A 57,671-nucleotide genomic window follows, 5' to 3' on the forward strand; every position below is an offset into this window, starting at 1 on the left:
ATGTCGCTGCTGCAGGCGGAGGCGGCCAAGGAAGCGGCGCTGCGCGCGGCTCAGCCGCCGAAGCCAACATTCACCCTTGGCTTTCTGTCGGGCGCCGAAATCGATCTGCTGCCGGAGGTCAACCACGTGCTGCGCGAGGCATTTCCCGGCATCGACATCCGCCTGTCGAGCGATTACTCCCCCGTGCTCGCCAAAGCCTTGATGCGGCGCAAGCTCGATGCGGCCTTCATGCGGCCGGAAGAGAACATGGCGGATCTGGCCTTCAAGCGCGTACGAACCGATCCGCTGGTCTTTGTGTTTCCGAGCGACCATCGCCTCGCCGCGCAAACTTCGATCACGCCGCAGGAGATCGTGAACGAGACGTTCTATCTTCCATCCAAATCCGCGCCTGCGGTGCGCCGGGTCGTGCTGGACTATTTCAACCGCGTCGGCATCGACATCAGGCCGGAGCACGAAGTGCACAACGTCGTCCAAGCGATCTCGATGATCACCTCGACGCGCGGGGTCATGCTGCTGCCGGCCTACACCAGACGCTATCTGCCTGAAACAATCACCACCCGCCCGGTGCAGGGAGCAGCCCCCACGCTTGACCTGGTGATCGCCTATCACAAGGCGAACAATTCGCCGATCCTGAAGCTGCTGCTGTCCCGGGTTGACAGGCTGGGTCTGGTGCCTGCCTAGGAAGTGCCTCGGCTCCGGGGCGGAAGCCGAGGCACCAGTTCGACTTACCAATGCCACAACACACGTGGCATTGCTCTAACGGCAAGATGCCCTGTGCGTTCCTATCGCTCTCGGATCGTGGATCGTTGTTGGCCTCTGGCGGTTGTGTCACCAAATCATCATGACAGTCAGGAGGCACTTATGACCCCCTCAGCAGAACCAGAAGTGAACGACCGCGTGGTCTGGACCCGCGGTAGCGTCGGGCTCTCCGGGATCGTGACGGGCGCTCTCATCCTGAACGGCGCTGAGCCGGGATGGCAGCAACTGTTGGCGATACGCACCCAGCACGGCACGTTTCACGAGTTTCCCCGCAACCTGCGCGTCATGCCGAAGATGATGCCGGCCAACGCACTGTTGTAACCGCAGACTGCATCGTGCGTGGCAGGCCGGCCTATGCGAGCGGCAAGGCGATTTCGCAGGTCAGCCCTTCGGCGCGCCAATCGAAACGCACCTCACCCTTGAACTGGCCGATCATGTTTTCCATGATGCGTGTGCCGAACCCGCGGTGCGTGGGTGGCGTGACGGTTGGCCCCTCGGACTCGACCCAGCACAGGCTGAGCCTTCGGTCTGCCGCCAGGGACCATTTGATTTCAACGTGACCGCCCGCCGCCGACAGCGATCCGTATTTTGCCGCGTTGGTCGCGAGCTCATGCAGGGCGATTGCAGCAGTCTGAGCCGTACTCGGCTCCAACATGACGGCCGGGCCGTCAATTCGCACGCGCGTCTCGCTCTCCCCGCTGTAGGCCAGCAGTTCTTGCGTGACCAGACGGTGGAGCTCGGCTCCCTCCCAGCGGGATTCCACGAACAACGTATGGACCTTTGCGAGCGCACCAATGCGCCCCTCGATCAGTCGCTTGAGATCATCGGACGTATCGGAATGGGAAAGCCGCACCGTCGCCAACACCGTGGCCAGGATGTTCTTTGTGCGATGCTCGGCCTCACGCGCGAGATTGACGATCTGCGCCTGGCTACGTTTGTGCTCGGTGATGTTACGCGCGATTTTCGCTGCGCCGACGACCTTGCCCTGCGCATTTCTGACCGGCGAAATGGTCAGGGAAATGTCGATCAACCTCCCATGCTTGCATTGGCGAACAGTTTCATAATGTTCGACGCTCTGGCCGCGCCGGATTTGCCCCATGATCGCGGCTTCCTCTTTCTGGCGATCTGGCGGGATCAGAACCGCGATTGGGTTGCCGACGATTTCCTCCGCAAGATAGCCAAAGATGCGTTCCGCGCCGCCGTTCCAGCTCGTGACGATGCCATCGAGGTCCTTGCTGATGATTGCGTCGTCGCTTGATTGGATGATGGCAGCGAGCCGCAGCGCCGCCTCCTCACCGCGTTTGCGCGCGGATATATCCTGGAAGCAGTTGATGGCGCCGACAATGTTGCCGCCGCGATCCTTGATCGCCTCGATGTCAACGAGCGCGATGCCGCGTGAGCCGTCGGGCCGCTCGATGTGGATCTCCTGGTCACGGACGGAAACACCGGTGCGCAACACATCTGCCATGGGGCATTGATGGTGCGGGAGCGGACTGCCGTCGGGGCGAAACATACGATACGATCCGCAAAACCGTTCGTCAGGATGTCCCGGTTCAGGCGACCGGCCCCATAGTTCGGCAGCGCGGCGGTTGTAGCGAAGAACGAAGCCATCCCGGTCGCAAACATAGATCGCAAACGGCAGTTGCTCGAACAGCCGCTCGGGCACTTCGAAGCCGTCTTCGTCGTCGCTCAAACCAAGGGCGACGCCGGCAGCGATCGCGACCGTATCCAGCTCGATCGAGGTCGTCAGGGGTTCAGCCTGAAAGGAGCGTGGCGCATCTAAAGGCGTTTCGCTCATTGTGCAGTAACCTCAGTCGTATCAGGATATCGATGATCTCGAGAGGACCGTATCCCGCGTCTGTCATCTCGATTTGGCGGTTTGTGGTGCAAGCGCGCGCTTCATGGACGCATACACCCTCAATTGTGCTGCGTTACGAAGTGCATTCTGCCTCGCCTCGCCTTCAGGCAATTGTCTCGCCTCGCCGGCGCGCGCATCTGCCTGCTCATCCAGATGGTCCGCCGTCAAAAATACGACTTTCGTCCTGTTACGCTTTCTAGGAATCATGTCGGTGAGCCTGACTTTCTTTCGAACCATTCGAGCGGTTCGGATTGCGATGAAGCCGATACAATTTGCATTTGATCGACGTGGCCGCAGCTTTTGCAGCGCAGCGTCCAATGCTCGTGCCCAGGTCGCGAAGCCGTGATGCGCTGCACCGCTGTCGCGCCCGCACATCGCTGGCATCGTGGGCTCGACGGTATCAGGATTGGTGATGGGGCTATTTGAGCAGACATCCTGATCTCCTGGGAGTTGCCGATTCTAGTCCGGAGATTTAAGCTCGCCGCTAAGCCAGCCTCTCGCGTCGCCGCTCATGGGGTCGCTGACCAACAGGGTCCGCTGGGCACGGTCACATTTGGGGCACTCGAACGTGCGGAGTTCATGACCCGCCGAGCCCGGCGCAATGCGGGCCAGCCGGGTGCGGGTCTCGCAGTGCCAGCAGCGCGGGCGCTCTATGACGCTAAGCGGCGGACCGGTTGGTAATTTGTGAAAGCCGAGCATGCCGCACCCCTTTCTGCCCGGGCGGGTGCACAACACATTACCGGACATCAGCCGCGGACCGGGCGATGTTCTCCCCTTGCAGATCGGTCCGCTGGTCAATATTGACCACACGGGAACATTTTTAATATGGCATTGGTGGTCCTGAGGAGGACTCATGAAGTCAGCGAAGCGAACGTTCGATCCTCAGGCTTTTCTGGCCGCGGTCGGGACCGGAAAAGCGATACGGAAGTACCGCAAGGGTCGGATCATCTACGCCCAAGGCGAAGAGGCTGATCAGGTTTTTTACATCCAATCGGGCAAGGTCAAGGTGACCGTTGTTTCCGAGCAGGGAAAAGAAGCCGTCGTCGGCATCTTGGACGCTGCGCAGTTTTTTGGCGAGGGATGTCTGAATGGTCAGGCGGTCCGCATCGGGACCGCGAAGGCGATCGAGGAGTGCCTTATCACCTCAATCACGCGAAAGGCGATGCTGGCGGCGCTCCGCAAGGAGCCAAGATTTGCAGAACTCTTCGTGACTTACCTGGTGACCAGGAGCAACCGCATTGAAGAAGATCTGATCGACCAGCTGTTCAATTCGAGCGAGAAGCGGCTCGCCCGCCTTCTGCTTCTGCTCGCCAATTTCGGCAAGGATGGCAAGCCAACGGCAATCGATGCTTCGATCAATCAAGCAACCTTGGCGGAGATGATCGGAACGACCCGATCCCGGGTGAGTTTTTTTCCTGAACAAATTTCGCAAGCTGGGATTGATCAGCTACAACGGAAAGATCGAGGTGCATCGCTCTCTGCTGAACGCGGTCCTGTATGAAAAACCTCAGCTGGAAAGAGACGTAGAACCCGCCGAATAGATCGGATGATTGGGTAGCAATTTCTGCGACCGTCGCAGCACATCTTACAACGCTTCCGCCACCACCACGCCCGGCCGGGCCCTCGCCTGCAGGCGGGACACCGCCTCGGCCAGCGGAATGTCGGCCTGTGAGCCGTCGCGCTCGCGCAGGCTCACCCGGCCGTCCTTCATCTCGCGCGGGCCTAAGATGGCCATCACCGGGACCGCCATGTCACGCGCCGCCACAATGCGCCGCGACAGGGTGTCGGCGCCGTCATAGGCAACGGCCCTGATCCCGGCATCATCGAACGCCGCCATCACCTCCGCGCCGTATCCGGCCTGGTCTTTCGAGATCGGCATGACCGCGACCTGGTCCGGCGACAGCCAAAACGGCAGCACGCCGCCATGGTGCTCGAGCAGGATCGCGATCATCCGGCCGAGCGATCCGAAGATCGCATGGTGGATCATCAGGGGCGTCGCGCGGCTGCCATCGGGCGCGATGTAGGACGCCTCGAGCCGCTGCGGCAGCACGCCGTCGAGCTGCACCGTGCCGCACTGCCATGATCGGCCGAGCCGGTCGCGCAGCGCGAACTCCAGCTTCGGTCCGTAGAACGCGCCTTCGCCGGGATTGATCTGAGGCGCGAGGCCGCATTGCCGCGCGGCATCGCCGAGCTTCGCCTCCGACCAGTCCCAGGTCGCGTCGTCGCCGGCGCGCACCGCCGGCCGAGTCGCCAGCGCGACTTCGTAGTCGGGGAAACCAAGATCGCGGTAGACCTCGCCCAGCAAAGCGATGAAGCACGCGACTTCGCCCTCCACGTCCTGCTCGCGGCAGAACACATGGGCGTCGTCCTGCTCGAAGGCGCGCGTCCGCATGATGCCGTGGAGCGAACCGGACGGCTCGTTGCGGTGGCAGGCGCCGAACTCGGCATAGCGGATCGGAAGCTCCCGCCACGACCGCAGCCCCTTGTTGAAGATCTGCACGTGACACGGGCACGACATCGGCTTCAGCGCCATCGCCGCTTCGCCGTCGTCGAGGCGGAACATGTACTCGCCGAACTTGTCCCAGTGGCCGCTGCGCTGCCAGAGCTCCTGCGGCAGCAGTTGCGGCGTCCGGACCTCGGCATAGCCGGCGCGGCGCATCTTGCCGCGAACATAGTCCTCCAGCACCCGGTAGATCGCGGTGCCGCGCGGATGCCAGAACACCATGCCCGGTGCATCTTCCTGAAGGTGCCAGAGCTTGTGCTGTACGCCGAGATGTCTGTGGTCGAGATCGTCCATGGCTTCATTCCTTGTGAGGGGACCAAGCGCGGACGGGGATCATCAAACACAGAAAAGGCCCCGTCCGTCGCCGGCGGGGCCTTTTCTGGGTGAAATACGCTTGTCTCTAGCGCGCGCAACCAGAAGGCGACCCGCCGTAAGCGGTCGCGGTGCTGGTCGATGCGGCTGATCGAAGCGCGTTCATGCCGCATATATGGCGGCAAAACGCTCGGGCGTCAACGCCCGGACGGCTTGGCCTCGCGCTGGATGCGAGAAGCGAAGAGGCCGCCTGTTGAAGCGGCCTCATTCCGGTGAATGAATCTGTTCAAGCGAAAGTCATTGCGCCGTTTGCATCGCGGGCGCCGACCGCGCCGCTCAAGGCGAGTTGCTTCAACCTATAAGCAACGCATTGTCCCGTCGGGCATACGAGTGGCAGTATGGCCCGTCTTTCTCAGACACCAATTTTGATTTTGGCCACCGAAGACGCAACGTCCCCATCCATTACGGTGACCGTTTGGACCGCAGCCGCCCAACGCCAGAGCCGGCGTAGCCACAGACCAAATGACGATCGAAAGAATAGCCAATCCGAGTAACGCAGCAGAAAGTTTTTTCATGACTACCTCCACGTCTCACGCCATCACAATAAATGGCAATCTGCTATTACCACCAGCGACTGCGCAATCATAGGTTCGCGTCAGCAGCAAATCGCAATTGCGGTGACAGTCCTCCTGTGCCAACGCCCACGGGGCCGTCTGCTTTCATCTCGCGCGGACGGGCAAAACAGACGCCCTCGTTAGAAAGAATGGCATGTGAACCGCATTACATCTTTTGCGGGCGTGATCTGCTAGGTTTGCGCCGCTCTAGTTGCGGTTGATAAGATGGCACACGTAAATAGGCGAAATTCGGGATTCTGCGAACTTGGCAGCAAGCGATCAACAATGGCCGACCGGGCCATCTCAGGTGGCCGAAGATGGCGACACCGTCTTCGCACGCCCCTCCTTTTATGCCGAGTTCGCGCCGGCCGAAGACCACGGCAGCTTCGTAGACTCGATTTACGTCCTGAAAGATCGCGGACAACTGACTGAAAGCCGCCTGGCGTTCGCCTCGCCGTTCAGAGAACTCGCCTTCATCTTTCCAGAATCTGCATCGGGTTCCGGACACAGCGGCAAAGTCGTCTTGAACGAACCAAACGGCGGTCATCGAAAGAAAGGCAGAACGTTCTTCGGCTGGATCATCGGCATAAAGTTCAAGCCGACCTGGTCAGATCCGTTGCATACGGACAACCCGGCCATTGTTGCGTGTCAGAACTCGCTAGCGCGGGTCACAAAAGGAAGGCCGTCGTGTCTCGACGTCCTCGATCATTTGGACCAGGCCTTACTCGCACTTTCACAGCAGACCCGGCACGGCTCAGTCGTGAGTGACGACCGTTTTGAGACGTCGCACGACCGAGTTGGCAACCTTGCAAATCACGTAGGGGGAACGGTGCGAACGCTTCACAGGCGAATGACGGCATCGACCGGCTTTCCGCCGAAGCGCTTTTTGGCAATGCAGCGGTTCCGTCGTTCAGTGTATGAAATTGCGACGGGAGGTGTCGGACTGTCGGTGATCGCCTCTGATCTGGGATTCTCCGATCAGGCACACCTGACCAGGGAATTTCAGCGGCACGCCGGCGTTTCGCCCGGGGCATTCAAGCGGGCATGGCAAGGACGGCACGCCCGGGCTGTCCGATTTCTTCAAGACACTGGTCGATTCGCTCGTCTAAGGATCGCGGTGTGGCCCATTGAGACCAAAACAAACGCCGGTTGAGCCACTAGGTTCGATCCCTCGTCCGATGGGGGCACCACAAACTCACGTGATCCTGAATCAGAGGACGTCCGATGCCCTGGACCATTGAGCGCAAGCACCCGCATGTGGCGGTGGTGACCATGAATACCAACAAGGTCAACGCGCAAAATCCGGCTTTCTTCGCCGATCTCCATGCAGCATTCGACCGTCTCGAAGCCGAGTTCGATGATTGCGCCGTTGTCTTGACCGGATCGGGTGCGGTCTTCACGGCAGGCCTCGACTTTGACCATCACTTTCCGTTGTTCGCGCGCCGATCGCTCGAGGAGATTGACGCCTGGTTCGACGCTTATCGCGCTACGAACCTGCGTCTGTTCACGTACCCAAGACCCACTGTGGCGGCAATCAACGGCCACGCCTATGCCGGCGGGCTGGTTACTGCGCTCGATTGCGATCACCGGATAGCTGGCGAAGGTCCGCTCCAGTTCTCATTGAACGAGGTGCCCATCGGCATCCCGATGCCGGCCGTCTACTGCGAGATCATCAAGCACGCGGTCGGCCCGCGCGCGGCATTCGAATTGACCTTGTTCGGTCAAATCTACGATCTCGCGGCCGCGACCCGAATGGGCATTGTTCAGCAGACGGTCGCACCGGATAAGTTGCTGGTCGCGGCCGTCGCATGGGCCGCCCTGGTGCCTCCGGATTGCTATACGGCTTATGCTTTCTCGAAACGCGCGATACAGGCAACCGCCATGGTAGCTATCGACAATGCCGCTCGCCTTGATCGAGATTGGCTATCGCGCGGCATGTCGGATCTCGGAAGCATCCGTGCTCACGCACGACGCTACAAGGAACTGAAGGGCAAGGACATCACTTGGCCACTGCCCGTCTAGAGATGGTTCCTGCGTCTGCTTCGGTCTAAAGCGCCGGTTTGATTCCCTCGCCGGCCGTTTGCGCTCTGCCCCGATCGGCGGAAATCACAACACTGGCCCGACTGGTCCGTTACGACTCGCAATAACAATCGCGCTCGTCCGGGTGCGACGCCCCTTTGCTCAGTTCCGTGACGACTGTTGTAACGACCACTTCGCGATTCCTTGAGACCGTTCCCGCACACCGAGGTTGACACAGCGAACGGCAGGGTTTCTATTTGGGGCACGGGGAAGTGCGATCTCCCCGCGAGGCGACATGCCCAAGAATCGCGTCCTGGTTCACCAAGGGCGCATCATGTCATCATACACTGCAATCTCATCCGAAAAACTATCCCGACTTATTGGAACGGCCAACGCGCCGGCCCTCATCGATGTTCGCATTGATGAGGATTTCGCCGCCGATCCGCGGCTGATACCCGGCGCGGTGCGCCGATCGCATCTCGACGTCCAGGACTGGGCCTCGCGCATGACCGGCCAGTCCGTCGTTGTCATTTGCCAGAAAGGGAAGAAGCTCAGCGAAGGCACCGCCGCGTTGCTGCGCTGTGCCAGCGTCGAGGCCGAAGTCCTCGAAGGCGGGCATCTCGGCTGGACGGGCGCGGAACTGCCGGCCGTCCCGGCCGACAAGATTCCCAAACGTGACGGACGCGGCCGCACGGTCTGAGTCACGCGTTCGCGCCCCAAGATCGACCGCATTGCGTGCCCGTGGCTGATCCGCCGCTTCATCGATCCCGCCGCTGTCTTCCTCTTTGTGACGGCCCCTGAGGTTGAGGCGGTCGCCGAGCGCTTTGGGGCAACACCGTTCGACATCGAGAACGTGTTCTGGAGCCATCGCGGCGAACTCTGCACGTTCGACGTGATGGTCCAGGAATTCGGGCTCTCGACGCCGCCGCTGGAGCGGCTTGCGACGATGGTCCGGGCCGCCGATACCGGGCGGCTTGACCTCTCCCCGGAGGCGCCCGGATTGCTCGCGGCATCGCTTGGCCTGTCGCGGATGTATGACGACGACCTCGAACAGCTGAGCGCCGGCCTTCTCCTCTACGACGCCTTCTTTCGCTGGTGCCGCGACGCGACCAAGGAGACGCACAATTGGCCGACCAACAAGGTGAAGCCATGACTGAAATCGCGGCCAACGAAAAAGTGCGCGTAAGGGAGTACGCGCACGGCATCTCCTTCAATGAGGCGCTGCGGGTCTGGATTCGCGTGGCGATCCTGAGCTTCGGCGGACCGGCCGGCCAGATCGCCGTCATGCACCGCATCCTCGTCGAGGAGAAGAACTGGATTTCGGAAGGGCGTTTCCTGCATGCACTCAACTACTGCATGCTGCTGCCCGGGCCGGAGGCCCAGCAACTCGCGACCTATATCGGTTGGCTGCTGCACCGGACCGCCGGCGGCATTGTGGCGGGAGGACTGTTCATCCTGCCCGGCATCTTTGCCATCATGGGGCTCAGCTACATCTATGCCGCCTACGGTAACGTGGGTTTCGTCGAGGCCCTGTTCTTCGGCCTGAAGGCGGCGGTGCTCGCCATCGTCATCCAGGCGGTGGTCCGCGTCGGCAAACGCGCATTGCGCAATCCAATCATGATCGGCATCGCTGCGGCCGCCTTCGTCGCGATCTTCTTTTTCGGAGCCCCCTTCCCGCTTATCATCATCGCAGCCGCCATCATCGGCTTCGTGGGGGCCCGGCTCGGCAGGCCGGAATTTGCAGCCATCGAACACGGCGGCAAGAGTTCGGCTGCAATCGATAGTATGCTCGGCGAAGCTGTCCCGGATCACGTTCGACCGAATGCGATGCGCACGCTGCGGGTTGCCGCAGTCTGGCTAACGCTCTGGCTGGTTCCAGTCTTCGTAATCCTTCTCGCTCAGGGCCCAAACGACGTGTTTAGCCAGATCGCGATCTTCTTCAGCAAGATGGCGATGGTAACGTTCGGCGGAGCCTACGCGGTGCTGGCCTACGTCGCGCAGCAGGCGGCCGAATACTATCACTGGGTAAGCCCACGCGAGATGCTCGACGGCCTCGGCATGGCGGAGACCACGCCCGGGCCGCTCATCATGGTCGTCCAGTTCGTGGGCTTCATGGCCGCGTTCCGCGAAGCCAGTGGACTATCGCCGATGCTCGCCGGAACGCTCGGCGGGTTGCTGGCGACGTGGGTGACCTTCACGCCGTGCTTCCTCTGGATCTTCGCCGGGGCGCCCTACATCGAGGCGCTCAGAGGAAACAAGGCCCTCGCCGGCGCCTTGTCCGCCATCACTGCGGCGGTCGTGGGCGTCATCCTCAATCTCTCGATCTGGTTCGCACTGCATACGCTGTTCCGGCAGACCTTTCCGGTCCATGGATTCGGCCTGTCGTTCGACGCGCCCGTACTGAGCAGCGTCGACCTTCCGGCGCTTGCCCTGTCGCTCGCCGCGGCCATCGCGATCTTTCGCTTCAAGGTGGGGATGCTGATCGTCCTCGCCGCGTCATGCATCGCGGGCGTCCTGATGCGTCTGGCCGGCGTCATCTGAAAAGCTGAGGTTCAAGACGGGGACATCGGGGGCGGCGAACAAATGGAGGACCTAATGACAGTGAACAACGAGCGCCGGGATTTCATCAGAGGCGTTGGTGCGGCCGCGGCATCAACTGCGATTCTTGCGGGGACACCTGCCCTTGCGCAGGCCATTCAGGAGACAGGAGTAAGGCCAATGGCGTACCAGGCCAAGGGGATGCCGTTCGATCCGAAATCCATCACCGGCATCTCGGAGAAGGTTCTCGTCAGCCACTACGAGAACAACTATGTCGGCGCCGTGAAGCGGTTGAATGCGATCGGCGCGCAGCTCGCCGAGCTCGATTTCGCGAAAGCTCCGAATTTCGTCATCAATGGACTGAAACGCGAGGAGTTGATTGCCTCGAACTCGATGATCCTTCACGAGATCTATTTCGATGGGCTCGGCGGTGGCGGCAGCGCGAAGGGGCCGCTGATCGAGGCGATCGTACGTGATTTCGGCAGCATGGAGCGATGGCGCGCCGAGTTCGCCGCGATGGGTAAGGCGGAAGGCGGCGGATCGGGTTGGGTGATCCTGTCCTACTCGCCGCGCGACAAACGGCTCGTCAACCAGTGGGCGGCCGACCATACGACGACGCTCGCCGGCGGCCGCCCGGTGCTCGTGCTCGACATGTACGAGCACGCCTATCACATGGACTATGGTGCCGCGGCCGCGCGCTATGTCGACATCTACATGGAAGCGATCAAGTGGGACAACGCCGCAAAACTGTACGAGCAATATAGCCGGGAAACCTAGATGGGCACGCGTCGCAGCGGCTCCTATCAGCCGGAACCCGCTCGTTGGTTTTGAAGGATGCGGTCCTTGACCGTCCGCGCTATCGCCGCCGGCGCCTCGTCGGGGATTGCGAAGCACGAACTCGCGTTGATTTCGCAGAGGACGTGGGTGTCCGCGCCCGCCGAATCCCGTGGGCCGTAGAGGAAATCCGCGTCCCAGATCACCGGCAGCGACGCTTCATCGATATCAAGCGTTTCCATCAACTGCGGGGTCCATTTATCCTCCATCGACCTTCGCAGTGTCTGGAACAGCGAGGCATCGGGCCCATGCATCATCCGCGACCCCGGTTGCGCTTCAGGCGCGTCCGGGCCTTCCGCCGGGGGCGGCATCAAGGCCTTGATCAACTGATGACCGAAGCCCGCGACCTTGGACCCGCTCATGTAGCAGCGGATCATTCCTTCGGGCAGACGGGGCTGGAACGCCTGGTCGATGATGCAGCCGCCCCATCCGAAATACGACTCGCAGCGGGCGATGAACGAGTCGAGCGGCATCTCCTCGGGCCGGCTGCCCCGCAGCGCATGGAGCACCCGGACCTCCGTGTCCGTATCCGGCAAAGCTTCCACCTTCCAGACGCCTTGGCCTCCGTTCCCACGGTTTTGTTTGATCACCCGCGGGCCGCCGGCCCGAAGGCGCGACGGGAATTCGATGCGGAAGGCGTCTGCGCTGTCATAGCGATGCGTGTCACCGCCCCAGCCCAAGTGGCGCGTTCGGTAGAGCACCTCCTTGACGCCCATCTTCAGAATGATGTCGGGATCTGCGCTCACCCAAGGGCCCTGCGCCGCGATCTCGCGCAGCAACGGATCGAGTGCCGAGCGCGTCTTGCCCTGGTGGATCGGGTCGACCCAGACCAGGACGCCATCCACCGCGAGCAGTTCGTTCCGGACCGCGTCGGCGAAGGCTTCGTCGTAGACAACCGGACGGGCCTCGATGCCGACAGCGGAGAGCGCTTCGAAGACGCGGATGAAACGACTGTTTTGCGGTGTTGCGTCCCGACGTGCGGTAGCGTCTCCACGCGAAAGGATTGCAACGGTCTTGTGGTGAGGAGAGTGTTCGGTGTCCATGCGCAAGCTCCACGACGGATCGCGTGTCGCGCAGAGCTTGGACGGAGAGGTCTGACGGGGAGTCTGCATTGTCCCCACGACAAGTACTTTACGCGACATCGCAAGCAGGTTTCAAGACGGAGATTGCTTCGCTTGACCGTGCTCGGTAATGTCGTGACAGGGGATCATTGGAGCCTCCCCGTTTAGATGGGCCTTCCATCCAAGCGCTCGCCACCTCGTTCGGGGGAGCGACTCTATGGATGGATTTTTCTTTGCGCTCTTTGCCCTCGCCGCCTTCGTCGGCGGCTTTGTCAGCGGCTTTTCCGGTTTTGCGATGGGCCTCGTCGTATCGGGCGTATGGCTGCACATCCTCACGCCGATACAAACCGCCACCTTGATCGCCGGCTACGGTCTGCTCACGCAGGGTTATGGCATCTTCAAGCTGCGCCATACAATCGACTGGCGGAAGGCTTGGCCGCTCGCGCTTGGGACCGTCATCGGCATCCCGATCGGCGTCAGCATCCTGGCTTACCTCGACCCCACCTACCTGCGGTTCGGCGTCGGCGTGCTGCTTGAGCTTTACGCGATTTACGGCCTGACGCGGCCGGTATTCGCTCCGATGAAGATTGGAATCGGATCTGACCTGGCGATTGGCGTTTCCAACGGCCTGCTGGGCGGCCTGACCGGCCTCGGCGGCATGATCTCGACGATCTCGTGCCAATGGCGCGGCTGGCCCAAGGAGGTGCAGCGCGCCGTGTTTCAGCCGGTGCTGTTCATCGCGTTCGTCGTGATCTCGATCTCTCAAGCGGCTGCCGGCTCAATCACCAGAGACACGTTGGCACTGTACGCGTTGGGCATTCCATTCATGGTCGCCGGTCTCTGGTCTGGCTTCAAGCTCTTTGGAAAAATCGACGATGAGACGTTCCGCAAGTCGGTCCTGGTGCTGCTGCTGTTCGCCGGACTGTCGTTGATCGTGTCGACGGTGCCCCATGCGGGGTGAGTTGCCGGCTCCGCGCGTTCCCGCCGGAAATCACGATCACTGATTTGCCCGCGGCACAAGATCCCGCGACAGAAGTCATTTCGTTTTTTTGTAAAGCTCGGACAATCATGTCGCGAGAATGTTGGTGTATGACTCGCAGGTCGCGCCACAAATTCGGTGTCGTCCCGGGCTTGACCCGGGACCCATAACCACAAATGCCGATTGTCGCGCGCCGCTGGGGCTACAGCTTTTTTCGACAACACAACCCTGTGGTTATGGATCCCGGCTTTCGCCGGGACGACAGCGTTGATGTTGCGCATAAATTTTCGTACACCGTTCCCGCAATGACCTCCTCCCTTTCCCCCAATTCCGTCGACGTGCTGCTGTTCGATATCGGCCGCGTCGTGCTCGACATCAGCTTCGGCGAGGTGATGGCGCGCTGGGCGCAGCACGCCGGCTGCGTGCCCGCCGACCTCGCAAAACGTTTCGTGGTCGACGACAGTTTCAAGCATCACGAGATCGGCCGGATCGACGACGCGGCATTTTTCGCGAATCTGCGGAGCTCGCTCGGTGTCGACCTCACCGACGCGCAGTTCCTCGAGGGCTGGAACGCGATCTTCACCGGCGAGATGACGGGCATCCGCCCCCTGCTCGCGAACGCCGCAAAGCGGATGCCGTTGTATGCCTTCTCCAACACCAACCCGGCCCATGTCGCGCATTTCTCGGCGGCCTATGCCGACCTGCTCGGCCACTTCCGGACCGTCTTCCTGTCCTCGACGATCGGCCTCCGGAAACCCGACGCCGAGGCCTATGATCATGTGGTAAAAGCGATCGGCGTGCCGGCGTCGCGGATCCTGTTCTTCGACGACTCGGCTGCCAATATCGAAGGCGCGCGGGCGCGCGGCCTTCAGGCCATCCACGTGACATCGACGGATGACGTGGCAAGGGCGCTGACCGCACTTGGAATTTAAGAAACTTGGAATTTGAAGACTTGGAATCTGAGGAGCTTTGCCCGTGGCCTTGATGCCGGTTGCCGATGCCCTCGCCGCCATTCTCGCAGGCGCCGACCCGCTGCCCGAGGAGATGGTGGCGTTGGATGCCGCCTATCACCGCACGCTGGCGCGCGACATCGCGGCGCGGCGCACCCAGCCGCCGCAGCCGATGTCTGCGATGGACGGCTATGCGGTGCGCGCGGCCGATGCGTCTGATCTCTCGGCCCGGCTCAAGGTGATCGGTGAGGTCGCGGCCGGCCGGCCGTTCGAGCGGAGCGTCGGCGCCGGCGAAGCGGTGCGGATTTTTACCGGCGGCGTGATCCCCGATGGCGCCGATGCGATCATCATCCAGGAAGACACCCGCACCGACGGCGGCCACATCACCATCACCGAGGCCGCCGCCAAGGGCCGGCATATCCGCGCGGCCGGCGTGGATTTCCACGAGGGCGATGTGCTGCTGGCAGGCGGCAGCCACCTTTCCGACCGCGCGCTGTCGCTCGCGGCCGCGATGAACTATCCGGAGCTGCCGGTGTGCCGCCGTCCGAAGGTGGCGGTGTTGGCGACCGGCGATGAACTCGTCATGCCCGGCTCCCGCCCCGGCCTCGGCCAGATCGTCTATTCCAACGGCTATGCGCTGCGGGCGCTGGCCCGCGCCGAGGGTGCCGAGACCGTCGATCTCGGAATCGCGGCCGATACTGTGGCGTCGACCACCGCGGGGATCCGCCGGGCGCGCGACGCTGGGGCCGACGTCCTGATCACCACCGGCGGCGCCTCGGTCGGCGACCATGATCTGGTCAAGCAGTCGCTGGAGGCCGAGGGCGTCAATATGGCGTTCTGGCGGATCGCGATGCGGCCGGGCAAGCCGATGATGCATGGCCGGCTCGGGGCAATGCGGGTGATCGGCCTGCCCGGCAATCCGGTGTCGTCCTATGTCTGCGCCTTCCTGTTTCTGGTGCCCCTGATTCGCAGCCTTTGCGGCCGCAAGGCGGTTCATCATGTCCGCGAGCGCGCCCTGCTCGGCCGCGATCTCGCAGCCAACGACCAGCGCGAGGATTATCTGCGCGCGCGGCTCGAGCAGCGCGACGACGGCACGCTGATCGCAACGCCGGTCACGCAGCAGGACAGCTCGCTGTTGGGAAATCTCGCTGCGGCACGGGCACTTTTGATCCGCCCCCCGTTTGCGCCCGCCGCCGCCAAGGGCACGGCGTGCGAGATCCTGACAATGCCGGAGTGAGGCTTTCGCAGTAGCCGCGCATCGGGAGTGCCAGTTACGTTCACCTGAAATTAAGTGGTTGCGGAACACATATCGAACATATAGTGTCCGTTCATGATTTGTTTCGAGTACTGGTGTCACCAAATGGGAGTCCATCTCGGAGTTTCGCGCTCCCGAGATCCGGCTTTCTTCTGAAGTCTCGGAATCGAACGACGCTACCAACCGGGGGAATGCTCGAGATGCTCACGCGCAAACAGTACGAACTTCTGCGTTTCATCAACGAACGTCTGAAAGAGGCCGGCGTGCCGCCCTCCTTCGACGAGATGAAGGACGCGCTCGACCTGCGCTCGAAATCCGGTATCCATCGCCTCATCACCGCCCTTGAGGAGCGCGGCTTCATCCGCCGCCTGCCCAACCGCGCCCGCGCCATCGAGGTGATCAAGCTTCCCGAGCTCTCCGGCGGCGGCGGCAATGGCCGGCGCGGCTTCACACCAAGCGTCATCGAGGGCACGCTCGGCAAACGCTCGACCGCGCCGATGACGGCCGAGGAGGACAGCAACCGCCCGGTCGCCGTCCCCGTGATGGGCCGGATCGCGGCCGGTACCCCGATCGAGGCGCTGCAAACCCGCAGCCACACCATCAGCGTCCCGCCCGACATGCTCGGCTCCGGCGAACACTACGCGCTGGAAGTGCGCGGCGATTCCATGGTCGAAGCCGGTATTCTCGACGGCGACATGGCGCTGATCCAGCGCAACGACACCGCCAACACCGGCGATATCGTGGTGGCGCTGATCGACGAGGAGGAAGCCACGCTCAAGCGCTTCCGCCGCCGCGGCGCCTCGATCGCGCTCGAGCCGGCCAACACCGCCTATGAAGTGCGCATCCTGCCGCCGAACCGGGTGCGGATCCAGGGCAAGCTGATCGGGCTCTATCGCAAGTACTGACGCAAATATTGACGGCGACAAACGCGCTGTAGCGCGTTTGTGATCGGAGCGCTCCACGGCCAGTCGTACAATCGCCCAGAAACGGGAAGAAGATCGCACGCTATCGTCCACTCTGGTAGAGGCCCTATGCCTCAAGGAGAGGCACGGGTCGCTACCTCGAAATGAGGAGCCATCCGATGTGTGACTATAGTCTGCACGCTGTGGCATCGCGCCCCGCCGTCGTCGGAGACACGCTGGTCACCACGACCTTCCGCGGCACGTCGACCCGCGGCTTTGCTTCGGAGCATGATCCCGCTGTCGCGGTGTGCATGCGTCCGGGCACCGAACTCGCCTTCGCCGAGAACGTCCGCTACGATGGCCGCTGGCTCTGGACCAGGACGATCGGCTACCGCGTCGGCGTGTTCAACGAGGTCGAGCCCGACGTTCCCGATCGCCATCATGATGCGGTCGAATTCCCCGACGGCAACCGCGTGCTGGTGACCCAGCTCTGCGAAGGCCAGCGCGTCACCGTGCTGCAGCTGCCGGCGGTCACGTCGACCGTCGAGCGCGAGCCCAAGGTCCTGGAGCGGCGGCCCTCCGTATTCGCGTTGCTGTTTTTGGGTTGAGACCATCGTCGCCGCAGGATGAGCCTCCGCGCGGCAGTGTCGTTAGGCGATTTTGAGCGACCCCGGGCGCGCGTTCCGGGGCGCATCCGGAGGATTTGCGTCTGATGGCGCCTTGGCGCATCATCGCGCGCGGACGAGGACACGCGCGGTGGTCGACAAGGTCACTTGGCAGAAGGCTGGACGCGTCACGGAGCCGGGCCGCTACATGTTCCGGTTCGGCTGGCTGACGGTGACGGCCGCCGACCTCAAGGTCTGGGAGCAGTTTCCCCAGGCCGCCTTCACCCTCGTCAAGATACCCGACGCTGATCCCGACGCGGCCGAGTACCACCTCGGTTTGTTCGAGCTGCCGACCGGGCCGTCGTCCGAGCCCAACTAATCGTCGCCCTGAATATCCGCTTCCGCTGGGGTCGCATCGACCGCCGGCCGCGGCGCGGCGCCGGGGGTGCGCAGGGTCGTGTCGCTCTCGGGTTCACCGGGAACCGCCGGCGACCAAGGCCGGTCGATGCCACCGGGCTTGACCGCGTCGATGGCATAGCCGTCACGGAGACGGCGCAGCATCATCGCACCGTGGCGCCGCAGCCGCGCGGAATCGATCACGGAGGCCGCGCAGCCCTGCGGCGCCGACCGCGCGGTGACGATCAGCGTCGCGTGCTCGCAATCATCCTCCAGCGCGTCGGGCCGCGTCGCCAGCGCGACGAAGCCACCGCCAGCGCCCGCGGTGACGCAGCCGCTCTCGTCGCAGGAGACACCGTCGGCCAGCGAGAGATCGGCCGGCGTCCGCGCATCGGCATCCGCCGCCAGCCACTCCTTGACGAGGAAGGCGTCCTTGGCGCTCCGCATCAGATGCAGCCGTCCGTCGCCGCCGCGGACCGCGACGTTGCGGCCGTCGGCGGAGACCAGCACATCCGGCTGCGGCACCCTCACCGCCCAGATCAGCGCCACCACGAGCAACGCCACGCCCGACCAGCGCAGCGGCGTGCGCAACAGCCCAAGCAGGACCAGCCCGGCACTCGCCACGATCAGCGGCCCGACGCCAAACGCCGCCATGCGGCCGACCGCGCCGGGCAGCGCCGCAACCCATTGCGTGACCACGATCATCCAGTCGATGCCGAAACCCATGACAGTCCAGCAAACGCCGTCGAACCCGAACGGCATGGCGAGCAGTCCCAGCAGGCCCGCCGGCATCACGATCGCCGACACCACCGGCATCGCCGCCAGATTGGCGAGCAGCCCGTAAGGCGTGACGCGGTGAAAGTGGAATGCGGCATAGGGCGTCGTCGCGAGCCCCGCCACCAGCGAGGCCAGCACCAACATCGAGATTTCGCGCCCGCCCCACAGCGCGACGCGCGCGGTCGCCGAATGATCCGGCGAGGCCATGAGCTTCGGCATCCCGATCTGGACCAGCGCCACCAGCCCGAGCGTCGCCGCGAACGACATCTGGAAGCTCGGATGCACCAGCGCTTCCGGCGCGATCGCCAGCACGATCAGCGCCGCCACCGCCAGCGTCCGGAACGTGATTGCGCGGCGATCGACCATGACCGCGATCAGCACCACGGCCGTCATGAAGAACGACCGCTGGGTCGCGACCTCCGAACCCGACAGCAGGAGATAGAACGCCGCGGCCACAAGCGCGGCGGCGGCCGCCCATTTCTTGATCGGATGCCCCGCCGTCAGCGCCGGAAACAGCGCCAGCAGCGCACGGACCACGAAGAACACCACGCCCGCGACGACGGCCATGTGATAGCCGGAGATCGACAGCACGTGGCCAAGCCCGGAGATGAACATCGCATCGTTGACCGGCGTGGTGATCGCATCGCGTCGGCCAGTGAGCAGCGCGGTCGCGATCGCGCGCTTGTCACCGTCGAGCGACGTGCGGATGCGCGCGTCGATGGCATCGCGCAGGTTCTGCATCACGGCCGCGTAGCGCAGCGCGAGGCCGCCGCTTGCCGGCGGCTCCCTGGTCTTGATCGCGCCCATCGCGAAGCCGGAGGCGCCGATGCCCTGAAAATAGACGTCGCGGCCGAAATCATAGGAGCCCGGGCGCTGTGGTCCGAGCGGCGGCTGCAACCGCGCCTTCAGTTCGACGAAGCTGCCGACATCGGGCGCGGTGCCCTTCTTCACCGAGAGCCTGACGCGCTCGAGCTTCGTGGTGTCCCGCGGGCTCTCCATCGAGACCACGCGCAGCACAAAGCGGTCGGTCTTCTCTCTGACGTCGCGTGTCTCGACAAATCCGGTCAGCGCCACCGAGAACATCGGCCGCGCCAGCACGCCGTGCGCGATCCGCGCGGTCTTCCAGGTCGCAGTGGCAAATCCCGCGGCCACGGCCGCCGCCATGACGATGGCGGGAAACAGCTTCTGCCGCCGCAGCAGGAACGCCAGCGCACACAGCGCAACCGCGACGGCGGCGGCAAGTATATAATGCGCGGCCGACTAGCGGAACGCAACCAGAACACGAGGGTATCCGGCATCACGAGCTGCGGCTGCTACGGCGTCCTGCGAAACCGGAAATCGCAGCACGAGGCCCCCTCCATCAAGGTCTGGGAACGCGACAGCTCCAGGCCGTCGTCGAACCCTGTGAGCATGGCATGGTCGCGTTTGCAGTGAACCTGGTAACCGATGTCAGCGAGGCCGAGATCCTTGTAGAACTCGGCATAGCCGCAGCGCCTCACGTTGAAGGCAAATTCCTGATCCGACTGATCCAGGACCTGGACCTCCATGCCGCCGCCGGCCGCCCACAGTTCATCGACAATTCGCCTCAACGATCCGATACCCTGTCCGTAGGTAGTGGCCCATGTTGCGCCATCCTCGGTCGCCAGCCGGCGTATCGTCGCATCGACGAGCTCTCGCGCGGCATCGTCTCCGAGCTTGTCACGCAGCGTCTGGATGAAGGGGATCAGAACGCGGCCCTCGATCTTGCGCCGCTGCAAATGATTGATGGCCACTTCGTGAGTGTCGGGCATGGATGCTCTCCCTGGCAGAAACCGGTCGGCTATTTCTGCGGGAGCGGAGCAGCCGGATCAAACCAATCCTCCTCGGTCATTGACTTAGAAAATCTATCCCTGAAAACTGCGGCTCGACAGAACCCGAGATGTGCCGACGATGAGCTACCGTCTCCCTCCCCTGAACGGGCTGCGCGCCTTCGAGACGTCCGCGCGGCATTTGAGCTTCAAGCGAGCGGCCGACGAACTATGCGTGACGCCCGGCGCGGTCAGCCAGCAGGTGAAGGCGCTGGAGACCGCGTTGGGGATCGCGCTGTTCCGGCGGCTGCCGCGCGGATTGCTGTTGACGGCCGCCGGCGAGGAGTACCTGCCATCGATCAGCCGCGCCTTTCATGAGATATCGAACGCGACGCATCGCACCGCGCCCGCGCTTCGCGGCAGACGGCTTCGGCTCGGCGTTGCACCGGTCATCCTGTCAAGGAAGTGCCCTGCGATCCAAGGCTTGACGCGGCAGGACCAGCGGCCATTGCGCGTCAATCTCTCCGCGACCGGCGATCTCGGCGAGTTGATCGACGGCAGGCTCGATGCCATGCTGCGGCCCCCCACGCGATCGCACCCGGGACTGCATCTCGAGCAGGTCGAACTTCGCTCGCCGAAGGGCGCGACCGTGCCGGCTACCCTGCTCACGCTGCCGGGATTGGCCGGCTGCCTGGAGCACCGGGCGCTCGTCAAGGTCCTGCAGGAGCAGAATCTGTCCGCCGAGACATGATGCGGGCCGCGGCTAGTCTAGAGCAAGATGCTAGAGCAAGATGAAGTCAGGTTGAATCGGCCGAGCCGCAGACTTGGCTGCACCTCTCCCGCTTGCGGGCGGGGCTAGTTTGCATGATTTCGGAATAATGGAAGAATACCGTTGAGTTGCCCGACGTGTCAAGTTGCCGTGTCGAACGCCGGCAGCCCACCGGCTACTTTGCATGGGGTTGTTTTCGATATTTCGGCACTGCGCCGCTGCGACGGCACACTATCGCATCACGCTCTAAATCAGCGGCGCCAGTGACGAGACATGATGGCAGGCGATCTTCCAGTCGCCGTCCTCGCGGGCGATCACCCAGGTGATCTTCACCGCGAGCGACGGCGCATCGCCTTCGAGGAAGAAGGACGCGATCGCCGCCATGTTGACGAGATCGGGATTGACCCGCTCGGTCCTGACCTCGCTGAACTGGACGCGCGGCGCAGCCCAGCGCGGCAGGCCGTCAAAATAGGCCTTCACCCCATCGCGGCCGCGATAGAGAGTCGGGTTCGAGCCGAAGAAGAAGGCGCTCTTCGAATAGAGCGCGGCAAGCGCATCGGCGTCGAGCTTGCCGAAGCAAAGCGACCATTTGGCGATGATGTCGGAGGCGATGTCATCGGTCTCGCTTGGCATCGATCGCCTCCATCTCGTCCACCACGGCGCTGGGCTCAGCCCTTGCCGCCGACTTCCTTCGCAAAGGTGTCGCGCAGGCCGATGGTGCGGTTGAACACGAGTTTGTCTGCCGTCGAGTCCTTGTCGCGCACGAAATAGCCCTGCCGCTCGAACTGCATCACGTCGGGCGAATTGCTCTCGGCGATCGCGGGCTCGACGCGGGCGTCGGTCAGCACTTCCAGCGACTGCGGATTGAGGTCGGCGGCGAAGTTGCCCGCGTTCGGGCTCGGATTGGCGAACAGCTGGTTGTAGACGCGGATCTCCGCCGGCTTCGACTGCGCCGCTGAAAGCCAGTGCATCGTCGCCTTCACCTTGCGGCCGTCTGGCGCATTGCCGCCTTTGGTCGCAGGATCGTAGGTGCAGCGCAGCTCGACGATCTCGCCGGCATCGTTCTTCACCACATCAGTGCACTTGATGAAATAGGCATAGCGCAGCCGCACCTCGTTGCCGGGCGAGAGGCGGAAGAACTTCTTCGGCGGGCTCTCCATGAAATCGTCGCGCTCGATATAGAGTTCGCGGCCGAAGGCGATCTTGCGGGTGCCGGCCTCGGGATTGTCGGGATGGTTGATCGCCTCGAGCTCCTCGACCTGCCCTTCCGGATAGTTCTCGATCACGACCTTGAGCGGCCGCAGCACCGCCATGCGGCGCAGAGACGTGCGGTTCAGCTCCTCGCGGATGCAGAATTCGAGCATCCCGACATCCACCACGCTGTTGGCCTTGGCGACGCCGATGCGCTTGATGAATTCGCGCACCGCGGCCGGCGGCACGCCGCGCCGCTTCAGGCCGGCGATGGTTGGCATGCGCGGGTCGTCCCAGCCCGAAACATGGTTGTCGCGCACGAGCTGGGTCAGCACGCGCTTGGACAACAGCGTGTAGGTCAGATTCAGCCGCGCCATTTCATACTGCCGCGGCTTCGACGGCACCGGCAGCTTATCGAGCAGCCACTCATAGAGCGGCCGGTGATCCTCGAACTCCAGCGTGCAGATCGAGTGCGTGATGCCTTCAATGGCGTCCGACTGGCCGTGGGCGTAGTCGTAGCTCGGATAGATCGACCATGTGTCGCCGGTGCGCGGATGGTGGGCGTGCAGGATACGATACAGCACGGGGTCGCGCAGGTTGATGTTGCCCGACGCCATGTCGATCCTGGCGCGCAGCACGCGGGCGCCATTCGGGAATTCGCCGGCCTTCATGCGCCGGAACAGATCGAGGTTCTCATCCACCGAGCGGTCGCGGAACGGCGAGTTCTTGCCCGGCTCGGTCAGCGTGCCGCGTGAGGTGCGGATCTCCTCCTGCGACTGGTCGTCGACATAGGCATGGCCGTCCCTGATCAGGCCCTCGGCCCATTCGTACAGGCGCTCGAAATAGTCAGAGGCGTAATGGAGGTTGGTTCCCCAGTCGTAGCCGAGCCAGTGAACGTCGGCCTGGATGGAGTCGATATATTCCTGCTCCTCCCGGGTCGGATTGGTGTCGTCGAAGCGCAGATTGCACTGGCCCCCGAACTCCTGCGCGATGCCGAAATTCAGGGCAATCGACTTGGCATGGCCGATGTGCAGGTAGCCATTCGGCTCCGGCGGGAAGCGCGTCACAACCTGGCTATGCTTGTGGGAGGCGAGATCGGCCTGGACGATGTCGCGAATGAAGTCGCGCCCTGCCTCTGCCGTCGCCGTGTCTGCCGCCAATGGTTCTGTCGTCATGCCGAATTCCTGTGGATTCTGCGGACCTTCTGCCAAATTCGGGCGCGCAGGCCAAGCCCCGCGGCGGTCTTCGGTCAAAGTTCGGAAATTCTGGTCCGCACCCGCTCAGTGAAGGCCGTGCGGGACGCCGGTGTGGACCGATCCATATCATAATGGGCCAGATAGAACGACCGAACCTGGCGCCCGCACATTGGCTTCAGGGCCCGGAACAGGACTTTGCGGCCGGGATCCTGCATGACAAACCGGGTTAGCCACCACGGCGATCCGTAGGTCGTCACCACACCGAACAGCCGGATGTTGGTGAGCAGAGGCTTGATGCGACCGCCGCTCAAATCATGCGCAAACGCGGTTCCAGGCGCCCAGACGCGGTCAAAATAGCCCTTGAGCATGGCGGGCATCGAGAACCACCAATGCGGAAAGCAGAAGATGATGCCGTCCACCCGCCGCAATTGCCCAACCAGGCGCGAGACGGCCGTCTCGTCATAGGGCCCCGCGAAGTAGCTCCGCCGCTCCGCTTCGGTCATCGCCGGCGAGAATTGCTCGCGGTCAAGATCGGTCGCGATCACCTCGTGCCGGCGGCTGAGCGTCTCGACGATAGTCCGGAACAGCGCGTGATTGTAGCTGTCGACCAGCGGATGGCTATGAACGACCTGGATTAGCATTGGCAAAATCTCCCATGCGTATGATACACGGTCGCCCGACCTCCTGACCCCGTTTGCTCACGTTCGAATGACCACAGCACCCGTCATCACTCGCTTCGCGCCCTCACCGACCGGTTTCCTCCATATCGGAGGCGGCCGCACTGCGCTGTTCAACTGGCTCTACGCCCGGAAGCACGGTGGCAAGATGCTGCTGCGGATCGAGGATACCGACCGCGAGCGCTCGACCGAGGCGGCCATTGCCGCCATCCTGGACGGCCTGCAGTGGCTCGAGCTCGACTGGGACGGCGACGTCATCTACCAGTTCAGCCGCGCCGCCCGCCACCGCGAGGTCGCCGAGAGCCTGCTGGCTTCGGGGCGAGCCTATCACTGCTACGCCACGCCGGAGCAATTGACGGCGATGCGCGAAAAGGCGCGCGCCGAGGGCCGCACCCGCCTCTATGACGGCCTCTGGCGCGACCGCGATCCGGCCACGGCGCCTTCGGGCGTCAGGCCGACCATCCGCCTGAAGGCACCGCAGACCGGCGAGACCGTGATCGAGGACCAGGTCCAGGGCCGCGTGGTCTGGCAGAACGAGAACCTCGACGACCTCGTGCTGCTGCGTGGTGACGGCACCCCGACCTACATGCTCGCCGTCGTGGTCGACGACCACGATATGGCCGTCACCCATGTGATCCGCGGCGACGATCATTTGATCAATGCCGCGCGCCAGAAGCAGATCTACGACGCGCTGGAATGGGGCATCCCGAACATGTCCCACATTCCGCTGATCCACGGTCCCGACGGCTCGAAACTGTCGAAGCGCCACGGCGCGCTCGGCGTCGATGCCTACCGTGCCTTGGGCTATCTGCCCGCCGCGTTGCGCAACTACCTCGTCCGGCTCGGCTGGAGCCATGGCGACCAGGAGATCTTCTCGACCCAGGAGATGATCGACGCCTTCGAGCTGTCAGGCGTCGGCCGCTCGGCGGCGCGGTTCGATTTCGCCAAGCTCGAGAACCTCAACGGCCACTATATCCGCCACAGCGACGATCAATCCCTCGTGACCCAGTTCGAGAAGGTGCTGGATTATGTTCCCGAGGGCGCCGCGCTGAAGGCCAAGCTCAACGACACCACGCGCGGGCAATTGCTGCGGGCGATGCCGAGCCTGAAGGAGCGCGCCAAGACGCTGATCGAGCTGATCTCGGGTGCCTATTTCATCTTCGCCGACCGACCGCTCGAGCTTGAGCCGAAGGCGGCCGCGATGCTGACGCCGGAGACGCGCGCACTGATCGGTCAGCTGCGCACGGCGCTGGACGCCGTGAATGACTGGACGGCCGAGACCACCGAGACCGCCATGCGGAATTTCGCCGAACAGAACAATCTGAAGCTTGGCGCCGTAGCCCAGCCGCTGCGGGTCGCACTGACCGGACGGACGACGTCACCGGGAATTTTCGACGTCCTGGCCGTGCTGGGACGCCAGGAATGCCTCGACCGGCTCGCCGATCAGGCGGCGTGATGATCTTGCATGGTCCCCTCCCAGGGGCCATCTTGCAGCGCACATTGCAATAAGCTACGCATCTTCGGACGCCTTATAGACGAGCCGTCCGGCCCCGCCACGTGCCGCCCAGCGGCTCGCGGGCAAGGCCGGTTTTCGCAACGAATTCATCGGGGATCACGCGATGGACGCAAAATCCAGCAGCAAAACAGCCACCCTTACGATCGGCAACAAGACCTATGATTTCCCGATCCTGAGCGGTACCGTCGGGCCTGACGTTATCGACATCGCCAAGCTCTACGGCCAGGCCGGGGTGTTCACCTACGACCCCGGCTTCACCTCGACCGGCAGCTGCCAGTCCAAGATCACCTACATCGACGGCGACGCCGGTATCCTCGAATACCGTGGCTATCCGATCGAACAGCTCGCCGAACACGGCGATTTCCTCGAGACCTGCTACCTGCTGCTCTACGGGGACCTTCCGACCCCGGCCCAGAAGAAAGACTTCGACAGCCGCGTGATCCATCACACCATGGTTCACGAGCAGATGGCCCGCTTCTACCAGGGCTTCCGCCGCGACGCCCATCCGATGGCGATCATGGTGGCGGCCGTCGGCGCGCTGGCCGCGTTCTATCACGACAGTACCGACATCAACGATCCGCAGCAGCGCATGATCGCCTCGATGCGCATGATCGCGAAAGTCCCCACCCTGGCCGCGATGGCCTTCAAATACACCATCGGCCAGCCCTTCGTGTATCCGAAGAACTCGCTCACCTTCGCTGAAAACTTCCTCAACATGTGCTTCGCGGTGCCCTGTGAGGAGTACAAGATCAATCCGGTGCTCGCCGACGCGCTCGACAAGATCTTCATCCTGCATGCCGACCACGAGCAGAACGCCTCGACCTCGACGGTGCGCATTGCCGGCTCGTCGGGCGCCAACCCGTTCGCCTGCATCGCGGCCGGCATCGCCTGCCTGTGGGGACCGGCGCATGGCGGCGCCAATGAAGCGGCGCTGGCGATGCTGTCCGACATCGGCACCGTCGACAAGATTCCCGACTTCATCAAGCGCGTGAAGGACAAGAACAGCGAAGTCCGCCTGATGGGCTTCGGCCACCGCGTCTACAAGAACTACGACCCGCGCGCCAAGATCATGCAGAAGATGTGCCATGCGGTGCTGGCCGAGACCGGCCACGGCGACGATCCGATGCTGAAGGTCGCGCTGGAGCTCGAGAAGATCGCGCTCAGCGATCCCTACTTCATTGACCGCAAGCTCTATCCGAACGTCGACTTCTATTCGGGCATCACGCTGAAGGCGATGGGCTTCCCGACCTCGATGTTCACCGTGCTGTTCGCGGTCGCCCGCACCGTCGGCTGGATCAGCCAATGGAGCGAGATGATCGAGGATCCGCAGCAGAAGATCGGCCGTCCGCGCCAGCTCTACACCGGCGTCGCGCGCCGTGACTATGTGACGATCGACAATCGCACGTAAGCGCAGCCGATACGCCTCTCCGACAAAAGCCGGACGCGGAACCCGCGTCCGGCTTTTTGCTGTCCTGCGTCCGGCGGTGGTGCGCTACTTGGTGCGCGACGGACAGATGAACGGATAGTTGGCGTTATCGATGATCGGGGCTACTCCGAAGAAGTCGTTGAGGACCGATTCCGCCGTGCAGAAGGCGCCCTCGACCCAGGCCTGATCGTTGGAATAGGCCTCACCGACGATGAAGATGTCGGCGTCCGCGCCGTCGATCAGTTGCGAGGGCTTGCGGATCTTCTGCTGCACATCGCAGACGTTGTAGTGCGAGGCATAGGCGTGGTAGCCGGCGTTGAACGGCGGCAGCGACCAGTCCATGTAACGGGTCTCGAGCGGCTCAGGCACCGCGGTGTAGTCCGATTGCGGGCCGAAATGCACGGCCGCAAGCTGGGCGCGTAGCATCTTGACCATGATCGGCGGCGCCTCGCGTGGGCCGTCGAGCGGCTGCATATCGTCGGAGATCGGGATCTTGCGCTCCCTGTCCGGCCCCAGCTCCAGATCCTGCCAGAAGCTGGTGTACATCTCGTCGTCGTAGCTTGCGAGCAGGCCGAAGACGGGCTTCTGCCCCTCCCCGCGCGCGTTGTTGCCGAAGTAGACCACCTGCCGGATCGGCGTGTCGGTGACGCTTGGGCCGATCGAGTTGCGCTTGGCGGCAGCGAGCAACTGCTCCTCCTGCTTCACGGTCAAACGCTCCTGGATGGCGTGCTCGACCGCATGAATAAAATCGCTCGCCGACGCATAGGGCGTCTCGACAATCACCGCGCTGTTCTTCATCGCCGCGACGTAGGCGGCCGGGAAACCCGCTTTCGCGAGCGCATCGAGCACCCGCAGCGTCACTTCGTAGCTCAGGATCGGCGCCGGATATTGCAGGGCCGAGTTCGTGGTGTCCGTCCACCATTCCTGATCGAAGAACATGCCGACCTTGTAGGACGGCTGCATGATCGCGGACTCCAGATAGAGTTGAACCTTCTCGTGATTCAGCACATCGAGACCCTGGTGATCCTCATAGCGCGTCGCCTGAGCGACGAGGTCGATCGCATAGCGCGGCATCGCGAGCCAGGCCGCATTTGTCGTCCGCGTCGCCGCCTTCTTGTTCGGACTCTTTCGCGTTGCGACCGCATAACTGATGCCGTCACCGACCTTGAGGATCGAATGCAGCCTTGTGTCGGGGTGATAGTCGAAGGTCACGCCCTTCGCTTTCGCGAGCCTTACGATCGCGTCGAACAGCGCATTGAAGATGCTGGAATAACCCGTCGTCAGTGTCTTGTACTCGGTGCCCGGCGTGAACTCGTTATTGGCCTGCAGCGCGACCGCCGAATTCCAGTTGATGACATTCGAGGTGTAGCCATTGCCGTCGGAGACATAACCGAACCCTTCGGAGCCCAATTGGTCGAACATCAGGTTCCAGTAACCGATGTCCTTGAAAAGCTGCCCCTTCTGGTAGACCGACGACTGCGGCACATCGACCGCAATGCTGCCATCCTGATAGAACTCGCACCACGCAGCGCGGGTCTGCGGCAGGTTCTTGGCGGTACCCGCAAGCAGCTCAACCGTGGTGAAGCCGGTGTCGGGCGAATCGTCGGCGCCGTAATGGTCGACGTGGTAGGGCGCGGGATTGGCCGAGGTAATGCTGGCCAGATACATGTTCTTGGTGCGTAGGTAGTAGAGCGGATTTGACGATGTGTTGAACGGCACCGCGTACTGGTCGAGACCGAGTTGCTTGATGACAGTGGTGACAACCCGATGCCCGCCCGCGGTCCCGCTGTTGTCGCCGTTCCAGTCGGAATAACGCATCCCGCCCAGTTCGAGATAGGAACTGCTCTTGTCGTCCTTGTAGTGCCAGGTGCAGACGCGCGCGCCGGCGGCGCGACTGCCCGGATACTCCTTGGAGAAATCATACTTGCCCCAATCGTAGAGTTCGAGCGTGTCACCCTGGGCGAGTTGCTTCGCCTTGCCGCCCTCGCCGGCCGTCTTGCCGTCGAGCAGGCGCCAAGCGGTGTAGAGCCCGGAGGCGCCGGCGCCGAAGATCGAATAGGTCTTCGCCATGATCGCTACTCCACGCCCAGCCGCAGCATTTGCCGGGGCAGGTCCTTTTCGGGAATCACGACCTCGACCAGCGAGGGCTGATCCGTCGGCTTCTTGAGTTCATGCAGGACCGCGTTCAACTCGCTGACGGTCGTCACGCGGTAACCCTTGGCGCCAAAGGCCTTGGCCAGCGCCAGGTAATCCCATTTCGGCAGGATATCGAACGCGTCGAATCTGTGCTCGGGGCCGGGTTCAAACGCGGTGATGTCGACATAGACCTGCTCGATCGCGTAGACCGCGTTGCTCATCACGAAGATGACTGCGTTGAGCTTGTTGCGCGCCAGCGTCGAGAGCGACTGGCAGACCATCATGAAGCCGCCATCGCCGGCGACGGTCCATGCACGCTTGCCGCTACCGAATTGCGCGCCCGACGCGGCGCCGGTCTCGAAGCCGATGCACTGCCACGCCGCCGATCCAATGAAACTGCCCTTGGCAAGGCCGTAGGCGTTGGTCGCCACATACAGCGCCGAGCTGACGCCATAGGTCATCACGATCTGATCCAGCATGTCGTTGTCATGCAGGAACTTCATCGAATGCTGGAAGAAGCGGTTGTAGGTGATAGTCTCGGGCTTGTCGTTCCATTGCGGATCGGAATTCGACACCCACGGCTCCGGATAGGCGGGCTGGCGCGGCGCGATGGTCGACAGCGGATAGCCCTTGGTGGTCTTGAAGCGCGCGAGCAAGGCTTCCATGAAGTCCTTCATGGTCACGCCGTCGAAGATGAAATAGCCGGCCCTGATCTGGTCGGTGGTCGCAAACACCATGTCGGAATATTTGTCCTCGATGAACCACAGATAGTCGTCGGTGATGATCGTGCCCAAGGTCAGGAAACAATCGGCCTGCGCGACGAGATCGCGGACGCTCTGGATCGATGCGGCATCGGAATAGGTGCCGACGAATTTGGGGCCCTTTTCATCCAGCACGGTCTTGCCGAGCGTCGTGGTGGTGTAGAGGAAGCCGCTGGCATCGATGATCTGCTGCAGCAGGTCCGAGAGGCCGTGCCGCAGCACCTCGACGCCGGCGAAGATCATCGGATGCTTCGCCGCCGTGATCTGGGCCCAGGCTGCGGTGACCGCATTCTCGAGCGCCAGCGGCTCGCTCTTGAACACGAGCGGCCGCAAGGCCTCGTTCGACGGCCTCGGACAGGGCTCACCCCACACTTCCTTGTAACATTCGATGTAGACGGGCCGCTTGTAGGTGATGGCTGATATCAGGAGATTGTCGATCTTCTCGGCCGCGCCGACCGAGGTACTGAGCGTCTCGGCTGCCACAGTGACCTGTCGGTAGACCTCCTGGTCGGCCCGCAGATTGCCGGTCGAGTGGTGATAGAGCACGTCGTACATCTTGGTGATCTGCCGGGCATCTGCGCCTGGCGTGGCGCTGATCACCACCACCGGGCTGAACTCGACATAGGCCCCCGCGATCGCGTTGAGCGCGCTGAAGGTCGAGACCCCGTATTGCAGCGAGACGGCCCCTAACCCCCGCGTCCGGCCGTAAGCGTCGGCAGCGTAGGCCGCGTCGAGCTCGTTGATAGCGCCGATAGCATTGACGCCGGGGAAATGCTCCAGCGCCTGGGTGAAATGCTTGACGTAGTCGCCCGGGATCTGAAAGACCTCCGTGACATCAAGCTGTTTCAGTCTGGTGAGAAGATAGTCGGCGACCGTAAATGGCTGATTGGTCATTGGGCTCCCGCGTTTCCCGCTTCGGCACGCAACCCTAAAACAATCATATTTGTAACAGCAATCTTAGATTGCGTACACCCTCACGTTGAATTCGTCAACCGATCGTGATGCACGCAGATCGGGCTTTCGACCGGTGCAAATCTCGCTAAAAGTCTCGCTACAAATATCGCTATTGGTCCGGCCAGCGCCGAAACCGCTGCGGCCGGATGCCGCTCGCATCCCGCACTGCCTAGCCGGACCGCCGGCCCATCGTCGCGAGCACGATATCCGCGGCCCGAACGCTCGGCGGTTGATTGCCGGTCGACATCTTCGCATCCAGCGTCGCGAACGCGACGAGCTGCCGCAGCCGCTCGGGCGAATCCGCGAGCACTTCGCCAAGCGCTTGCGCAAGATTCGCCGGCGTGCAGTCTTCCTGGAGGAACTCCGGGATGATCTCGTCCCCGATCACGAGATTGGCGAGGATCACCGACGACACCCGAATTGCACGCCGCAAAATGAAGGCCTCGGCGGCGCCGACCCGATAGGCCGTCACCATGGGAATGCCTGACAGCGCGAGCTCCAGCGTCACCGTGCCCGACTTCGCCAGCGCGGCGCGCGCACGGCGGAATGCCGCGCGCTTCTCGGTCTCGGCGACCGCGATCGTCGGCACGACCGGCCATGCCGCCACGCCCTCACGCACCATCGTCTCGAGATGCGGCATGGTCGGAAGCACGAGCTCGAACCCCGTCCGTTTGCCGAGTTCGCCGAGGGCCGCGCCGAACAGCGCCAGGTGATGCCTGATTTCGCTGCGCCGGCTTCCGGGCAGAACGAGCAGGACCGGCGGCGCGGCATCGCGCCGCGCCCGCTCCTGCTCGTTCGGCCGGAGTGAAGCGAGCTGCTCGATCAGGGGATGGCCGACGTAGCTGCATGGCGGCCCATTCAGCTTGCGATATTCCTCCGGCTCGAACGGCAGCAGCGCCAACACGTGATCGACATAGCTGCGCATCGCCTGCGCCCTGCCCGGCCGCCACGCCCAAACCGAGGGCGATACATAGTTGACGATCGGAATCTCAGGCTTGCGCGCACGAACGCGGCGGGCGACGCGGTGGGTGAAATCGGGGCTGTCGATGATGACGAGCATGTCAGGCAATTCATCGAGCACCGCATCAGTGGTGCGGCGGATCAATTGCAGGATCTTCGGCAATTGCTTCACGACGGCCGCAAACCCCATGATCGACAGGTCTTCGATCGGAAACAGCGGGTCGATCCCCTCGCGGGTCATTGCGCGGCCGCCGACGCCGGAAAACCGCACGGCGTCGCCGAGCCGTTGCCGCAGCACCTTCATCAGCGCGGCACCAAGCCTGTCACCGGATTCCTCGGTCGCAATGAGGAAGATCTTTCGGCCAATGGCGGGGTTGCGGGCCTGCATCAGCCGGCCAGACCAATGACGAAGAGCCGCCTGGCGTCGGCGGCCTGGATCAGCGCTTGCGGTTCGGCGGCAAGCGTGTTGCCGGCGATCACCGCGACCCCGGCAATACCTGCCGCCGCCGCCCCCTCGACCGTGCGCGAGCCGATGGTCGGCAGATCGAAGCGCAGATCCTGGCCGCTCTTGGGTGCCTTCACCAGCACACCGCGGCCGGCCTTGGCGCGGATGCGGCCCTCGGCGCGCAGGCGCGCCACGCGCATCAGCAGCCCATCGGTGCCTTCGATGTCCTCGACCGCAACGACATGCCCGTCGATCACGATAGCGGCCTGGCCGATATCGAACGGACCAAGTGCCTCGAGCACGCCGCGTCCGCGCGCGATGTCGGCGAGCGCACTGCCGTCGGGAACCGCGCGCGTGATGGCCCCTTCCGGCATCAGGAGATCGGGCGCGACGTCCTTGATTCCGACCATGCGGAATCCCTGCTGCTCCAAGATACGCCCGACACTCGACAACAGGTGATCGTCACCGCCGCGAAACGCGCGCGCGACATGGCCGAGCAGGCGCAGCGTGCCCCAGTCGAGCCGGATCTCCGAGAGCGCCGGCCGCACCAGCGTGCCGATGAAGATCAGGTCGCGGCAGCCCTCGTCGCGGAACAGCCTTGTTGCCCGCCCGACCTGGCCGACCGATATCCAGCGGTGACGAAACCGCTGCGCGCGCGCGGGATCGCAGGCGCCGCGCAGCGCGAACAACACCGGCGTGATGCCGCGCGCGACCAGCGAGTCTGCGACCGCAAACGGCATCGCACCGCCACCGGCGATCACGCCGACGGGCGAGGAGATCGAGGGAGCCGCTGACGTCATGCTGGCGGCCATCGCATGGTCAGTGCTCGTTGCCGGCGGCCGGAAGGCAGAGCGCACGGTGCTTGCCGCCGTCAATGAAAGCGAGGATTTCGGCGATCGCAGGATCCTCGCCGGCGAGCGGTTGCACGGCCGCCAGCCGCTCGGCGAAAATGCCCGGGCCGTGGAACAGCTTCTGATAGAACGCGCGCACGGTCGCGAGCCGATCTCTGGTGAACTGGCGGCGCCTCATGCCGATGATGTTCAGACCTTCGAGCACGGCATACTGGCCGTTGGCCAGCCCGAACGGGATCACGTCGCCGCGTACGCCGCAGACGCCGCCGATCATCACCTGCGGGCCGATCCGTGTGAACTGATGCACCGCGGACAGGCCGCCGATATAGACGAAGTCGCCGATCTCGCAATGCCCTCCGAGCGTCGCCGAAGTCGCGAAGATCGCGTTGTTGCCGACCGTGCAGTCATGACCGACGTGGCTGTTGTTCATGAAGAAACCGCGATCGCCGACGCGCGTGAGCCCGCCACCCTTGACGGTGCCGATGTTCATCGTGACGCCTTCACGGATCGTGCAGGCCTCGCCGACTTCGAGGCGGGTCGGCTCGCCGCGGTAGCTCAGGTCCTGCGGCGGGCCGCCGAGCGCGGCGAATGGCGAGATGACGCAGCCGGCGCCGATCCTGGTATGCCCGCTGATCGTGACATGCGCGATCAGCTTGCAGTTTTCGCCGATCACGGCGTCGGGGCCGATGATGCAGTACGGACCGATCTCGGTGCCGGCGCCGATCACCGCGCCATCCGCAATTCGCGCAGTGGGATCGATCATGCTCATGGAACTGGAATCCGGATTCGTTAACGGCGCCTCGGCGCAAAAATGTCGGGTTTTCCGGTCGTTAGCGCGACTTTGCCCGACCTGTCCAGTGACGTATCATGACGTCGTGTTGCAAAGACCAGATCGCGTCGATTGCCGAACGTAGCGATGTTCGTCGCCTCAGTCCGTCAGCATGGCGCCGACATCGGCCTCAGCAACGACCTGCCCGTTGACCTTGGCATCGCCGTGAAACCACCACATCGCCTTGCGCCGGCCGATCGAACGCATGTGGTACTCGATGGTGTCGCCGGGCTGCACCGGCTTCCTGAACTTGCACTTGTCGATGGTGAGGAAATAGACCGCGCGCGGCTTCTCGGTGCCTTCGACCGACTTGATGCCGATCACGCCCGCAGTCTGGGCCATCGCCTCGATCATCATCACGCCCGGATAGACCGGGCGGTCGGGAAAATGTCCCTGGAACGGCGGCTCGTTGAAGGTGACGTTCTTGATGCCGATGCCGCTGTAATCGGCCCGGATCCTGACGACCCGGTCGATCAGCAACATCGGAAAACGGTGCGGCAGCGTCTTCAGGATATCGTTGATATCCACGAGCTCGAACTTGACCGGTGACTCCTCCATCACTCCTTCCCCTCACCCTTCGCATCAGCGGCGTTGTCCCGCACCAGCCGCTCCACCGCGATAATCTCCCTGAACCACTGCTTGGTCGGCTTGGCGAAGTGCCCGCCCCAACGGCCGTTCGGCGGGATGTCGTCCTTGACCGCACTCATGGCCGTGACCTGGGCGCCGTCGCCGATGGTGAGGTGATTGTTGATCCCCACCTTGGCGCCGAGCGCGACATTGTCGCCGATCGTCAGGCTGCCCGCGAGCCCGATCTGGGCCGCGAGCAGGCAGTGCCTGCCGATCGTCACATTGTGGCCGATCTGGACCTGGTTGTCGATTTTGGTACCCTCACCGATCACGGTGTCGCGCAGGGAGCCGCGATCGATGGTGGAGGCAGCGCCGACCTCGACATTGTTCTGGATCAGCACGCGGCCGGTCTGGGGAACCTTGATATGGCCCTCCGAGCTGAAAAAGATGAAGCCATAGCCATCCTGGCCGATATTGCACCCGGTATGGATCAGCACGTTGTTGCCGATCAGGGCAAACTGGATCGTGGTCTTGGCGCCGACATTGCAGTCCCGGCCGATCTTCACGTCCGCCCCGATCACGGCGCCGGCGCCGATAATTGTGCCGGCACCGATCTCGACCCGCGGTCCGATGACGACAAGCGGATCGACGATGACGCCGTCCTCGAGATGGGCTGATGGGTCGATGATCGCCGACGGCGCAATGCCTTCGGTACCGAACCAGGATTGCGGCCGCAGCGCATCGGCGTGCCATTCGCGCGCGATCTGGACGAAGGCGTGGAACGGCTTGGCCGCCCGCAACACCGCAACCCCCTTCGGCACCTGGGCCTCAAAGCGCTGGCTGACCAGACACGCGCCGGCCTTGGTCGCGGCGAGCTGATCGGCGTATTTGAGGTTGTCGAAAAAGACGAGATGCATCGGACCGGCCTCGTCAAGCGAAGCCAGCCCCTTGATCTGCTGCGCGCCCCTCGCGGGGTCGACCAAATGCGCCTTCGTCAGCGCGGCGATCTCAGCCAGCGTTGACGAAGGAGGAGTCTTGAAGAAGATCGGCTGCGCCATTCCATCCGTCGCAGTCCGGCCGAACGGTCTTAGAACGTTGTACCGCCGCCAAACCTGAACTCTTGTGTGCGGTCATACGCGCCCTTGGTCAGCGGGATCGCGTAGTCGAAGCGCAGCGGACCGAACGGCGACTGCCAGATCAGGCCGACACCGACCGAGGTACGAACCACCTTGCTGTCGTCATACTGCAGACCGAGGCAAGTTCCCGGAGACGGCGGGTTCTGGGTCGGCTTGACACAGCCAGCCGTGTTGACTTCGCCCGTCGCCGCCCATGAGGTCGGTCCCTGATAGTCGTACAAGCCGCCGGCGTCGGCATAGACCGCGCCCTTGAGGCCGACTTCCTTCGGCAGGAACCAGAACGGCATCTGCAATTCGGCCGACACGCCCCAATACTTGGTGCCGCCGATCGCGTCCTGCGTGCCGTAGGGGTTGATGTCACGCGGACCGATGCCGTTCGGCGCAAAGCCGCGGACCAGGTTGGGGCCCATCTGGAAGTGATCGAGCATGCGCAGCTCGTTGCTGCCCAGCTTGTTCAGGATGCCGGCCTGGCCGTGGATCACGCTAACGATGTCCGAGACCAGCGGCGTGTAGTACTTGGCATCGATCACGGTCTTGATGTAGCTCACGTCGCCGCCGACACCCGCAAAGTCCTGCTTGAAGTCGATCAAGAGGCCGTCGTTCGGGTTCTTGTTGTTGTCGAGCGTGTTGTAGTTCAGCGTGTAGCCGAGCGCCGAGGTCAGGGTCTGGCCGCTCGCCAGCTCCTTGCGGACCGGCAGCGAGGCTTCGCCGTCAGAGTAGCACCAGAGGCCGTTGGCCGAAGCGTCGGTCGCGCCGAGCGCATTCGCGGCTGCCGCGCCGTTCGCCGCCACCCAAGCCGGCGACGGATTGAACGCCAGCAGCGAGTTCGACGTGTTCATATTACAATTCGCCAGCGTCGACGGCAGCGTGATTTCCTGCTGATAGATCGAGTAGCGCAGCTGCAGCGAGAGGTCTTCGCGCAGCTGGAAGCCGAGCCGCGGGCTGAAGCCCAGCGTCTTGGTGCCGTACGAAATGTAGCTGTTGGACAGCTGCTGGCGTTGATAGAAGTCGAGACCGAGCGCGACACGGTAGTCGAGCAGATAAGGCTCGACAAAGGACAGCGAATAGCCGCGCGCATACTGGCCGTAGGTCACCGACGCCTTCGCGAACAGGCCTCGCCCAAGCAGGTTGCGCTCGGAGACGCTGACTTCGGCGAGCGCGCCGTCGGTGGTCGAATAGCCGCCCGACACCGAGAAGTCGCCTGTCGATTTCTCCTCAAGGTCGACAATCAGGATGACGCGATCGCTGGAAGAACCCGGCTCGGTCGTGATCTTGACGGTCTTGAAGAAGTCGAGGTTTTTCAGCCGGCGCTCGGCGCGGTCGACCAGCGCGCGATTGTAGGCGTCGCCTTCCGAGATATCGAATTCACGGCGGATCACGTAGTCACGGGTCCGGGTGTTGCCGCGGACATTGATACGCTCGATGTAGGTACGCGGTCCCTCGTCGATGGCGAAGGTGAGCGACACCGTATGGTCTTCGAAATTACGGTCACCGCGCGGCCGGACGATCGCGAAGGCGTAGCCGCGACGCGATGCCTCGATCTGCATCTGCTCGACCGACTTCTCGAGAGCCTCGGCGTTGTAGAGCGAGCCGACCCTGACTTGCGAGTACGAGCTCAGCGAATTCGGATCGAGGGTTGAGATCGTCGACTGGAAGTTGACGGACGAGACACGGTATTGCTGGCCTTCCTCGATCTTGAAGGTGACCAGGAAGCCCTTCTTCTCGGGGTCGTATTCGGTCAGCGCGGCCACGACCTGGACGTCGGCGTAGCCGTTCTTGAGATAAAACCGGCGCAGCAGGTCGCGATCCGCCTCGACACGGTCCGGATCGTAGACGTCGTTGCCGCCCAGGAAGCTGAGGATGTTCGATTCGCGGGTCTTGATGACGTCGCGCAGGCGCGAGGCCGAATAGGCGCTGTTGCCGACGAATTCGATCGAGCGCACGCCGGTCTTGACGCCTTCATCGACCACGAAGATCAGGTCGATGCGGTTGTTCGGCTGCTCGATGATCTGCGGATTGACCCGCACGTCGTAGCGGCCGGAATGGCGATAGATTTCGGCGATGCGCTGGGCATCCGACTGAACCATCGGACGCGAGAACGTGCCGCGCGGCTTGGACTGGACTTCAGCCGTCAGCTGCTCGTCCTTGACCTTTTTGTTGCCCTCGAAGGCGACACGGCCGATCACGGGGTTCTCAACCACGACCACAACGACCCGCCCGCCCCGCTGATCGATGTGAACGTCCTGGAACAGGCCGGTCTCGATCAGCGCTTTCAGGCCGTCGTCGACCTCGACCTGGCTCAGCCGACCACCCGGGCCGGCATGGAAATAGGATCGGATGGTTTCGACCTCGACACGCCGGTTCCCCTCAACCGTGATCGAATCGACGGTCTGAGCGACCGCAGGCGCAGACACAGCAACAGCCGCCAGGGTGGCAGCCACCGGCACGGCGAACATGACCAAGGCGGCAAACAAGCCCCCCCTCACTCGCATTCCAAACATCATGCGCAACGCGCCCTTATCCTTCTAAGCCGGACCGTACCCCTACGGACCCGGCAGATTCCCAACCTGCTGCACAGCTTGTAGCCAACTTTGCCATGGGGGCAAACTTACTACCGCAATGCAATTCCATTTTCATTCCAAGACGTTGCCCATTAGCAACGTCACAAAAAAGCCTACTTCAGGAGCCGGCGATTCTGACGATGTCGTTGTACGTGGCAAACATCATAAGCATCAAGACCAGCCCGAGCCCGATCCGAAATCCGACCTCCTGCGTTCGCTCCGATAGCGGACGGCCGAGGGCCACCTCCGCCCCGTAGAAAAGCAGGTGACCACCATCCAGCAGAGGGATGGGAAACAGGTTTAAGAGGCCGATTGAAACCGACAATATGGCGCACAGGCTAACGACGAAGTGGAAGCCAGCACTGGCCGCCTGACCGGACAGCTTTGCAATACCAAGGACCCCGCTGACTTCTCCCGGATTGCCGGTTCCAACAAAAAGAGAGCCTAAGAAGCTGAAGGTACTGGAAATTATATACCAGACCTGCTCGACACCGACCTTTAGGGCTTCCACGAAGCCAACCGGTACGCTCGCCGCCTCACCCACCTGGGCCTTGTGCTCAATTCCAAGCACGCCGCCCCGGTGGATGTTGCCGAAGGCATCCTTGATTTCCTTGAGCGCTGGCGTCGCCTTGAGTGCAACGGTTCCGCCGTCTCTCTTTACCTGGAAGGCAAGAGTTGAACCTGCGTTCGACGCAACGATTCGCTGCATGTCCCCGAAGCTGTTGATCGGGCTGCCATCGATCTCCACGACGACGTCCCCGACGTTGAAGCCGGCCGATGCTGCGGCACTATCGGCGACAATGCCATCGACCCGAGCGATCGTGCTCGGCTTGCCGTAGTAGAGGGCCATGCCCGCGAAAATCAAAACGCTGAGGATGAAATTCGCAAACGGACCTGCGGCAACGATGGCAGCGCGCTTTCCAACCGCCTTATGATGGAAGCTGCCGTCGCGCTCTTCCGCGGTCATCGCGGCGAGCTTCCCCGTTGCCGGCGTGGACGCCTCGGAGTCGTCGCCGAAGAACTTGACGTAGCCGCCCAGCGGAATCGCCGAGATCTTCCAGCGCGTGCCGTGGCGGTCGTTGAAACCTGCGAGTTCCGGTCCGAAACCGAGCGAGAACGTCAGTACCCTCACCCCAGCCCAGCGCGCGACAAGGAAATGGCCGAGCTCGTGAAAGAACACGACAATCGTCAGGACGAACAGGAAGGGGACGATGTAGCCGAGGAGCCCATGGCTCAACACATTGAAACTATGAAGAAAAAACTCGGACATCAGATTCCCCTCGACAAGAGCCAGAGGCTCCGTCCCCAACCTACTAGGATGCCTTTAAGGCAATTTGAGGCAATAGGGCGGCAGCTTTATTTCGCGCATTATGGTCAACGGAAATCGCTTCATCCGCCGATTGCAGCGGTGCCAGATTCCCGGACCGCATCCAATCGTTGATCGTCGCTTCGACCAGGCGGGCGATCGCGCCGAACCTGATCTTGCCCGCGATGAAGGCGGCAACCGCGACCTCATTGGCGGCGTTGTAGACGGTCGTCGCGCCGTGTCCGATCCGCAGCGCCTCAAAAGCCAGCCGCAGGCCCGGGAAGCGCTCGAAGTCCGGCGCCTCGAAGGTGAGCTGGCCGATCTTGGCGAGATCGAGCTTCGCCGACGGACCGACGATGCGCTCGGGCCAGCCGAGGCAATGCGCGATCGGGATGCGCATGTCGGGCACGCCGAGCTGCGCCATCACCGAGCGGTCGGAGAACTCGACCATGCCGTGGATGATCGATTGCGGATGCACCAGCACGTCGATCTCGTCGGGTGTCAAAGCGAACAGATAGGACGCCTCGATCACTTCAAGGCCCTTGTTCATCATCGACGCGGAATCGATGGTGATCTTCTGCCCCATGCTCCAATTGGGATGCTTCAGCGCCTGCTCCAGCGTCGCCTGCTCGATGTCGGCGGGGGCCCAGGTGCGGAACGGCCCGCCCGAGGCGGTGATGATGACCCGCACCAACTCGTCGCGATTGCCGGAGGCCAGCGCCTGGAACAACGCGTTGTGCTCGGAGTCCGCCGGCAGGATGCAGGCGCCCGCTTTCGCCGCGCGCTCCATGAAGAAATCGCCGGCGCAGACCAGGCATTCCTTGTTCGCCAGCGCCACCGTGGCGCCGCGGTCGACGGCCGCAAGCGCCGGCTTCAGCCCGGCCGCGCCGCTGACCGCCGCCATCACCCAGTCCGCGGGCCGTGCGGCGGCCTCGATGATCGCGCTTTCACCGGCACCGCATTCGATGCGCGTGCCGGCCAGCGCGTCTTTCAGCTCGGACAGGCGTGCAGGATCGGCAACGGCTGCAAACCGCGCACCGAATTCCCTGGCAAGTTTGGCGAGCCCCTCGACATTGCTATTCGCGGTCAGCGCCTCGATGCGATAACGGTCGCGCGCGCCACGCAGCAGATCCATGGTGCTGTCGCCGATCGAGCCGGTGGCACCCAGGACGGTCACGCTGCGCACGACGGTCGCAGCGGCCTTGTTGTTACGCAATGGAACTGCGCTCATCTCGTCACCAAACCATAAGACCGCGCCCGACGCCATCGGCGCCGCCGCGAAGAAAGCCGAAAATCGCCGCCACAATGACGGCCGCGACAAATCCGTCCAGGCGGTCCAGGAGGCCGCCATGGCCCGGAATGATATGGCTCGAATCCTTCACGCCAAACCGTCGCTTGACCGCGGATTCGAACAGGTCGCCGAGCTGAGAGACCACCGACAGCGCGGCTCCGAGCAGCAACAGCGGGCCGGTGGTACCGATCTCGAAGGCGGCAAAGCCTGATGCAACGAGCAGGCTCGCCACGAAGCCGCCGATCGCGCCGGCCCATGTCTTTTTCGGACTGACGCGCACCCACAGCTTGGGCCCGCCGATGCTGCGGCCGGCAAAGTAGCCCCCGATATCGGTGACCCAGACGACCAGGAGCACGAACATCAGCGCGGCAAAACCCTTGACCGCATCGAGCCGGACCAGCACCGAGCCGATCTCGGCAGCCGCAGCGTACAGAAATCCCGCCGTTGCCCAGTTGCGCCGTTCGCCGGAGACCAGCAGCAGCGCGACCGCTCCGACGGCGAGAACGACCAATGCGGCATCAATCCGGCCGGCCATCAGGCAGAGACCGGCTAGCAGGAGCGCCGCGATGCCGGGAGCCAGGACGCGTGTTTCACGCCCAAGCCCCGTGATCATCAGCCATTCCGCGAACAGGCCGATCGCCGCCAGCGTCACCAGCACAATCCAGGCGACGCCGCCGAGATAGGCCAGCGCGATCGCGATCGGTGCCAGCACCAGGGCTGCCACCACACGCATCGCGAGATTGCGCGACCCCTGCTCGCTTGCTGCCTCAGGCGCGGCTTTCGCTGCCGCCGGTGCGGCCTCGTCCCCGGTCACGAGCCGGTTTTCGCGGCAAGGCCGCCAAAACGGCGCTCGCGCCGGCCATATTCCGCAATCGCGCTTTCGAGCGCCGCCTTGTCGAAGTCGGGCCAATGGATCGGCACGAACACGAGTTCGCTATAGGCAGCCTGCCACATCAGGAAATTCGACAGGCGCTGCTCGCCGCTGGTCCGGATGATCAGATCGGGATCAGGAATGTCGGGCGCATCGAGATACTGCCCGAGCGTGTCGGCATCGATCGAGTTGGCGTCGCGCTTGCCCTCGGCGACCTCGCGCGCAAGGCGCCGCGCCGCAGAGGCGATCTCCGCCCGCGAGCCGTAGTTGAAGGCAACGACGAGGTTGAGCCTGGTGTTGTCTTTCGTCAGCTCCTCGGCCTCATTGAGCAGCGCGCAGATATCGGCCTCGAGGCCCTCGCGTTCGCCGATCACACGCACCCTCACCCCGTCGCGGTGCAGCGTCGCCAGATCGTTGCGGATGAAGCGGCGCAACAGGCCGAACAGATCCCCGATCTCGGTGGCAGGCCGCGACCAGTTCTCCGAGCTGAACGAGAAGATCGTCAAATAGAGCACACCGAGCTCGTTGGCCGCGCGCACGACACGGCGCAGCGCCTCGACGCCGCGGCGATGCCCTTCGGCACGCGGCAGGCCGCGTGCGGCCGCCCAGCGCCCGTTGCCGTCCATGATGATAGCCACATGCAACGGACTGCCGGGGCGATCATCCGGTCCATCGGTTGCAGGGGCGGCGGCTTTCGACATCGGGCTCTTTTCCGTGGCGTTTTCAGGCGGCGCGAACACCGGTTCGCGCGACGAAAACGTGCAAACCAACGAACGCGTCAGACCGTCAGGATTTCCTTTTCCTTGGCGCCAAGCAACTGATCGATTTCGGTGATCACCCCGTCGGTCGCCTTCTGCACCTCGTTGGACAGACGCTCCTGGTCGTCCTCCGAGATCTCGTGATTCTTCTCGAGCTTCTTGATGATATCGAGCCCGTCGCGGCGCACATGGCGCACTGCGACCTTCGCTGCTTCGGCGTATTTGTGCGCGACCTTGACGAGCTCCTTGCGGCGCTCCTCGTTGAGTTCGGGAATACGCAGGCGAAGCACCTGCCCTTCGGTCGCCGGCGACAGGCCGAGATTGGAATCGACGATCGCCTTTTCCACGGCCTTCACCATCGACTTGTCCCAGACCTGCACCGAGAGCAAACGCGGCTCGGGCACGCTGATGGTCGCGACCTGATTGAGCGGCATATGCGATCCGTAGGCCTCGACCTGGACCGGCTCCAGCATGGAGGCCGCGGCGCGGCCGGTGCGCAGACCACCGAGCTCATGCTTGAGTGCCTGCGTGGCACCCTGCATGCGGCGCTTTACTTCATTGATGTCAAAACCAGGTGCGGCCATGACGCTCTCCCTTCTCAAGAAAACCGGTTGCCGACGCCCGCAGGCGCAACGTCAGCCGGCGACGACCGTGCCGTGTCCGGTACCGCGCAGAATGGCTCCGATCGAACCGGGCTCCGCGATCGAGAACACGATGATAGGGAGCGACGTCTCGCGGGCAAGCGCGAAAGCAGTCGCGTCCATGACCTTGTAGCCGCCTTCGATTGCCTGCGAATGGGTCAGGCGGTCGAAGCGCTTGGCTTTGGGGTCCTTCTTCGGATCGGCGCTGTAGACGCCGTCGACATTGGTGGCCTTCAGCACCGCCTGTGCGCCGATTTCGGCCGCACGCAGCACGGCGGTCGTATCGGTCGTGAAGAACGGATTGCCGGTTCCACCGCCGAGCAGGACGATCCGTCCCTCGGCGAGATATTTGTGCGTTGCACTGCGCGTGAACAGCTCGGAAATCTCCGGCATCACGAACGCCGACAGCGTTCGCGCCGGGGTCCCCTTGCGCTCGATGGCCGATTCCAGCGCGAGGCAATTCATCATGGTGGCGAGCATGCCCATGGTGTCGCCGGTCGGCCGGGACACCCCGCGGGAGGACACCTCGACACCGCGGACGATGTTGCCGCCGCCGATCACGACCGCCACCTCGACGCCGAGCTGGCGCGCCGCGATCAGGTCGTCGGCAACGCGATCAAGGGTGGGCTGGTCGATTCCGAAGCCATGGCTGCCGGCCAGATATTCGCCGGACAGCTTGATCACGACGCGACGATAGACCGGCTCAGCCATGATGCGATCGCTTCCTTGTCCCGCGCAGGCAAGCTTCCGGCGTTTGTGCCGGAAGCCCGTCGTCAGCGGTTACTTCTTGCCGCTGGCGGCTGCGACTTCGGCAGCGAAATCGCTTTCCTGCTTCTCGATTCCCTCGCCGAGAGCATAGCTCACAAAACCCGCGATCTTGATCGGGCCGCCGACCTTACCCTCAGCTTCCTTTACCGCCTGGGCAACGGACTTGCCGCTGTCGTGGATAAAGGCCTGATCGAGCAGGCAAACTTCCTTGTAATAGGTCTTCAGGCCCGAATCGACGATCTTCTCGATGACGTTTTCCGGCTTGCCGGCCTGGCGGTACTTGTCGGCCAGCACATCCTTCTCGCGCTTGACGGCCTCCGGATCGAGCCCCGTCGGATCGAGCGCCAGCGGCTTGGCCGCAGCAACATGCATGGCGAGCTGACGGCCGAGGAGCGCGAGTTCGTCGGCCTTGCCGGCCGATTCCAGTGCGACGATCACGCCGATCTTGCCGGCGCCCTCGACGACCGCGTTATGAACGTAGCTCGACACCACGCCCTTGCTCACTTCGAGCGAAGCGGCGCGGCGCAGCGTCATGTTCTCGCCGATGGTCGCGATCGCGTCCGAGATCGCCCTCTCCACGGTGACTTCGCCGATCTTGGCGGCCTTGATGGTCTCGACATCAGCGCCGTGATGCAGCGCGACCTGGGCGATCATCTTGACCAGGCCCTGGAACTGTTCGTTGCGCGCGACGAAATCGGTCTCCGAATTGACCTCGACCAGCACGCCCTTGGTGCCTGACGTCAGCGCACCGATCAGGCCCTCAGCCGCGACGCGGCCGGCCTTCTTGGCGGCCTTGGTGATGCCCTTCTTGCGCAGCCAATCCTGTGCGGCCTGCATGTCGCCGTCGGTCTCGGTCAGCGCCGCCTTGCAATCCATCATGCCCGCGCCGGTCGACTCGCGGAGTTCCTTGACCATAGCAGCTGTGATCGTTGCCATCGTTCAATGTCCTTCTTGCCTGTAGAGAAACCGCGGCGCCCGATGGCGCCGCCGTCAGCGACAGGAAAATCGTTGTTCGTGGAATGGAAGCGGCGGCCGGGACAAGCCCGGCCACGCCGCGTAACCCTTATTCCGCTTCGGCGAGCGTCTTCGCCTGGGCGACCCAGGCGTCGGCACGGCTCGGCAGACCGACTTCTTCGCCGATCTTGTGCGCGGTGTCGTGGTTGAGCTCGGCGAGCTGCCAGAAGTGGAAGATGCCGAGGTCGTTGAGCTTCTTCTCGACCGCACCGGACACGCCGGTGAGCTTCTTGAGGTCGTCGGCGGTGCCACGCGGACCAGCCAGCCCCTGGAAGCCTGCTGGCGCTGCCGCCGGAAGCTCTTCCTGTCGGGGCGCAGCCGACGCACCGACGTCGATCCCGGAATCACCCTGTGCACGCGAGATGCCGTCGATCGCGGCGCGCGCCACGAGGTCGCAATACAGCGAGATCGCACGGCCAGCGTCGTCATTGCCCGGCACCACAAAGGTGATGCCCTTGGGGTCCGAATTGGTGTCGACGATCGCGGCAACCGGGATGTTCAGCCGCTGCGCTTCCTGGATCGCGATGTCTTCCTTGTTGGTGTCGATCACGAAGATCATGTCGGGCAGACCGCCCATGTCCTTGATGCCGCCGAGCGAACGGTCGAGCTTGTCGCGCTCGCGCTGCAGTGTCAGCCGCTCCTTCTTGGTGTAGGAGTTGGCATCGCCGGACGACAGCACGTCATCGAGGTGACGCAGCCGCTTGATCGAGCCGGAAATCGTCTTCCAGTTGGTCAGCGTGCCGCCGAGCCAGCGCGAATTGACGAAGTACTGCGCCGAACGCTTGGCAGCCTCCGCGACGCCGTCCTGCGCCGAACGCTTGGTGCCGACGAACAGGATACGGCCGCCCTTGGCGACGGTATCGCTGACCGCCTGAAGCGCGCGATGCATCATCGGCACGGTCTGCGCGAGGTCGATGATGTGAATGTTGTTGCGGGCACCGAAAATGTAATCCGCCATTTTCGGATTCCAGCGGTGCGATTGGTGGCCAAAGTGAACGCCAGCTTCCAGAAGCTGACGCATATTGAATTCGGGTAGCGCCATAGTTCTAATTCTCCGGTTGGTTCCTCCGGAAACGTGTGAGCAAACGAGCCTGTTGGCCCGGTTGCCACCGGACGGCCTTTGAGAGCCATGTTTCCGTGTGAGATGGCGCGGTGTATAGCGCGATTTGCGCCAGAAGCAAGGAAATATGGCCGGTTCTGGCGACTAAATGGCCGTCAAATGGGTCGTTTCGGGCCAAAATCGGTGAATTTGGCTTCCCTTACCGTCCTCCCGCCTCGGCAGGCTTGGCGTCCTTCCGGTCGGCGTCGATCTTGTCCTTGAGGTCGCCGACAGCGCGGAAAAAGGCGGCCTCCTCCCGCACCGGTACCGCACGGAACGATGGCGGCAGCAGCACATGCACCGTGCCTTGCCGGCCGACGATCGAGAAGGCCTCGGAGCGCTGCAGCGTCTGCGCCGCAATGGCGGTCGCCAGCACCGTCGCCACGATCACGCCCTTCAGCCACAGTCGCGTATGGCCGATCTGGCGCAGGTGCAGGAAGCAGATGACCGCGACGATGGTCCACGCCGCCGCGTATTGATAGGCGGTAGCCGAAGGCGCCGTGAACGAGAATGCCAGAACGCGGGCGATCTCATTATAAGCGGCCAGCGCCAGCGTGCCGCCGAGCGCGATCAACAGATTGCGCATGAAGTGCGAGCGCCCGGAAAACACGCGCGACAACAGCGCCCACAGCCCCGCCCACAAAATGACGGCAACGATGATCCAGAGCAGCGGTGTCAGATAGTCCGACGCGCGAACCTCCGCGGTCTGGGCAAGCCAGACCGTCAGCGCGTACAGGCCGAGCACGGTGATGCCGAGGGCTGCAACCAGGACGCCCGGGACCAACCGTGCTTCAGGTGGCGCAATACGTTCCGGCGCGACCGCGTGATCGGCACTGCGCACGCGCAACAGCGTCTGTCCGATACGAATTGGATGTTCGCCGTCAACCACGACGCGCGCCGACCGCTTGTCGCTGCCGTCGAGGAATATGCCGTTGACGCTGCCGAGGTCCTCGGCAATCAGTTGCCCCGCATCGTCGCGAAATATCCGCAGATGATTGGGTGCGACATAGGGGTCATCGACAATGACGTCGTTGTCGTAGCCGCGGCCGATACGGGCCTCGCTGGCTGTGACACGAACGCGCGTGGCGAGCTCACGGTGGCGCGACAGGACCTCGATCCAGATCATCGCGTCACCTGCAGCGCTTCGAGGAAGCGCTTGCCGAGCGCCATCGCATCATCATAGCCGATCGCCTGCAGGTTCAGGCGCGACACCAGGGCCTCACTGCCGTCATCCTGCGTCACCGCGACCAACGCGACGTCGTAAAGCCCGTCGAATTCGCGATAGGCTCGCGCGCACCACGTCGCGCGCAGCGGTGGGCGATCGGATGCAGCCGCAGTCGCGACGAAATCCTCATGGCAGTGCTCCGGCGTGTACCATTTCCGGTACTGCCCGCCGCCGACCACGCGCCCCTGGCTGAGCTGGGTCAGCAATGTCGCGAGCTGGAATTGATTGAGGTCGATGGTCTTCACGAAGGAATGGCTGATCTGGACGTTGCCGATGTTGAGGTCGGAGGCGACGAACAGTCCGGCATCGCTCGTGCATGTCGTCGTGTTGATGCTTGCGCGTGGCTTCGGCGTGGCGTCGGCATTGGTGCGCGCCCAGCAGTTCAGCCACGACACGGTCGATTCGGGCGTCCGGTACGGACCGAGCGCGACACTGCGAAAGCCCTGATCGAGAAAGGATTTGTAGAGCTCGGCTTGCGAGGCGGCGAGTTGCCGGCCGATCTCCGCGCGCAGGTCGGGCGCCGGACCGCGATTGCGGACGCGCGTCAGCAGCGCATCGGCAAACCGCGCCGGGACCAGGAAGCTCACAAGCTGACCGCCATTGCGCGTCGCGACGTTGATGCCGACCACCCGTCCCTCCGCCGTCACGGTCGGTCCGCCGCTCATGCCCGGATTGAGCGCGCCGGAGAAATGGACACGGTCAGTATAGCTGTGGTCGACGAGGCCGTTGTACGTGCCCTCGACGATCGTGAAGCCGAGATCGAGGGGATCGCCCATCGAATAGAGACGCTCGCCCTTGGGCATTGCGCCATCCATCGCTGCGCGGTCAAATTGGAAGAACGGCGCATCCTTCTTGTCGAGCCGCACGACCGCGAGATCGTTGGGCACGTCGACGTCGAGCAGGCTGACCTCACCGCGCGAGCCATCGGCCCCGATATATTCAAGCCGATAGGTCTTGGGCTCCAGCGCGACCTGCGACACCACATGGTAGTTGGTGATCGCAAGCCCGTCTGACGACACCAGGAAGCCGGAGCCGATCGAGGTCTGCCGCCCTGCGTCGGCGACCAGCGTGCGGATTTGCAGGAGCCGCGGCGGCGCGCTCGCGTAGATCCCCTCGGCGGTCGCGGATTGCGCGGGCCCGGCCCATGCCGCGGCGAAACCGCAGACGACGATCGCAACCAGGAATTCCGTCGCGCGCAACAGCGCGCCACCTGCAAGTCTCAACAACCGTCCTGCTCCTGATGGTCCCTCGTCGCCATAGCGGCGATCGCTGCAGTCGTCTATTGCGCCAATTGCAGCTCGGCAAGCGTCGTGCGCGCGGTCGGTTCGTCAAGTGCAAAGAAATCAGCCGGCCCCGGATTGGCCGCATTTGCAGTGACGGCCGATGCGATGACGCCGCCGACCAGGCCCCCCATCATCGTCACGCCGCTGACAGACGCGTACCGCTCGCTCGCGCGCACCAGAAAGAAATAGGTGCGGCCCGGCTCAGTGGAGAAGTTGTACGTGGTATCGCCCGGAAAAAGCGTCTCGCTCGCGATGAACTGGTGACGACCGGCGGGCCGATCGGCAAAAACGTAGGTCCCGATCGCCACCTTGCCGATGGGCTCGCCGTCGAGCTTCACGTCGCAGCCGCAAAACGCGCTCAATCCCTTGCGCTTTTCCTGCAGCACGACGATGCGCGACTGCCCGGGCTTTGGTGGCCCCACCTTTTTGTGAAATCGCAGCGTAGTCGGTACCAACCCCGTCGCTGACACAGCCCGACATCAACAACACAGCGGCCAACAGGACCGCGCAACGCCCAAACATATCGCCCCCAAGCACTTGCCCAGGATCGAGCATAATCGGGGACACGGTGCGGTTGCAATAGCGCTAAAGGCAAGGCTACGCGTCTCGCAAAGTCACACCGGTGACGACCGCGCCTACAGCGTCTGGACGTCGACGACACCGGCCACGGCTTTGATCGCGCCGGCGATCTGCGGCGAGACCTTGTAGCGGCCGGGCAGCTTCATCTCGACCTCGGTCTGGAGGTCGAGCATGATCACCAGCGAGACGTCGCCGTCGGTACTCCCTGCCGGTACCGCTGCCGGCGCCTGCTTTGCCGCAGGCGCCCTTCCGGCGCCGCCTGCGGCAGGCGCGGCTTCCGGCATGTTGAGCCGGCGGGCGATCGAGTCGAGCGGTTTGGTGTCGCGCACGAAGATGCGCAGGCCCTTCTGCGTCTTGGCCGCGGCCTGATCGAGCGGCTCGGCGTGCAGCACCCTCGCCCGCACGTCCTCGCCCTGCAGCTCGGCGCCGAGTTGCAGCAGTACGGCGGTGCCCGGCTCGAGCACGTCGCGGTATTGCGCCAGCCCTTCGGAGAACAGCACCGCTTCGAAATGGCCGGTCGGATCCGACAGACCCATGATGCCCATCTTGTTGCCGGTCTTGGTCCGGCGCTCCATCCGCGACACAACGGTCGCGGCCACCTTGCCCGCGGTCGCACCGTTCCTCACCGCGCGGGAAAATTCGGCCCAGGATTGCACGCGGAGCCGCTTCAGCGCAGTCGCATAATCGTCGAGCGGATGGCCCGACAGGAAGAAGCCGATCGCGTCATATTCGCGGCGCAGCCGGTCCGCGGGCAGCCATGGTTCGATCTGCGGCAGGATGATGCTCGGCGCATCGGCCGCGCTGCCGAACATGTCGTTCTGCCCTGATGTCGCGGCCTCATGGCTGCGCTGGCAGGCAGCGAGGACTGCATCCGCACCGGCAAACACCCGCGCGCGGTTCGGCTCCAGCGTGTCGAAGGCGCCCGCGGCCGCCAGGCTTTCGATGATGCGCTTGTTGACGGCGCGCGGGCTCACCCGCGCGGCGAAATCGGCCAGCGACGTGAAGGCGCCCTTCTTGCGCTCCTCCACGATCTGTTCGACGGCTTGGATGCCGACGCCCTTCAACGCGGCGAGCGCATAATAGATCGTGTTGTCGCCGACCTCGAAGGTCGGGCCGGAACGGTTGACGTTGGGCGCCTCGACCTTGATGCCGAGCCGCTGCGCCTCGGCGCGAAATTCCGAGAGCTTGTCGGTGTTGTTGAGTTCGAGCGTCATCGACGCCGCCAGGAACTCGACCGGATAATGCGCCTTCATGTAGGCGGTGTGGAACGACACCAGCGCGTAGGCGGCCGCATGGCTCTTGTTGAAGCCGTAGTCGGCGAACTTCGCCAGCAGCTCGAAGATGGTCTCCGCCTGCCCCTTTGGAACGTTGTTCTTGACCGCACCGGCGACGAAGACCGCGCGCTGCTTCTCCATCTCGGCGCGGATCTTCTTGCCCATCGCGCGGCGCAGCAGGTCGGCGTCGCCGAGCGAATAGCCCGCCATCACCTGCGCGATCTGCATCACCTGTTCCTGGTAGATGATGACGCCGAACGTCTCCTTCAGGATCGGCTCCAGGATCGGATGCAGATATTCCGGCTCCTCGTCGCCATGTTTGCGCGCACAATAGGTCGGGATGTTCGCCATCGGACCAGGGCGATACAGCGCCACCAGCGCGATGATGTCTTCGAAGCGGTCCGGCCGCATGTCGATCAGCGCGCGGCGCATGCCCTGGCTTTCCACCTGGAACACGCCGACCACATCGCCCCGCGCCAGCATCTGGTAACTCGACGCGTCCTCGATCGGCAGCGTTGCCAGATCGACGTGGATGTTGCGCGGCTTGAGCAGCTTCACCGCGACATCGAGCACGGTGAGCGTCTTCAGGCCGAGGAAGTCGAATTTGACGAGGCCGGCCGGCTCGACCCATTTCATGTTGAACTGGGTGACCGGCATATCCGATTTCGGATCGCGATAGAGCGGCACCAGCTCGCTGAGCGGCCGGTCGCCGATCACGATGCCCGCGGCGTGGGTCGAAGCGTGGCGGGTCAGGCCCTCCAGCCGCTGCGCGATGTCGAAGGCGCGCGCCACCACCGGATCCTCGTCGCGGAACGCCTGCAGCTTCGGCTCGCTTTCGATCGCCTGCGCCAGCGTCACCGGCGCAGCAGGATTCTGCGGCACCAGTTTCGTCAGCTTGTCGACCTGGCCGTAGGGCATCTGCAACACGCGCCCGACGTCACGCAGCACTCCGCGCGCCTGCAGCGTACCGAAGGTGATGATCTGCGCCACCTGATCGCGGCCGTAGCGCTGCTGCACATACTGGATCACCTCGCCGCGGCGATCCTGGCAGAAGTCGATGTCGAAGTCCGGCATCGACACGCGTTCCGGATTGAGGAAGCGCTCGAACAGCAGGCCGAACTTGATGGGATCGAGGTCGGTGATGGTGAGCGCCCACGCGACCAGCGAGCCCGCGCCGGAGCCGCGGCCTGGGCCGACCGGAATGCCCTGCCCCTTGGCCCATTTGATGAAGTCGGCGACGATCAGGAAGTAGCCCGCATATTTCATGCGGGTGATGACGTCGAGCTCGAAAGCAAGCCGACTGCTGTAGTCCTCGTCCGTCGTTCCCTGCGAGAGACCATGCACCCGCAGCCGGTTCGCCAGTCCCTCCTCCGCCTGACGCTTCATCTCGGCGGCCTCATCGGCGGCGGCATCGGAGCTCGACGCGGCTCCGACGGTGAAGAACGGCAAAATCGGCTTGCGCGTCTTCGGCCGGAACGAGCAGCGCTCGGCGATCTCCACCGTCGATGCCAGCGCTTCCGGAATGTCGGCGAACAGCACCGCCATTTCGGCGCGGGACTTGAAGCGGTGATCGGGCGTCAGTTGCACGCGATTGGTCTCGGCGATCAGATGACCGCCGGCGATGCAGAGCAGCGCGTCATGCGATTCGTAATCGTCGTTGGTCGCGAAATACGGCTCGTTGGTCGCGACCAGCGGCAGGCCCTTCGCATAGGCCAGATCGATCAGGCCGCTTTCAGCGCGACGCTCCCGATCCACGCCATGGCGCTGCAATTCGACATAGAGGCGATCGCCAAACAGGCTCGCAAGTTGGTCGCAACGCGTCGCCGCCAGCGCAGGCTGATCGGCGCCGAGCGCCAGCGCGATCGGCCCGTCCGGCCCGCCGGTCAGGGCGATCAGGTCTTCGGCGTCATCAGTGAGCCAGTCGAGCTTGATGTGCGGGGTCTGGTTGACCGGCGTCTCAAGGAACGCCCGCGAGTTCAGCTTCATCAGGCTGCGGTAGCCGCGCTCGCGCGCCGCCAGCAGGACAATTCGCGCAGGTCCCGCCGCGAGCACGCTGCGGACGTTCGGATCGACGTCGCCGAAATCGACCGCGAGCTCGCAGCCGACGATCGGCTGGATGCCGTAGCCCGCCATCTTGTCGGAGAATTCCAGCGCCCCGAACATGTTGTCGGTGTCGGTAAGCGCCAGCGCCGGCTGGCGGTCGGCCTTCGCAAGCTCGCCGAGCTTGGCGATCTTGATCGAGCCCTTCAGCAGCGAATAGGCCGAATGGACGTGAAGATGAACAAATCCGGCATTCGACATGGTTGCTCGAAGGATTTCTGCGTCAGGGATGGAGCGAGCGCCAACCCCGAAAGCAGCAATGCCTCAGGCCCGACTCGCCTCGCCATCGTGAGGCTTGGACCCTGTGGAGTCCACGCGGAACGCCGCGTGGCGGCCCACCCTCCCAGTTTTCCCCAGGGGTCGCCTATACCCCTGTTCCTGCTCGCACATTGCTAGAACTGGGTGAACAGCTGGGCCCACACCGCGATCATCCCGACGAACAGCGTGATCGATGCCAGCGCCGCCGCTTCTTCCACGAACATCCTCAACATGGCCGCCTCCCTGAATTGGAACATATGCAGAACATTGTTCCTTTTTTGTTCTCAGAGTCAAGTGCGGGTGGGTGGGTCAGTTTGGAAAATGGCCGCCAAAGAAATCCCTTGGTTAATACGGACTCGCCCTCAGCGCGATCAGCCCCATATTGTCGACCAACCGTTTCATTGGGTGATTCTATGGATTGGTCGACTTGGTTTAGTCACGTCTCGGCAAGCATCGTCGGTGGCTTCATTCTCAACTACGTGTTGGGGCCGCTTGTCATGACGACGGCTGTTGGCGCGATCTTACGCGTTGCATTCAATAAACTGAAACAGCGCAAGCAAATTATCGGTTTTGGAGTCGGCTCCTTCGTTCTTTTTACGACCATGATCTATTTCATGGGTACCAGAACGCCTCAGCCAGAACTCGCCGGTACCGTCACTTCCCTGTTTTCAGGCGTGACTACCGATGATCGCACAACACCGATCGTCATTGCTCTCAACGTGATTAATACCGGCTCGATGCAGACCATCGTCAAAAGCTGGCGTGTGACAATGAAGGCAAATGGGCAGACATATGATGCCGTGTTTTTGCCGATGCCCCCTTCCTTTACGTTCAACAATATTCCGAACGTTGCCAAGGGCCAGCCAACCGCGATCACGTTCCACGGTTCAGACAATATTCTGGAGAAGTCCCTCACTCCGGTTCAATCGGGCTCTATCGTGAGCGGTGTTTTATTTGCCGCATTCCAAAATGTGGATGGATCAATTTTCAAAGGTGTGGCGGAATATACTGTTACTTATGAGGATGTACTTTCGAGGACGTATTCAGCCTCAATAAGATCGACTGGCAGCATTTCTCCCGTGACAATTATGCCGGGGATACATGTTGAGGCGACCTGCCCCGTCCCTCCCGAAGGACTGCCCAAGTTAGGAAATGATATTACGAGCAGCATCAAGCCTTCTCAATAAGCCAAGCCCGCACTTCTCCCTGATCCGGCGGCGCATGTGCATCCCCGTCGCAATGTCTATGATCGACTTGGCGAGCTGGTTGGGGTCGCGGGGCGCCTGGGATGGTTCATTTGCCGCCCTTTAGCTTGTCGCGTTGGAGGAGGTACAGGGAGACCAAACCAAAAGGCCAGATGACAAAGAGCGTCGTCTGCCATGCGTTGAAGGCGCGGTAATCGGCAATCGTGTGAGGTTGCCCCTGCTTCCCGCAAAATCCAGTGGCGCACTCATGGAGTGGCGCATCGGGAAACCGGACCATCCCGTAGAAGAATACGGCCCCCATGACGATGGCGATCACATAAGTCAGCGACCGGGCCGATTTTTGGGACAATGCGGTCATTGCACGAATATGCGCTCCGAGCCGGCCGTTTTCCAGCCCTCACCGGCCGCCACAAACAAACTGACCCACTACCCAAGCGCGGCCGAGCACCCTTCATCCCGTGATCCGGCCCGGCGGTTAATCCGCGCATCCAACAAAAAAGCCCCGGGCCAAGGCCCGGGGCTTTCGATGCTGCTTGAGTTAAGCGAGCGATCAGTAGCGCGCGACGATCGGGCCGCCGAACTTGTAGTTCAGGCGGACGGTGACGAGATCGGCGTCCTGCTTGACGTCGACGTTGCGGCTGTTGACGCCGGCCGGGGTGACCAGGGTGTAGTTCTGGGTGCCCATGAACAGATGGTCGTATTCGACCGCAGCCGACCAGTTCGGAGCGAAAGCGTATTCGAGACCGACACCGACGGCGCCGCCCCAGCGGGTGTCAGAGGCACTGTCAACCAGCGCACCGCCAGCCGTCAGACCCTTGTAGCTGTTGTCGGTCACCGCAGCACCGCCCTTTACGTAGAGCAAGGTGGTGTTCCAGGCGTAACCGATCTGACCGGTGAACAGGCCAAACGCATCCAGCTTGGTTCGGTTGTTGAGCAGGAAGACCGCGCTGGTATTCGAGCCGCTGAAGTCAGCCCAGTTGCCCTGAGCTTCGAGGCCGAACACGAAGTTGCCGCTCTGCCAGCGGTAACCGACCTGACCACCGACCGTGCCGCCCGTCGAGTCATGGCTGCCTTCGCCCGCGGGTCCGAAGGGAACGCCGCCGATCGCAGTGGTGGTCCAGCTGTTGTGGCTCGAGCCCCAACCGCCGTTGGCACCGATGTAGAACCCGCTCCAGTCATAGACCGTGGCGATCATCGCCGGCGCCTTGGTGTAAGGCCGAGCCGCGAGATCAGCCGCGAACGCCGGCGCAGTCGCGCTGAGCGCGATCAGGCTGGCAGTGAGAAGCAAAACCTTTTTCATTTTTCCCGTTCCAACTTTTTCTACTGGCCCCCAAGGCCTCGAGACATGCTCATAGCAGTCTTCATCCGAATTGCTGTAACTTCGCTGCAACAGGAAGATCCAAACGACTCCATTCAAATTGTAAGTTAATGTTGTGTTACAGGCACTTCTTGCACTTTCGCCACATCGTCGCCGCACATATTTCACAATTCAAATCGGCGTGCGCGATTGCGCATGAGATGGTGTTGACGGGAACCCGCTTGTTCGATTTGGATCATCTCTGAAGTCGAGTCTTCGCAGCAAAGGAATGCAACATGCGGACAATGATTCTTGCTGCGGCGTCTGTGGTCGCGCTCACGACATTTGGCGCGGTTCCCGCACAGGCCGTCGGCCTGCGCTACCCCTTCTGCATGCAGGGCAACCGGTCTCCCGGTCTCAGCAACTGCGCCTATGAGACATATCAGCAGTGCAAGGCCTCCGCCTCCGGGATCGGTCAGGATTGCATCGCCAATCCCTACTATGTCGGCGACAACGACCGCCGCTCCTATCTCAACATCCCTCAGCGCCAGCGCGATCGGGATAATGGCGGCCTCCTCGGGTTGTTCATCCGCTGATCGCCGATCCCGCAACCGGGGCACGCGAACGTGATTGGACGCAGGCCCGCGCAGCGACGCCTGCTCCGGCGCAAGTTCGGCGTGCGAGGGTTTCGGACGCCCGATCGGTCGGGACATCTCTGATGCGAAAATTGATTCTGGCAGTATTGGCGCTGGTGACCGTGGCAAGCGCGCCAGCAAGCGCCCAAAAATACGATTCGACCTCCCCGGTCTGCATAACCAACTATCGATGGGGCGGCGAAGATACCGAGTGCGGCTACACGTCGATTGCGCAGTGCCAGGCATCGGCCTCCGGCCTTCCAGCGACGTGCATCAATAATCCCTATTACGCCGGGCCCTCGCCCGATCGACCGAGGGAACCAGCCAGACGGGGCCGCCGCCCGGCCTACTGAGACCAGAGCTTCTGCTCTGGTTGAATCAGAGCAGGAGCTCTAGATTCTTGTTGTGACGCGTTTTCTTCACGCGAACCGGTGTCCACTTCGCTCGAAAACGCTCTAATCCAGCTCGACGATCTGTCCGTTCGCGAGCGACACCCGGCGATCCATCCGCGCAGCGAGATCCATATTGTGGGTTGCGATCAGCATCGCGACCCGCGTCGCCTTGACGAGTTGCATCAGCGCGCCGAAGACGTGGTCGGCCGTGGCCGGATCGAGATTGCCTGTCGGCTCGTCCGCCAACAGCGCCCGCGGCGCGTTGGCGACCGCGCGCGCGATCGCGACGCGTTGCTGCTCACCGCCCGACAGCTCAGCCGGCCGGTGCTTGATGCGGTCGCCGAGGCCAAGATAGCCCAATATCTCGGTCGACCGCTTGACGGTCTCGGAGCGTTTGAGGCCGCGGATCATCTGCGGCAGCATGACGTTTTCGAGCGCGGAGAATTCCGGCAGCAGCCGATGCGACTGGTAGACGAAGCCGATGTCGGAGCGCCTGATCTGGGTGCGATCGATGTCGGACATTTGCGACGTCGGCGTGCCCGCAACATAGACCTCGCCGTCATCAGGGCTCTCCAACAATCCAGCGATATGCAGCAGCGTCGACTTGCCAGACCCGGATGGCCCCACCAGCGCCACCGACTGCCCGGGCCACAGCGCGAGCTTGGCGCCGTTCAGGATCGTCAGCGTCGTTTCGCCCTGCCGGTACTCCCGCTTGACGTCGTGAAGATAGATGACCGGTACATCTTCCGCCCCCTCGGCCATGCCCGCCCTCACTCGTACCTGAGCGCGTCGACCGGATCGAGGCGCGCGGCGCGCCACGACGGGTAGAGCGTCGCCAGGAAGGACAGCGTCAGCGCCATGATCACCACCGCAAGCGTTTCGCCGAAATCGATTTCGGCCGGAAGCTTGGAGAGGAAATAGAGCTCAGGCGAGAACAGCTCGGTGTTGGTGAGCCAGGACAGGAACTGCCTGATCGATTCGATGTTCAGGCAGATCAGCATCCCGACGACGAAGCCGGTCAGCGTGCCGACGACGCCGATCGCCGCACCTGTTATCAGGAATATCCGCATGATCGAGCCCTGCGAGGCGCCCATGGTGCGCAGGATCGCGATGTCCTGCCCCTTGTCCTTCACCAGCATGATCAATCCGGAGACGATGTTGAGCGCGGCGACCAGCACGATCATGGTCAGGATCAGGAACATCACGTTGCGCTCGACCTGCAGCGCGTTGAAGAACGTCGAATTGCGCTGCCGCCAGTCGACCAGGAACACCGGGCGCCCGGCGGCCTCGGTGACCAATTTGCGGTAGGTGTCGATCTTGTCGGGGTTGGTGGTGAACACCTCGATCGAGGACACGTCGTTGTTGCGGTTGAAATAGGCCTGCGCTTCGGTCAGCGGCATGAACACGAAGGTCGAATCGTATTCCGACATGCCGATCTCGAACACCGCCGTGATCTTGTAGGGCTTGATGCGCGGCGTGGTGCCCATCGGCGTCACCGCCCCCTTGGGCGAGACCAGCGTGATGCTGTCACCGGCGTGCAGCGACAGCTGA

51 protein-coding genes and 3 pseudogenes (2 of these 54 running past the window's edge) are annotated in these 57,671 nt (G+C 63.2%); 20 read left to right on the forward strand and 34 right to left on the reverse strand.

What is annotated here, in order from left to right:
* Positions 1–681 carry the 3' portion of a LysR family transcriptional regulator gene (locus tag UP09_RS32245; protein WP_044542343.1) on the forward strand. The gene continues 210 nt to the left of window position 1, outside the view, so the window shows 681 of its 891 coding nt (coding positions 211–891); the start codon falls outside the window, past its left edge; it ends in the stop codon at positions 679–681.
* 180 nt (positions 682–861) lie between these two features.
* A complete protein-coding gene (locus tag UP09_RS32250) occupies positions 862–1,080 on the forward strand; it encodes a hypothetical protein (RefSeq protein WP_156164878.1) in 219 nt (72 codons plus the stop codon).
* Between the two features lie 31 nt (positions 1,081–1,111).
* Here the strand turns inward: UP09_RS32250 and UP09_RS32255 are convergent, their stop codons facing one another.
* Together UP09_RS32255 and UP09_RS37915 are read right to left on the reverse strand one after the other, a co-directional pair.
* Positions 1,112–2,557, reverse strand: a complete 1,446-nt coding sequence (locus tag UP09_RS32255) for a sensor histidine kinase (protein WP_052833273.1) — start codon at positions 2,555–2,557, stop codon at positions 1,112–1,114.
* Positions 2,558–2,620: 63 nt separating this feature from the next.
* Positions 2,621–3,001 carry a hypothetical protein gene (locus UP09_RS37915; RefSeq protein ID WP_156164879.1) on the reverse strand — a complete coding sequence of 127 codons (381 nt, stop codon included), beginning with the start codon at positions 2,999–3,001 and terminating at the stop codon, positions 2,621–2,623.
* 469 nt (positions 3,002–3,470) lie between these two features.
* Between UP09_RS37915 and UP09_RS32265 the strand changes: the two are divergent.
* Positions 3,471–4,158, forward strand: a pseudogene (locus tag UP09_RS32265) (Crp/Fnr family transcriptional regulator).
* Between the two features lie 44 nt (positions 4,159–4,202).
* On the opposite strand, the gene thrS reads toward UP09_RS32265, so the two are convergent.
* Together thrS and UP09_RS39095 are read right to left on the reverse strand one after the other, a co-directional pair.
* Entirely contained in the window at positions 4,203–5,414 is a 1,212-nt protein-coding gene (thrS, locus tag UP09_RS32270) for a threonine--tRNA ligase (RefSeq protein WP_052833274.1), read from the reverse strand.
* 374 nt (positions 5,415–5,788) lie between these two features.
* The gene (locus UP09_RS39095; RefSeq protein ID WP_082070367.1) at positions 5,789–6,007 is read right to left on the reverse strand and encodes a GCG_CRPN prefix-to-repeats domain-containing protein; all 219 of its coding nucleotides are present in this window, start codon (positions 6,005–6,007) and stop codon (positions 5,789–5,791) included.
* Positions 6,008–6,311: 304 nt separating this feature from the next.
* Here UP09_RS39095 and UP09_RS36510 point away from each other — a divergent pair, with 304 nt between their 5' ends.
* The 5 genes and pseudogenes from UP09_RS36510 to UP09_RS32295 all read left to right on the forward strand — a co-directional run bounded on the left by UP09_RS36510 (position 6,312) and on the right by UP09_RS32295 (position 11,380).
* On the forward strand, positions 6,312–7,199 hold the full coding sequence (locus UP09_RS36510; RefSeq protein ID WP_156164880.1) for a helix-turn-helix domain-containing protein: 888 nt from the start codon (positions 6,312–6,314) through the stop codon (positions 7,197–7,199).
* A 71-nt stretch (positions 7,200–7,270) separates the two neighbouring features.
* Complete coding sequence (locus UP09_RS32280) at positions 7,271–8,068, forward strand: enoyl-CoA hydratase/isomerase family protein (protein ID WP_044542346.1); 798 nt, start codon at positions 7,271–7,273, stop codon at positions 8,066–8,068.
* A gap of 331 nt (positions 8,069–8,399) precedes the next feature.
* A pseudogene (locus tag UP09_RS32285) lies at positions 8,400–9,218 on the forward strand (chromate resistance protein ChrB domain-containing protein).
* On the forward strand, positions 9,215–10,606 hold the full coding sequence (gene chrA, locus UP09_RS32290) for a chromate efflux transporter (protein ID WP_044542347.1): 1,392 nt from the start codon (positions 9,215–9,217) through the stop codon (positions 10,604–10,606). The pseudogene UP09_RS32285 and the gene chrA overlap by 4 nt, the downstream one beginning before the upstream one ends.
* Before the next feature lie 54 nt (positions 10,607–10,660).
* Positions 10,661–11,380 (forward strand): superoxide dismutase, encoded by a 720-nt coding sequence (locus tag UP09_RS32295; protein ID WP_156164881.1) that lies wholly within the window; start codon positions 10,661–10,663, stop codon positions 11,378–11,380.
* Between the two features lie 26 nt (positions 11,381–11,406).
* On the opposite strand, the gene UP09_RS32300 is transcribed toward UP09_RS32295, so the two are convergent.
* Complete coding sequence (locus UP09_RS32300; RefSeq protein ID WP_044542349.1) at positions 11,407–12,480, reverse strand: Cj0069 family protein; 1,074 nt, start codon at positions 12,478–12,480, stop codon at positions 11,407–11,409.
* Positions 12,481–12,715: 235 nt separating this feature from the next.
* On the opposite strand from UP09_RS32300, the gene UP09_RS32305 reads away from it, so the two are divergent.
* The 6 genes from UP09_RS32305 to UP09_RS32330 all read left to right on the forward strand — a co-directional run bounded on the left by UP09_RS32305 (position 12,716) and on the right by UP09_RS32330 (position 17,568).
* Positions 12,716–13,459: a sulfite exporter TauE/SafE family protein gene (locus UP09_RS32305; RefSeq protein WP_044542350.1), complete on the forward strand. Its 744-nt coding sequence runs from the start codon at positions 12,716–12,718 to the stop codon at positions 13,457–13,459.
* A gap of 323 nt (positions 13,460–13,782) precedes the next feature.
* Positions 13,783–14,409: an HAD family hydrolase gene (locus tag UP09_RS32310; RefSeq protein ID WP_044542718.1), complete on the forward strand. Its 627-nt coding sequence runs from the start codon at positions 13,783–13,785 to the stop codon at positions 14,407–14,409.
* 43 nt (positions 14,410–14,452) lie between these two features.
* Positions 14,453–15,664: a molybdopterin molybdotransferase MoeA gene (locus UP09_RS32315; RefSeq protein WP_044542351.1), complete on the forward strand. Its 1,212-nt coding sequence runs from the start codon at positions 14,453–14,455 to the stop codon at positions 15,662–15,664.
* A 218-nt stretch (positions 15,665–15,882) separates the two neighbouring features.
* Positions 15,883–16,587 carry a transcriptional repressor LexA gene (lexA, locus tag UP09_RS32320; RefSeq protein WP_044542719.1) on the forward strand — a complete coding sequence of 235 codons (705 nt, stop codon included), beginning with the start codon at positions 15,883–15,885 and terminating at the stop codon, positions 16,585–16,587.
* 176 nt (positions 16,588–16,763) lie between these two features.
* Positions 16,764–17,192, forward strand: coding sequence for a hypothetical protein (locus UP09_RS32325; RefSeq protein ID WP_044542352.1), 429 nt, complete (start codon positions 16,764–16,766; stop codon positions 17,190–17,192).
* A 148-nt stretch (positions 17,193–17,340) separates the two neighbouring features.
* A complete protein-coding gene (locus tag UP09_RS32330) occupies positions 17,341–17,568 on the forward strand; it encodes a hypothetical protein (protein WP_044542720.1) in 228 nt (75 codons plus the stop codon).
* On the opposite strand, the pseudogene UP09_RS32335 reads toward UP09_RS32330, so the two are convergent.
* A pseudogene (locus tag UP09_RS32335) lies at positions 17,565–19,604 on the reverse strand (ComEC/Rec2 family competence protein); the annotation flags it as partial. The gene UP09_RS32330 and the pseudogene UP09_RS32335 overlap by 4 nt on opposite strands.
* A 71-nt stretch (positions 19,605–19,675) precedes the next feature.
* Entirely contained in the window at positions 19,676–20,152 is a 477-nt protein-coding gene (locus tag UP09_RS32340) for an L-2-amino-thiazoline-4-carboxylic acid hydrolase (RefSeq protein ID WP_044542353.1), read from the reverse strand.
* A 139-nt stretch (positions 20,153–20,291) separates the two neighbouring features.
* Here UP09_RS32340 and UP09_RS38775 point away from each other — a divergent pair, with 139 nt between their 5' ends.
* On the forward strand, positions 20,292–20,900 hold the full coding sequence (locus UP09_RS38775) for a LysR family transcriptional regulator (RefSeq protein WP_044542354.1): 609 nt from the start codon (positions 20,292–20,294) through the stop codon (positions 20,898–20,900).
* A 264-nt stretch (positions 20,901–21,164) separates the two neighbouring features.
* On the opposite strand, the gene UP09_RS32350 is transcribed toward UP09_RS38775, so the two are convergent.
* The 3 genes from UP09_RS32350 to UP09_RS32360 form a co-directional block, all read right to left on the reverse strand.
* Complete coding sequence (locus tag UP09_RS32350) at positions 21,165–21,551, reverse strand: YybH family protein (RefSeq protein WP_044542355.1); 387 nt, start codon at positions 21,549–21,551, stop codon at positions 21,165–21,167.
* 35 nt (positions 21,552–21,586) lie between these two features.
* Entirely contained in the window at positions 21,587–23,284 is a 1,698-nt protein-coding gene (locus UP09_RS32355) for a glutamine--tRNA ligase/YqeY domain fusion protein (RefSeq protein ID WP_044542722.1), read from the reverse strand.
* Between the two features lie 74 nt (positions 23,285–23,358).
* Positions 23,359–23,946: an NAD(P)H-dependent oxidoreductase gene (locus UP09_RS32360; protein ID WP_044542356.1), complete on the reverse strand. Its 588-nt coding sequence runs from the start codon at positions 23,944–23,946 to the stop codon at positions 23,359–23,361.
* 67 nt (positions 23,947–24,013) lie between these two features.
* On the opposite strand from UP09_RS32360, the gene gltX reads away from it, so the two are divergent.
* Both gltX and gltA read left to right on the forward strand, forming a co-directional pair.
* A complete protein-coding gene (gene gltX, locus UP09_RS32365) occupies positions 24,014–25,438 on the forward strand; it encodes a glutamate--tRNA ligase (RefSeq protein WP_044542357.1) in 1,425 nt (474 codons plus the stop codon).
* Between the two features lie 163 nt (positions 25,439–25,601).
* Positions 25,602–26,906, forward strand: a complete 1,305-nt coding sequence (gene gltA, locus UP09_RS32370; protein ID WP_044542358.1) for a citrate synthase — start codon at positions 25,602–25,604, stop codon at positions 26,904–26,906.
* Positions 26,907–26,990: 84 nt separating this feature from the next.
* Here gltA and UP09_RS32375 read toward each other — a convergent pair whose 3' ends face one another.
* From UP09_RS32375 to dnaE, 20 genes are all read right to left on the reverse strand, one after another.
* Positions 26,991–28,994: a flavin monoamine oxidase family protein gene (locus UP09_RS32375; protein WP_044542359.1), complete on the reverse strand. Its 2,004-nt coding sequence runs from the start codon at positions 28,992–28,994 to the stop codon at positions 26,991–26,993.
* A gap of 5 nt (positions 28,995–28,999) precedes the next feature.
* Entirely contained in the window at positions 29,000–30,715 is a 1,716-nt protein-coding gene (locus UP09_RS32380) for an alpha-keto acid decarboxylase family protein (protein ID WP_044542360.1), read from the reverse strand.
* Positions 30,716–30,944: 229 nt separating this feature from the next.
* Positions 30,945–32,123 (reverse strand): lipid-A-disaccharide synthase, encoded by a 1,179-nt coding sequence (lpxB, locus tag UP09_RS32385; RefSeq protein WP_044542361.1) that lies wholly within the window; start codon positions 32,121–32,123, stop codon positions 30,945–30,947.
* On the reverse strand, positions 32,123–32,980 hold the full coding sequence (locus UP09_RS32390; RefSeq protein WP_044542723.1) for an LpxI family protein: 858 nt from the start codon (positions 32,978–32,980) through the stop codon (positions 32,123–32,125). Before UP09_RS32390 ends, lpxB begins: the two co-directional genes overlap by 1 nt.
* A 19-nt stretch (positions 32,981–32,999) precedes the next feature.
* A complete protein-coding gene (gene lpxA, locus UP09_RS32395; RefSeq protein WP_044542362.1) occupies positions 33,000–33,800 on the reverse strand; it encodes an acyl-ACP--UDP-N-acetylglucosamine O-acyltransferase in 801 nt (266 codons plus the stop codon).
* Between the two features lie 159 nt (positions 33,801–33,959).
* Positions 33,960–34,418 carry a 3-hydroxyacyl-ACP dehydratase FabZ gene (fabZ, locus tag UP09_RS32400; protein ID WP_044542363.1) on the reverse strand — a complete coding sequence of 153 codons (459 nt, stop codon included), beginning with the start codon at positions 34,416–34,418 and terminating at the stop codon, positions 33,960–33,962.
* Entirely contained in the window at positions 34,418–35,485 is a 1,068-nt protein-coding gene (gene lpxD / locus UP09_RS32405) for a UDP-3-O-(3-hydroxymyristoyl)glucosamine N-acyltransferase (protein WP_044542364.1), read from the reverse strand. The genes fabZ and lpxD overlap by 1 nt, the downstream gene beginning before the upstream one ends.
* Before the next feature lie 29 nt (positions 35,486–35,514).
* Positions 35,515–38,067, reverse strand: a complete 2,553-nt coding sequence (gene bamA / locus UP09_RS32410) for an outer membrane protein assembly factor BamA (protein ID WP_044542365.1) — start codon at positions 38,065–38,067, stop codon at positions 35,515–35,517.
* Between the two features lie 175 nt (positions 38,068–38,242).
* Positions 38,243–39,394 carry a M50 family metallopeptidase gene (locus UP09_RS32415; protein WP_044542366.1) on the reverse strand — a complete coding sequence of 384 codons (1,152 nt, stop codon included), beginning with the start codon at positions 39,392–39,394 and terminating at the stop codon, positions 38,243–38,245.
* Between the two features lie 43 nt (positions 39,395–39,437).
* The gene (gene dxr, locus UP09_RS32420) at positions 39,438–40,661 is read right to left on the reverse strand and encodes a 1-deoxy-D-xylulose-5-phosphate reductoisomerase (RefSeq protein WP_044542724.1); all 1,224 of its coding nucleotides are present in this window, start codon (positions 40,659–40,661) and stop codon (positions 39,438–39,440) included.
* A 4-nt stretch (positions 40,662–40,665) separates the two neighbouring features.
* Complete coding sequence (locus tag UP09_RS32425; RefSeq protein ID WP_502689101.1) at positions 40,666–41,535, reverse strand: phosphatidate cytidylyltransferase; 870 nt, start codon at positions 41,533–41,535, stop codon at positions 40,666–40,668.
* Positions 41,532–42,293 (reverse strand): isoprenyl transferase, encoded by a 762-nt coding sequence (locus UP09_RS32430; protein ID WP_044542726.1) that lies wholly within the window; start codon positions 42,291–42,293, stop codon positions 41,532–41,534. Before UP09_RS32430 ends, UP09_RS32425 begins: the two co-directional genes overlap by 4 nt.
* Positions 42,294–42,370: 77 nt before the next feature.
* On the reverse strand, positions 42,371–42,934 hold the full coding sequence (gene frr, locus UP09_RS32435) for a ribosome recycling factor (protein WP_044542367.1): 564 nt from the start codon (positions 42,932–42,934) through the stop codon (positions 42,371–42,373).
* 51 nt (positions 42,935–42,985) lie between these two features.
* Complete coding sequence (pyrH, locus tag UP09_RS32440) at positions 42,986–43,702, reverse strand: UMP kinase (protein WP_044542368.1); 717 nt, start codon at positions 43,700–43,702, stop codon at positions 42,986–42,988.
* Between the two features lie 69 nt (positions 43,703–43,771).
* A complete protein-coding gene (tsf, locus tag UP09_RS32445; protein ID WP_044542369.1) occupies positions 43,772–44,695 on the reverse strand; it encodes a translation elongation factor Ts in 924 nt (307 codons plus the stop codon).
* Positions 44,696–44,822: 127 nt separating this feature from the next.
* Positions 44,823–45,815, reverse strand: coding sequence for a 30S ribosomal protein S2 (locus UP09_RS32450; RefSeq protein WP_044542370.1), 993 nt, complete (start codon positions 45,813–45,815; stop codon positions 44,823–44,825).
* A gap of 217 nt (positions 45,816–46,032) precedes the next feature.
* Positions 46,033–46,998 (reverse strand): FHA domain-containing protein, encoded by a 966-nt coding sequence (locus tag UP09_RS32455; protein WP_044542371.1) that lies wholly within the window; start codon positions 46,996–46,998, stop codon positions 46,033–46,035.
* A complete protein-coding gene (locus tag UP09_RS32460; RefSeq protein WP_502689102.1) occupies positions 46,995–48,323 on the reverse strand; it encodes a S1C family serine protease in 1,329 nt (442 codons plus the stop codon). The genes UP09_RS32455 and UP09_RS32460 overlap by 4 nt, the downstream gene beginning before the upstream one ends.
* Positions 48,324–48,376: 53 nt before the next feature.
* The gene (locus UP09_RS32465) at positions 48,377–48,766 is read right to left on the reverse strand and encodes a DUF2846 domain-containing protein (protein WP_197082778.1); all 390 of its coding nucleotides are present in this window, start codon (positions 48,764–48,766) and stop codon (positions 48,377–48,379) included.
* Between the two features lie 249 nt (positions 48,767–49,015).
* Complete coding sequence (gene dnaE, locus UP09_RS32470; RefSeq protein WP_044542372.1) at positions 49,016–52,534, reverse strand: DNA polymerase III subunit alpha; 3,519 nt, start codon at positions 52,532–52,534, stop codon at positions 49,016–49,018.
* A 470-nt stretch (positions 52,535–53,004) separates the two neighbouring features.
* On the opposite strand from dnaE, the gene UP09_RS32475 reads away from it, so the two are divergent.
* Positions 53,005–53,778: a hypothetical protein gene (locus tag UP09_RS32475; RefSeq protein WP_044542374.1), complete on the forward strand. Its 774-nt coding sequence runs from the start codon at positions 53,005–53,007 to the stop codon at positions 53,776–53,778.
* Positions 53,779–53,884: 106 nt separating this feature from the next.
* On the opposite strand, the gene UP09_RS32480 is transcribed toward UP09_RS32475, so the two are convergent.
* Positions 53,885–54,154 (reverse strand): hypothetical protein, encoded by a 270-nt coding sequence (locus UP09_RS32480; protein WP_044542375.1) that lies wholly within the window; start codon positions 54,152–54,154, stop codon positions 53,885–53,887.
* Positions 54,155–54,346: 192 nt separating this feature from the next.
* Complete coding sequence (locus tag UP09_RS32485; RefSeq protein WP_044542376.1) at positions 54,347–55,096, reverse strand: outer membrane protein; 750 nt, start codon at positions 55,094–55,096, stop codon at positions 54,347–54,349.
* Between the two features lie 293 nt (positions 55,097–55,389).
* On the opposite strand from UP09_RS32485, the gene UP09_RS32490 reads away from it, so the two are divergent.
* Both UP09_RS32490 and UP09_RS37235 read left to right on the forward strand, forming a co-directional pair.
* Positions 55,390–55,689 carry a DUF3551 domain-containing protein gene (locus UP09_RS32490; RefSeq protein WP_044542377.1) on the forward strand — a complete coding sequence of 100 codons (300 nt, stop codon included), beginning with the start codon at positions 55,390–55,392 and terminating at the stop codon, positions 55,687–55,689.
* A 122-nt stretch (positions 55,690–55,811) separates the two neighbouring features.
* On the forward strand, positions 55,812–56,081 hold the full coding sequence (locus UP09_RS37235; RefSeq protein ID WP_082070368.1) for a DUF3551 domain-containing protein: 270 nt from the start codon (positions 55,812–55,814) through the stop codon (positions 56,079–56,081).
* Positions 56,082–56,183: 102 nt separating this feature from the next.
* Here the strand turns inward: UP09_RS37235 and UP09_RS32495 are convergent, their stop codons facing one another.
* Entirely contained in the window at positions 56,184–56,882 is a 699-nt protein-coding gene (locus tag UP09_RS32495; RefSeq protein ID WP_044542378.1) for an ABC transporter ATP-binding protein, read from the reverse strand.
* Positions 56,883–56,890: 8 nt separating this feature from the next.
* Positions 56,891–57,671: the 3' portion of a lipoprotein-releasing ABC transporter permease subunit gene (locus tag UP09_RS32500; protein WP_044542379.1), read on the reverse strand. It continues 500 nt past the right edge of the window; 781 of the gene's 1,281 nt are visible here — the last part of the coding sequence; its start codon lies beyond the right edge, outside the window — the gene reads right to left on this strand; its stop codon occupies positions 56,891–56,893.

Source organism: Bradyrhizobium sp. LTSP885 (genome assembly GCF_000938305.1).
Classification (GTDB): Bacteria; Pseudomonadota; Alphaproteobacteria; order Rhizobiales; family Xanthobacteraceae; genus Bradyrhizobium.

Bases quoted from the DNA above. Each gene is read 5' to 3' on its own strand.
- UP09_RS32250 (WP_156164878.1), top strand. From the start codon at position 862: ATGACCCCCTCAGCAGAACCAGAAGTGAACGACCGCGTGGTCTGGACC.
- gltX (WP_044542357.1), top strand. From the start codon at position 24,014: ATGACCACAGCACCCGTCATCACTCGCTTCGCGCCCTCACCGACCGGT.
- UP09_RS32350 (WP_044542355.1), bottom strand. From the start codon at position 21,551: ATGCCAAGCGAGACCGATGACATCGCCTCCGACATCATCGCCAAATGG.
- dnaE (WP_044542372.1), bottom strand. From the start codon at position 52,534: ATGTCGAATGCCGGATTTGTTCATCTTCACGTCCATTCGGCCTATTCG.
- UP09_RS32390 (WP_044542723.1), bottom strand. From the start codon at position 32,980: ATGACGTCAGCGGCTCCCTCGATCTCCTCGCCCGTCGGCGTGATCGCC.
- UP09_RS32255 (WP_052833273.1), bottom strand. From the start codon at position 2,557: ATGAGCGAAACGCCTTTAGATGCGCCACGCTCCTTTCAGGCTGAACCC.
- UP09_RS32455 (WP_044542371.1), bottom strand. From the start codon at position 46,998: ATGATCTGGATCGAGGTCCTGTCGCGCCACCGTGAGCTCGCCACGCGC.
- pyrH (WP_044542368.1), bottom strand. From the start codon at position 43,702: ATGGCTGAGCCGGTCTATCGTCGCGTCGTGATCAAGCTGTCCGGCGAA.
- UP09_RS32325 (WP_044542352.1), top strand. From the start codon at position 16,764: ATGTGTGACTATAGTCTGCACGCTGTGGCATCGCGCCCCGCCGTCGTC.
- dxr (WP_044542724.1), bottom strand. From the start codon at position 40,661: ATGAGCGCAGTTCCATTGCGTAACAACAAGGCCGCTGCGACCGTCGTG.
- bamA (WP_044542365.1), bottom strand. From the start codon at position 38,067: ATGATGTTTGGAATGCGAGTGAGGGGGGGCTTGTTTGCCGCCTTGGTC.
- UP09_RS37915 (WP_156164879.1), bottom strand. From the start codon at position 3,001: ATGCCAGCGATGTGCGGGCGCGACAGCGGTGCAGCGCATCACGGCTTC.
- gltA (WP_044542358.1), top strand. From the start codon at position 25,602: ATGGACGCAAAATCCAGCAGCAAAACAGCCACCCTTACGATCGGCAAC.
- UP09_RS32430 (WP_044542726.1), bottom strand. From the start codon at position 42,293: ATGTCGAAAGCCGCCGCCCCTGCAACCGATGGACCGGATGATCGCCCC.
- lpxA (WP_044542362.1), bottom strand. From the start codon at position 33,800: ATGAGCATGATCGATCCCACTGCGCGAATTGCGGATGGCGCGGTGATC.
- UP09_RS32450 (WP_044542370.1), bottom strand. From the start codon at position 45,815: ATGGCGCTACCCGAATTCAATATGCGTCAGCTTCTGGAAGCTGGCGTT.
- UP09_RS32360 (WP_044542356.1), bottom strand. From the start codon at position 23,946: ATGCTAATCCAGGTCGTTCATAGCCATCCGCTGGTCGACAGCTACAAT.
- UP09_RS39095 (WP_082070367.1), bottom strand. From the start codon at position 6,007: ATGAAAAAACTTTCTGCTGCGTTACTCGGATTGGCTATTCTTTCGATC.
- UP09_RS32415 (WP_044542366.1), bottom strand. From the start codon at position 39,394: ATGTCCGAGTTTTTTCTTCATAGTTTCAATGTGTTGAGCCATGGGCTC.
- UP09_RS32295 (WP_156164881.1), top strand. From the start codon at position 10,661: ATGACAGTGAACAACGAGCGCCGGGATTTCATCAGAGGCGTTGGTGCG.
- UP09_RS32485 (WP_044542376.1), bottom strand. From the start codon at position 55,096: ATGAAAAAGGTTTTGCTTCTCACTGCCAGCCTGATCGCGCTCAGCGCG.
- chrA (WP_044542347.1), top strand. From the start codon at position 9,215: ATGACTGAAATCGCGGCCAACGAAAAAGTGCGCGTAAGGGAGTACGCG.
- UP09_RS32480 (WP_044542375.1), bottom strand. From the start codon at position 54,154: ATGACCGCATTGTCCCAAAAATCGGCCCGGTCGCTGACTTATGTGATC.
- UP09_RS32340 (WP_044542353.1), bottom strand. From the start codon at position 20,152: ATGCCCGACACTCACGAAGTGGCCATCAATCATTTGCAGCGGCGCAAG.
- UP09_RS32300 (WP_044542349.1), bottom strand. From the start codon at position 12,480: ATGGACACCGAACACTCTCCTCACCACAAGACCGTTGCAATCCTTTCG.
- lexA (WP_044542719.1), top strand. From the start codon at position 15,883: ATGCTCACGCGCAAACAGTACGAACTTCTGCGTTTCATCAACGAACGT.
- UP09_RS32310 (WP_044542718.1), top strand. From the start codon at position 13,783: ATGACCTCCTCCCTTTCCCCCAATTCCGTCGACGTGCTGCTGTTCGAT.
- fabZ (WP_044542363.1), bottom strand. From the start codon at position 34,418: ATGGAGGAGTCACCGGTCAAGTTCGAGCTCGTGGATATCAACGATATC.
- UP09_RS32280 (WP_044542346.1), top strand. From the start codon at position 7,271: ATGCCCTGGACCATTGAGCGCAAGCACCCGCATGTGGCGGTGGTGACC.
- UP09_RS32355 (WP_044542722.1), bottom strand. From the start codon at position 23,284: ATGACGACAGAACCATTGGCGGCAGACACGGCGACGGCAGAGGCAGGG.
- lpxD (WP_044542364.1), bottom strand. From the start codon at position 35,485: ATGGCGCAGCCGATCTTCTTCAAGACTCCTCCTTCGTCAACGCTGGCT.
- UP09_RS32305 (WP_044542350.1), top strand. From the start codon at position 12,716: ATGGATGGATTTTTCTTTGCGCTCTTTGCCCTCGCCGCCTTCGTCGGC.
- thrS (WP_052833274.1), bottom strand. From the start codon at position 5,414: ATGGACGATCTCGACCACAGACATCTCGGCGTACAGCACAAGCTCTGG.
- frr (WP_044542367.1), bottom strand. From the start codon at position 42,934: ATGGCCGCACCTGGTTTTGACATCAATGAAGTAAAGCGCCGCATGCAG.
- UP09_RS32490 (WP_044542377.1), top strand. From the start codon at position 55,390: ATGCGGACAATGATTCTTGCTGCGGCGTCTGTGGTCGCGCTCACGACA.
- UP09_RS32495 (WP_044542378.1), bottom strand. From the start codon at position 56,882: ATGGCCGAGGGGGCGGAAGATGTACCGGTCATCTATCTTCACGACGTC.
- UP09_RS32475 (WP_044542374.1), top strand. From the start codon at position 53,005: ATGGATTGGTCGACTTGGTTTAGTCACGTCTCGGCAAGCATCGTCGGT.
- tsf (WP_044542369.1), bottom strand. From the start codon at position 44,695: ATGGCAACGATCACAGCTGCTATGGTCAAGGAACTCCGCGAGTCGACC.
- lpxB (WP_044542361.1), bottom strand. From the start codon at position 32,123: ATGCAGGCCCGCAACCCCGCCATTGGCCGAAAGATCTTCCTCATTGCG.
- UP09_RS32380 (WP_044542360.1), bottom strand. From the start codon at position 30,715: ATGACCAATCAGCCATTTACGGTCGCCGACTATCTTCTCACCAGACTG.
- UP09_RS32375 (WP_044542359.1), bottom strand. From the start codon at position 28,994: ATGGCGAAGACCTATTCGATCTTCGGCGCCGGCGCCTCCGGGCTCTAC.
- UP09_RS38775 (WP_044542354.1), top strand. From the start codon at position 20,292: ATGAGCTACCGTCTCCCTCCCCTGAACGGGCTGCGCGCCTTCGAGACG.
- UP09_RS37235 (WP_082070368.1), top strand. From the start codon at position 55,812: ATGCGAAAATTGATTCTGGCAGTATTGGCGCTGGTGACCGTGGCAAGC.